50 protein-coding genes and 1 tRNA gene (1 of these 51 running past the window's edge) are annotated in these 57671 nt (G+C 46.7%); 19 read left to right on the forward strand and 32 right to left on the reverse strand.

Annotation, left to right across the window (positions count from 1 at the left end; translation table 11 throughout):
- Positions 1-39 precede the first annotated feature (39 nt).
- The 3 genes from NL644_RS20550 to NL644_RS20560 all read left to right on the forward strand — a co-directional run bounded on the left by NL644_RS20550 (position 40) and on the right by NL644_RS20560 (position 3797).
- A tRNA-Asp gene (locus tag NL644_RS20550) sits at positions 40-116 on the forward strand.
- Positions 117-1059: 943 nt separating this feature from the next.
- Entirely contained in the window at positions 1060-2631 is a 1572-nt protein-coding gene (locus tag NL644_RS20555; RefSeq protein WP_005397832.1) for an ABC-F family ATP-binding cassette domain-containing protein, read from the forward strand.
- Positions 2628-3797: an MFS transporter gene (locus NL644_RS20560; protein WP_253658741.1), complete on the forward strand. Its 1170-nt coding sequence runs from the start codon at positions 2628-2630 to the stop codon at positions 3795-3797. Before NL644_RS20555 ends, NL644_RS20560 begins: the two co-directional genes overlap by 4 nt.
- 74 nt (positions 3798-3871) lie before the next feature.
- Here the strand turns inward: NL644_RS20560 and fis are convergent, their stop codons facing one another.
- From fis to NL644_RS20605, 9 genes are all read right to left on the reverse strand, one after another.
- On the reverse strand, positions 3872-4168 hold the full coding sequence (gene fis / locus NL644_RS20565; RefSeq protein WP_000462885.1) for a DNA-binding transcriptional regulator Fis: 297 nt from the start codon (positions 4166-4168) through the stop codon (positions 3872-3874).
- A gap of 23 nt (positions 4169-4191) precedes the next feature.
- Entirely contained in the window at positions 4192-5160 is a 969-nt protein-coding gene (gene dusB / locus NL644_RS20570; RefSeq protein WP_005382505.1) for a tRNA dihydrouridine synthase DusB, read from the reverse strand.
- A 139-nt stretch (positions 5161-5299) separates the two neighbouring features.
- The gene (prmA, locus tag NL644_RS20575; RefSeq protein ID WP_012841316.1) at positions 5300-6187 is read right to left on the reverse strand and encodes a 50S ribosomal protein L11 methyltransferase; all 888 of its coding nucleotides are present in this window, start codon (positions 6185-6187) and stop codon (positions 5300-5302) included.
- 165 nt (positions 6188-6352) lie between these two features.
- Positions 6353-7696, reverse strand: coding sequence for an acetyl-CoA carboxylase biotin carboxylase subunit (gene accC / locus NL644_RS20580; RefSeq protein WP_005397839.1), 1344 nt, complete (start codon positions 7694-7696; stop codon positions 6353-6355).
- A gap of 14 nt (positions 7697-7710) precedes the next feature.
- The gene (accB, locus tag NL644_RS20585; protein WP_005397840.1) at positions 7711-8175 is read right to left on the reverse strand and encodes an acetyl-CoA carboxylase biotin carboxyl carrier protein; all 465 of its coding nucleotides are present in this window, start codon (positions 8173-8175) and stop codon (positions 7711-7713) included.
- Between the two features lie 61 nt (positions 8176-8236).
- Positions 8237-8686, reverse strand: a complete 450-nt coding sequence (gene aroQ, locus NL644_RS20590; protein ID WP_005397842.1) for a type II 3-dehydroquinate dehydratase — start codon at positions 8684-8686, stop codon at positions 8237-8239.
- A 303-nt stretch (positions 8687-8989) separates the two neighbouring features.
- The gene (gene acs / locus NL644_RS20595; protein ID WP_114324039.1) at positions 8990-10942 is read right to left on the reverse strand and encodes an acetate--CoA ligase; all 1953 of its coding nucleotides are present in this window, start codon (positions 10940-10942) and stop codon (positions 8990-8992) included.
- Positions 10943-11179: 237 nt separating this feature from the next.
- Entirely contained in the window at positions 11180-11809 is a 630-nt protein-coding gene (locus NL644_RS20600) for a 3'-5' exonuclease (protein ID WP_005382363.1), read from the reverse strand.
- 35 nt (positions 11810-11844) lie between these two features.
- Positions 11845-13671, reverse strand: a complete 1827-nt coding sequence (locus NL644_RS20605) for a DUF294 nucleotidyltransferase-like domain-containing protein (protein ID WP_065646969.1) — start codon at positions 13669-13671, stop codon at positions 11845-11847.
- A 230-nt stretch (positions 13672-13901) separates the two neighbouring features.
- Here NL644_RS20605 and NL644_RS20610 point away from each other — a divergent pair, with 230 nt between their 5' ends.
- Both NL644_RS20610 and NL644_RS20615 read left to right on the forward strand, forming a co-directional pair.
- Positions 13902-15089 (forward strand): 3-phenylpropionate MFS transporter, encoded by a 1188-nt coding sequence (locus tag NL644_RS20610; RefSeq protein WP_253658742.1) that lies wholly within the window; start codon positions 13902-13904, stop codon positions 15087-15089.
- A 135-nt stretch (positions 15090-15224) separates the two neighbouring features.
- Positions 15225-18656, forward strand: coding sequence for a PAS-domain containing protein (locus NL644_RS20615; RefSeq protein WP_253658743.1), 3432 nt, complete (start codon positions 15225-15227; stop codon positions 18654-18656).
- Positions 18657-18750: 94 nt separating this feature from the next.
- Here NL644_RS20615 and NL644_RS20620 read toward each other — a convergent pair whose 3' ends face one another.
- The 5 genes from NL644_RS20620 to NL644_RS20640 all read right to left on the reverse strand — a co-directional run bounded on the left by NL644_RS20620 (position 18751) and on the right by NL644_RS20640 (position 23475).
- On the reverse strand, positions 18751-20136 hold the full coding sequence (locus NL644_RS20620; protein ID WP_253658744.1) for a lyase family protein: 1386 nt from the start codon (positions 20134-20136) through the stop codon (positions 18751-18753).
- 17 nt (positions 20137-20153) lie between these two features.
- Positions 20154-20531, reverse strand: a complete 378-nt coding sequence (locus NL644_RS20625) for a hypothetical protein (protein ID WP_048626674.1) — start codon at positions 20529-20531, stop codon at positions 20154-20156.
- A gap of 201 nt (positions 20532-20732) precedes the next feature.
- Positions 20733-21215 (reverse strand): hypothetical protein, encoded by a 483-nt coding sequence (locus tag NL644_RS20630; RefSeq protein WP_012841321.1) that lies wholly within the window; start codon positions 21213-21215, stop codon positions 20733-20735.
- Positions 21216-21471: 256 nt separating this feature from the next.
- Positions 21472-23199 (reverse strand): sodium:solute symporter family protein, encoded by a 1728-nt coding sequence (locus NL644_RS20635; RefSeq protein ID WP_253658745.1) that lies wholly within the window; start codon positions 23197-23199, stop codon positions 21472-21474.
- A 12-nt stretch (positions 23200-23211) separates the two neighbouring features.
- On the reverse strand, positions 23212-23475 hold the full coding sequence (locus NL644_RS20640) for a DUF4212 domain-containing protein (protein ID WP_005397548.1): 264 nt from the start codon (positions 23473-23475) through the stop codon (positions 23212-23214).
- A 520-nt stretch (positions 23476-23995) separates the two neighbouring features.
- On the opposite strand from NL644_RS20640, the gene NL644_RS20645 reads away from it, so the two are divergent.
- The gene (locus tag NL644_RS20645) at positions 23996-25741 is read left to right on the forward strand and encodes a potassium/proton antiporter (protein WP_047010251.1); all 1746 of its coding nucleotides are present in this window, start codon (positions 23996-23998) and stop codon (positions 25739-25741) included.
- Between the two features lie 2 nt (positions 25742-25743).
- On the opposite strand, the gene NL644_RS20650 is transcribed toward NL644_RS20645, so the two are convergent.
- The 4 genes from NL644_RS20650 to aspA all read right to left on the reverse strand — a co-directional run bounded on the left by NL644_RS20650 (position 25744) and on the right by aspA (position 31475).
- Positions 25744-26373 (reverse strand): response regulator transcription factor, encoded by a 630-nt coding sequence (locus NL644_RS20650; RefSeq protein ID WP_005397542.1) that lies wholly within the window; start codon positions 26371-26373, stop codon positions 25744-25746.
- A gap of 194 nt (positions 26374-26567) precedes the next feature.
- Complete coding sequence (locus NL644_RS20655; RefSeq protein ID WP_253658746.1) at positions 26568-28379, reverse strand: protein-disulfide reductase DsbD; 1812 nt, start codon at positions 28377-28379, stop codon at positions 26568-26570.
- 161 nt (positions 28380-28540) lie between these two features.
- Positions 28541-29848, reverse strand: coding sequence for an anaerobic C4-dicarboxylate transporter (locus NL644_RS20660; RefSeq protein WP_065646964.1), 1308 nt, complete (start codon positions 29846-29848; stop codon positions 28541-28543).
- A gap of 175 nt (positions 29849-30023) precedes the next feature.
- Entirely contained in the window at positions 30024-31475 is a 1452-nt protein-coding gene (gene aspA / locus NL644_RS20665; RefSeq protein ID WP_005397540.1) for an aspartate ammonia-lyase, read from the reverse strand.
- Positions 31476-31905: 430 nt separating this feature from the next.
- Here aspA and NL644_RS20670 point away from each other — a divergent pair, with 430 nt between their 5' ends.
- On the forward strand, positions 31906-32424 hold the full coding sequence (locus NL644_RS20670; protein WP_109170183.1) for an FxsA family protein: 519 nt from the start codon (positions 31906-31908) through the stop codon (positions 32422-32424).
- Between the two features lie 69 nt (positions 32425-32493).
- Here the strand turns inward: NL644_RS20670 and trmL are convergent, their stop codons facing one another.
- The 4 genes from trmL to NL644_RS20690 all read right to left on the reverse strand — a co-directional run bounded on the left by trmL (position 32494) and on the right by NL644_RS20690 (position 35978).
- Positions 32494-32973 (reverse strand): tRNA (uridine(34)/cytosine(34)/5-carboxymethylaminomethyluridine(34)-2'-O)-methyltransferase TrmL, encoded by a 480-nt coding sequence (trmL, locus tag NL644_RS20675; protein WP_005382381.1) that lies wholly within the window; start codon positions 32971-32973, stop codon positions 32494-32496.
- Between the two features lie 136 nt (positions 32974-33109).
- Positions 33110-33718, reverse strand: a complete 609-nt coding sequence (locus NL644_RS20680; RefSeq protein ID WP_005397537.1) for a superoxide dismutase — start codon at positions 33716-33718, stop codon at positions 33110-33112.
- Between the two features lie 176 nt (positions 33719-33894).
- Positions 33895-35289 carry an envelope stress sensor histidine kinase CpxA gene (gene cpxA, locus NL644_RS20685; protein ID WP_253658747.1) on the reverse strand — a complete coding sequence of 465 codons (1395 nt, stop codon included), beginning with the start codon at positions 35287-35289 and terminating at the stop codon, positions 33895-33897.
- The gene (locus tag NL644_RS20690; protein WP_253658748.1) at positions 35289-35978 is read right to left on the reverse strand and encodes a response regulator; all 690 of its coding nucleotides are present in this window, start codon (positions 35976-35978) and stop codon (positions 35289-35291) included. Before NL644_RS20690 ends, cpxA begins: the two co-directional genes overlap by 1 nt.
- A gap of 190 nt (positions 35979-36168) precedes the next feature.
- Here NL644_RS20690 and NL644_RS20695 point away from each other — a divergent pair, with 190 nt between their 5' ends.
- The 3 genes from NL644_RS20695 (at position 36169) to pfkA (ending at position 38948) form a co-directional block, all read left to right on the forward strand.
- The gene (locus NL644_RS20695; RefSeq protein WP_005397532.1) at positions 36169-36681 is read left to right on the forward strand and encodes a CpxP family protein; all 513 of its coding nucleotides are present in this window, start codon (positions 36169-36171) and stop codon (positions 36679-36681) included.
- Positions 36682-36792: 111 nt separating this feature from the next.
- A complete protein-coding gene (gene fieF, locus NL644_RS20700; protein WP_005397530.1) occupies positions 36793-37701 on the forward strand; it encodes a CDF family cation-efflux transporter FieF in 909 nt (302 codons plus the stop codon).
- A 284-nt stretch (positions 37702-37985) separates the two neighbouring features.
- The gene (gene pfkA, locus NL644_RS20705; RefSeq protein ID WP_048626679.1) at positions 37986-38948 is read left to right on the forward strand and encodes a 6-phosphofructokinase; all 963 of its coding nucleotides are present in this window, start codon (positions 37986-37988) and stop codon (positions 38946-38948) included.
- Between the two features lie 94 nt (positions 38949-39042).
- Here pfkA and NL644_RS20710 read toward each other — a convergent pair whose 3' ends face one another.
- Positions 39043-40425, reverse strand: a complete 1383-nt coding sequence (locus NL644_RS20710; RefSeq protein WP_074190085.1) for an MATE family efflux transporter — start codon at positions 40423-40425, stop codon at positions 39043-39045.
- Between the two features lie 240 nt (positions 40426-40665).
- Between NL644_RS20710 and NL644_RS20715 the strand changes: the two genes are divergently transcribed.
- The 3 genes from NL644_RS20715 (at position 40666) to NL644_RS20725 (ending at position 43560) form a co-directional block, all read left to right on the forward strand.
- Complete coding sequence (locus NL644_RS20715; protein WP_005381516.1) at positions 40666-40956, forward strand: co-chaperone GroES; 291 nt, start codon at positions 40666-40668, stop codon at positions 40954-40956.
- A gap of 77 nt (positions 40957-41033) precedes the next feature.
- A complete protein-coding gene (groL, locus tag NL644_RS20720; protein ID WP_005381509.1) occupies positions 41034-42680 on the forward strand; it encodes a chaperonin GroEL in 1647 nt (548 codons plus the stop codon).
- A 316-nt stretch (positions 42681-42996) separates the two neighbouring features.
- Entirely contained in the window at positions 42997-43560 is a 564-nt protein-coding gene (locus NL644_RS20725) for a hypothetical protein (protein WP_005395435.1), read from the forward strand.
- A 100-nt stretch (positions 43561-43660) separates the two neighbouring features.
- Here the strand turns inward: NL644_RS20725 and NL644_RS20730 are convergent, their stop codons facing one another.
- Together NL644_RS20730 and epmB are read right to left on the reverse strand one after the other, a co-directional pair.
- Positions 43661-44158, reverse strand: a complete 498-nt coding sequence (locus NL644_RS20730) for an MgtC/SapB family protein (protein WP_005395427.1) — start codon at positions 44156-44158, stop codon at positions 43661-43663.
- A 95-nt stretch (positions 44159-44253) separates the two neighbouring features.
- Positions 44254-45276, reverse strand: a complete 1023-nt coding sequence (gene epmB, locus NL644_RS20735) for an EF-P beta-lysylation protein EpmB (protein ID WP_005381502.1) — start codon at positions 45274-45276, stop codon at positions 44254-44256.
- Between the two features lie 32 nt (positions 45277-45308).
- Between epmB and efp the strand changes: the two genes are divergently transcribed.
- Positions 45309-45875, forward strand: a complete 567-nt coding sequence (efp, locus tag NL644_RS20740) for an elongation factor P (protein ID WP_005395425.1) — start codon at positions 45309-45311, stop codon at positions 45873-45875.
- A 265-nt stretch (positions 45876-46140) separates the two neighbouring features.
- Positions 46141-47544 carry an SPFH domain-containing protein gene (locus NL644_RS20745; RefSeq protein ID WP_005395423.1) on the forward strand — a complete coding sequence of 468 codons (1404 nt, stop codon included), beginning with the start codon at positions 46141-46143 and terminating at the stop codon, positions 47542-47544.
- A gap of 101 nt (positions 47545-47645) precedes the next feature.
- Here NL644_RS20745 and frdD read toward each other — a convergent pair whose 3' ends face one another.
- Genes frdD through frdA form a run of 4 tightly spaced genes read right to left on the reverse strand, consistent with a single transcriptional unit; the run spans position 47646 to position 50977 of the window.
- Positions 47646-48023 (reverse strand): fumarate reductase subunit FrdD, encoded by a 378-nt coding sequence (gene frdD / locus NL644_RS20750; protein WP_005395421.1) that lies wholly within the window; start codon positions 48021-48023, stop codon positions 47646-47648.
- A 10-nt stretch (positions 48024-48033) separates the two neighbouring features.
- Positions 48034-48417: a fumarate reductase subunit FrdC gene (gene frdC, locus NL644_RS20755; protein WP_253658749.1), complete on the reverse strand. Its 384-nt coding sequence runs from the start codon at positions 48415-48417 to the stop codon at positions 48034-48036.
- Positions 48418-48419: 2 nt separating this feature from the next.
- Positions 48420-49178, reverse strand: coding sequence for a succinate dehydrogenase/fumarate reductase iron-sulfur subunit (locus tag NL644_RS20760; protein ID WP_005381489.1), 759 nt, complete (start codon positions 49176-49178; stop codon positions 48420-48422).
- Positions 49178-50977 (reverse strand): fumarate reductase (quinol) flavoprotein subunit, encoded by a 1800-nt coding sequence (gene frdA / locus NL644_RS20765; RefSeq protein ID WP_047010259.1) that lies wholly within the window; start codon positions 50975-50977, stop codon positions 49178-49180. Before frdA ends, NL644_RS20760 begins: the two co-directional genes overlap by 1 nt.
- A 435-nt stretch (positions 50978-51412) precedes the next feature.
- Here frdA and epmA point away from each other — a divergent pair, with 435 nt between their 5' ends.
- The 4 genes from epmA (at position 51413) to NL644_RS20785 (ending at position 54526) form a co-directional block, all read left to right on the forward strand.
- Complete coding sequence (gene epmA / locus NL644_RS20770) at positions 51413-52384, forward strand: elongation factor P--(R)-beta-lysine ligase (RefSeq protein WP_114324021.1); 972 nt, start codon at positions 51413-51415, stop codon at positions 52382-52384.
- Positions 52385-52393: 9 nt separating this feature from the next.
- The gene (locus NL644_RS20775; RefSeq protein WP_005395414.1) at positions 52394-52768 is read left to right on the forward strand and encodes a VanZ family protein; all 375 of its coding nucleotides are present in this window, start codon (positions 52394-52396) and stop codon (positions 52766-52768) included.
- 21 nt (positions 52769-52789) lie between these two features.
- On the forward strand, positions 52790-53425 hold the full coding sequence (locus NL644_RS20780) for a TetR/AcrR family transcriptional regulator (RefSeq protein WP_005395413.1): 636 nt from the start codon (positions 52790-52792) through the stop codon (positions 53423-53425).
- Between the two features lie 144 nt (positions 53426-53569).
- Positions 53570-54526: a DHH family phosphoesterase gene (locus NL644_RS20785; RefSeq protein WP_167426170.1), complete on the forward strand. Its 957-nt coding sequence runs from the start codon at positions 53570-53572 to the stop codon at positions 54524-54526.
- 73 nt (positions 54527-54599) lie between these two features.
- Here the strand turns inward: NL644_RS20785 and NL644_RS20790 are convergent, their stop codons facing one another.
- The 3 genes from NL644_RS20790 to gpsA form a co-directional block, all read right to left on the reverse strand.
- Entirely contained in the window at positions 54600-55745 is a 1146-nt protein-coding gene (locus NL644_RS20790) for a murein hydrolase activator EnvC (protein WP_048626686.1), read from the reverse strand.
- A 26-nt stretch (positions 55746-55771) separates the two neighbouring features.
- Positions 55772-56593 carry a serine O-acetyltransferase gene (cysE, locus tag NL644_RS20795; RefSeq protein WP_005395410.1) on the reverse strand — a complete coding sequence of 274 codons (822 nt, stop codon included), beginning with the start codon at positions 56591-56593 and terminating at the stop codon, positions 55772-55774.
- 78 nt (positions 56594-56671) lie between these two features.
- On the reverse strand, positions 56672-57671 hold the 3' portion of the coding sequence (gpsA, locus tag NL644_RS20800) for an NAD(P)H-dependent glycerol-3-phosphate dehydrogenase (RefSeq protein ID WP_006743122.1). It continues 38 nt past the right edge of the window; 1000 of the gene's 1038 nt are visible here — the last part of the coding sequence; its start codon lies beyond the right edge, outside the window — the gene reads right to left on this strand; its stop codon occupies positions 56672-56674.

The raw sequence follows: 57671 nt of genomic DNA on the forward strand, positions 1-57671 counted from the left end.
TTTGGACACTTGCTGATTACAAGCGAGTGATACCACTGCGGAGTGGTAGTTCAGTTGGTTAGAATACCGGCCTGTCACGCCGGGGGTCGCGGGTTCGAGTCCCGTCCACTCCGCCACTTATATTAAGCCCCAGTTGAAAGACTGGGGCTTTTTTTCGTTTTGGTTACCCTACTTCCCTTAACCCCATTTCCATATTGAAACCTTGCATCGAGAGGCAGGCTCTTCTCTCGCTATGCTTTCTAAGCTCTGTCATGAGTGAGGTGTTGCGCAGTTCCTGCGGTTTCTGCTGAGCCGGGTCCCAGTCTCGAGCGCTAGTTTTGAGCCCTTGTGCTTACTTACCAAAGCTTCCTTTATTATTACCTGGAAAGTTTATTCACTAGGTTATGTTATTTTCGGGGAAGATTTCTCTGCTTTAGATGTTTTGATTTAGCCACAGGCGCTCATTAAAATAAACTCAGCGCATTTAAAACTTTCCGAACATGGATTTTGTTTGCAGATCTATTTAAGCCAGTGCCTGCCTTAAAGGATATTCGCTACTTCTTCCTTCTAACCCTCTCCAACCTACAAAGCCACCACTACGTTCGTATAACGTGAGCGGTATAGCTGCTCTCATAGCTGTGCTTGCTGAGTAAGTCGTTCACCTAGCACATTGACTGAGGAAAGGTCTTCTTTCAGTGGATCTTCGTCTAAGTCACGATAGTTTTTAATAATTATCTGGTACTTTTTATTCTAAAGGTGTACGCTTCACATCGAATGTTTTTTCGACAGTAAACCATGTTATATCTCTTGTTTAAAAGCTTTGTAAGAAGGCTGAACTCCGTGCAAAAAACGCGATGAAGTGTTGCTCGGAGTCTTAAATTAATCTTCATCAGGTGTTTTATGCGTGAGCAACTTCGCTGAAGTTATACGCAGGCGTTTGTACACCTGATAAAAGAGAAGAGATGGCCGGTGATATTTCATCATCGGCCTTTTTGTATCTGTTAAGCAGCTACAAAGCATTATCCAGTATTGAAATAAGGGCCGGTATAGATCACCGGCCCTTTTTATTTGGTTAAAAACATGAGTATTTTACAAGTTAAAAATTTGTCTTATCAGATCGCTGATAAGAGTTTATATAACAACGCGACATTTCGAATTAACGAGGGAGAGAAAATAGGTATCACCGGAGCGAATGGCGTTGGAAAAAGCACCTTATTAAAACTGCTTATCGGTGAATTATCTGCAGATAAGGGCTGCATTGACTGGTTACCAAACCTTGAGGTGGGGTATTTAGAGCAACATTTTAAGATGGATAATGCGCTGACGGTTTATGAATGCTTAAAGAGTGCTTTTGAGAACTTATACGCTGCCGAGCAGAAGCTTTGGACTTTGTATCAGGCGATGACCGATTCTCACTCTACATCTCTTTTAAGCCAAGTCGCCCGACTACAGGCATATTTAGAAGATGAAGACTTCTATGCAATTGATACCAAAATTGAACAAGTTGCTGTAGGTCTTGGCATTTATCAATTTGGCTTAGATACACCGCTTGTCTCGCTAAGTGGGGGGCAAAGACACAAGGTCCTTTTAGGGAGGTTGTTACTCCGCAACCCCGATGTGTTAATTCTCGACGAGCCGACAAACTATCTTGATGCTCTGCACATTGAATGGTTGGTCACGTTTCTCAACGATTACACTGGCACTGTTTTACTGGTTTCTCATGATATTGACTTCCTTAATCAAGTAGCGACCAGTATTTGTGATATTGATTATCAAACGGTCCGAAAATACAGCGGCACTTATGTCAAAGCAATGCAGCAAAAGCATCACGACGGTGCTTTGTTAGAAAAGCAATATAAGGCTCAGCAAAATGAAATTCGAAAGTTAGAGCAATTTATTGCCAAAAATGGCGCTGGAGTTAACGCGAGTCTTGCTAAGGGACGCAAGAAAAAACTGGATAAAATCGAACGTATTCAACTGAATTGTATAGAGAAAGTTTCGATGTTTGACTTTGCTCACCAGCCTATTGGGCAACAGTATGTGATTGACGCAAAAGCGTTGATGATAGGTTATCAGCAGCCTCTGCTTCCTGCCCTTGATATCACGTTAGCGCGCGGGGAGAAGTTGGTCGTTTCTGGTTTTAACGGCGTAGGTAAGTCGACTTTAATTAAAACCCTTATGGGGGAGATCGAGCCGCTCTCTGGTGAGGTGGTATTGGCAAAAGGTGCAATGATTGGGTATTTTTCTCAAGATTTGTCTTGGCGTCACCCTCAGCACACGCCTGAGCAGGAGCTATGCTCTTGTGATCCAACGATATCAAGCAAAGAATCACGCAAGCTATTAGCTCGCTTTGGGGTCACCGGAGATAAGACGCAGCGCCACCTAGATACATTAAGTGGAGGTGAGCAAACTCGCGTGAAACTTTGTTGTTTATCAGTCCAGAAATGCAATGTTTTGCTGTTGGACGAGCCAACGACACATTTGGATAGCAGCAGTAAAAATGCGCTTAAAGAGGCTCTCCAGCGCTTTTCTGGTAGTGTGATTGTGGTATCTCATGAGAAGGCGTTTTTACAATCTTGGCCTGATAGAGTTTTAGATATTTCGTTGCTCACTTATGCTGAATCGGAAACAGAACAGGAGGTGGCGCTATGATGCAGTCCATGATCCTATTTCTTGTTGCTTTTCTTGTTGCTTTTCTTGTTGGTGCTGATGAGTTGATGCTTGGATCTATTCTTGAACCTATCGGAAATGATTTAAGTGTTCAACCGAGTCAGGTTACGTTATTTATTACGGCATATAGTTTAGCTATAGCAATTTGTGCTCCTTACCTGGGACGTTTATCAGACCGGGTTGGGCGTATTCGTATCATGTTGCCTGCTTGCTTCGTATTTGGGGTTGCGTCTATTACGACGGGCATAGTTCATGATTTTGAACTTGCGATTGCAAGTCGAGTGATCACAGGTATTGCAAGTGCAGGCATGTTGCCAATTGCATTCGCGTTGGCGGGAGACGCGAAGGGTAATAGAGCGATGCGTCAAATTGTGATGGTTCAGGCGGGATTAACGCTGGGTATGATAACCAGCCCGGCGATCGGAGCATTGTTGACCCAGCTTTTATCATGGCGTGCCGCTTTTATTATTTTGGGCGTTGCGGCTCTTCTTGTCGGTGCCATGAGCGTAGTGTTCATGAACAACAAGCATAATGAGTCCAAGAAGTCAGATACTCTACCACCTATCACAGACGTCATTCATCTTCCAGGCGCGTTGAGGGCGATTCTAGCGATGTGTTTAGGCCTAGGGGGAGGTATTGGTGTATTTAACCTGATAGGCCTTCATATTCGAGATACCAGCGAGTTGGCGCTCGGTTGGGTGGGCGCTATTTATGCTGCTCTAGGGATCGTGAGTGTGGTTGGAAATATGTGCGTGGGGAGAGCTTGCCGTTGGCTTGGTAGCTCTCGAGCCGTTATGCGAGTGGCTTTAATGGTGTGCATACCTTGCAGTGCATGGGTGTTCTCAAATGAGATGAGTACGGTGACCGCTTATCTTCCAGCTCTAGTGCTCTGGTCTCTTGCTGGAGGGGTAGGCTCTCCGGCGTTACAAGCACATATAGCAAGCTTATCTGATGAACATCGAGGTGTGCTGATGTCTTCTGGAATGAGTATGATGCACTTTGGTGTCGCGATTTGGTCTGCCTTGGCGGGTTTCGCTTATTCTGTAGGTAATGAATGGGTCGCTTTCGTGGCTTTGCTATTGTTTGGCTCAGCAGTTGTTATCTTAAAGCCAGTTGGTAATGCTGAACAAAGTGAGCGTTATTCGTAGTGTTTTAGTAGATAAAGAAAAGCCGTTACCTAAAAAGGTAACGGCTTGTTCCAAATACTTTTTGAAAGCCGGTCTTAGTTCATGCCGTATTTCTTAAGTTTTTTGCGAAGAGTACCGCGGTTGATACCCATCATAGTTGCCGCGCGAGTTTGGTTACCGCGAGTGTACTGCATGATAGTATCTAATAGTGGCTGTTCAACTTCAGCTAGAACTAATTCGTATAGTTCTGTTACTTCCTGGCCGTTTAGTTGAGCAAGGTAGTTTTTAAGAGACGCTTTAACAGAGTCACGTAAAGGCTTCTGAGTAATCTGGTCTTGTGACGTTACTGTAGTTACTGTTAATGCTTCTGAAGTCAGATTTTGTTCGAACATATTCGGTCTAGCTCTTCTCTTAATTATGATGCAACGTTATCAAAATAACCTTCTAACGCCTCAATTTGCAGCGGAGCTGCGTCGATAGCGTTGAAGGTACGGCGAAACTCACTTGCCTGTTCATGCTCTTTCAGGTACCACCCAACGTGCTTGCGCGCGATACGTGGACCTAAGAACTCCCCATAAAATTCATGCAGAGCATTCACATGACCAAGCATAATGGTTTTCACTTCCTCAGTTGGAAGCTCCTCCATTGTGGTGCCGTTTTCCAAATAGTGATGGATTTCCTGGAAAATCCAAGGACGACCCTGGGCAGGGCGTCCAATCATTAAAGCGTCCGCACCGGTGTACTCCAGTACAAATTTGGCTTTCTCCGGGCTATCGATATCACCGTTCGCGATAACCGGAATTGAAATCGCCTCTTTTACCGCTTTAATGCTGTCGTATTCGGCCTCACCTTTGTACATACATGCTTTCGTTCTGCCATGCAGAGCAAGAGCTTGTATGCCGCAGTTTTCGGCTAATTTAGCGATCTGGACACAGTTCTTGTTGTCTGTATCCCAGCCAGTTCGAGTCTTTAACGTTACAGGAACGTCCACTGCATTCACGACCGCTTTCAAAATCTCTTCGATAATGTTTGGGTATTGAAGCAGAGCAGAGCCCGCTAGCTTCTTATTCACTTTTTTTGCCGGGCAGCCCATGTTGATGTCGATGATTTGTGCACCGTTCTCAACACTGAATTGAGCTGCGTCCGCCATAAGCTGTGGATCGGAACCCGCAATCTGTACAGAGCGAATGCCCGATTCGCCCTCGTGTACCATGCGCTGTTTCGACTTTGACGTTCCCCATAGTTTTGGGTTAGCAGACATCATTTCACTGACGGCCATTCCCGCACCATAGCGAAGACACAACTCGCGAAACGGTCTATCCGTTACACCAGCCATAGGGGCTACGATTAGATTGTTCTTAAGTTGATAGTTTCCGATTTTCAAAACGTCATCACAGTTCTGTACCAGCAAGGGCGCGCATTTTACGCATTTTTTCACTGCGTGAAAAGACTAATATTTGAGCATTTACAAATTGTTTTTGTAAATTGTATGAATTTCAAACAATTAGCTCTGAAAACCTTGTCTAGCCTTGCTTACGACCAGAGATGCGACACCATTCACTTTGCTCAACAATCGGGTCAATGTGAAGCTCGTCACGGTAATAGTTCGCAACATCTTCGGCTTGAGTGTCTAATACGCCAGACATAGCGAGGTCGCCATGTGGCTTAACTAGGCCTTTAATGATTGGTGCAAGTTCACGCAATGGGCCAGCAAGAATGTTAGCAACAACCACGTCTGCAATCAGACCTTCTGGTTGGTTTTGAGGAAGGTAAACTTCTAGTTTGTCGGCAACGCCGTTACGCTCTGCGTTGTCTTTCGAAGCAAGCAGTGCTTGAGGATCAATGTCGATCCCTATCACTTTTTCAGCGCCTAGTTTGATCGCCGCGATCGCCAGAATGCCCGAGCCACAACCGAAGTCGATAACGGTCTTACCGCTAAGATCCATGCTTTCTAGCCACTCAAGACAAAGTGCTGTTGTAGGGTGAGTACCCGTACCGAATGCAAGGCCAGGATCCAACATAACATTAACAGCGTCAGGATCTGGAATGTCGCGCCAGCTTGGACAAATCCATAGGCGTTCACCAAATTTCATTGGGTGGAAGTTTTCCATCCATTCGCGTTCCCAGTCTTTATCTTCAAGCTGTTCTACTTTGTAAGCAAAATTGTCAGCCAGCATATTGCTCGCTTTAATTTGGTCGATGATGAAGTTAGTGTCTGCTTCTGCATCATACAGTGCCAGAATATCAGTATCGCCCCATAAGCGAGTTTCGCCAGGTAGAGGTTCGAATACAGGTGTATCCTGCGCGTCTAAGAATGTAACAGACAGCGCGCCAGTCTCTTCCATTAGCATATCGCCGATTTGCTCAGCGTTTTCATTGGTCGCGTTGAGTTTGATTTGAATCCAAGGCATTGGTTTTTGCTCTTAAAGTGAATGAAGTGGCGCAGAGTTTACCAGAACTCTACGATTTGTTTGAGTATATACCCAAATAAGCCTACGTATTTGTTGAATGCTTAGAGTCCATACAAAACAAAAATGCCCACGGGTGTGGGCATTTTTTAAGACGTTAGCTAAGGCTTATTGTAAGCCGAGCTTCTTCTCTAGGTAGTGGATGTTTGCACCACCATGCTGGAAGTTTTCGTCATTCATAATGGAGAATTGCAGTGGCACGTTAGTTTTGATGCCTTCGATGATCATCTCACCCAGTGCGTTTTTCATACGTGCAATCGCTACATCACGGTTCTCACCGTAAGTGATCAGTTTACCAATCATTGAATCGTAATGAGGTGGTACTGTGTAGCCAGAATAGATGTGTGATTCCCAACGCACACCCATACCGCCAGGCGCGTGGAAACGCTCGATCTTACCTGGAGATGGTAGGAAGCGTTCTGGGTCTTCTGCGTTGATACGGCACTCAATCGCATGGCCACGGATCTTAATGTCATCTTGAGTGAATGACAGAGGTTGACCCGCAGCAACGCGAAGCTGTTCTTTGATTAGGTCGATGCCGGTAACCATTTCTGTTACTGGGTGTTCTACCTGAATACGAGTGTTCATTTCGATGAAGTAGAATTCACCGTTCTCGTACAGGAATTCGAACGTACCTGCGCCGCGGTAACCAATTTCGATACATGCACGAGTACAACGTTCACCGATGTACTTACGCATCTCTTCAGTGATACCTGGTGCTGGCGCTTCTTCCACTACTTTTTGGTGACGACGTTGCATTGAACAGTCACGCTCACCAAGGTGGATTGCGCCGCCTTGACCGTCAGCGATAACTTGCACTTCAACGTGACGAGGGTTTTCTAGGAATTTCTCCATGTAAACCATATCGTTGTTGAACGCTGCTTTTGCTTCAGCACGCGTCATTGCAATCGCTTGGATTAGGTCTTTTTCTGCGCGAACGACACGCATACCACGGCCACCGCCGCCACCAGACGCTTTGATGATGACTGGATAACCGATGCGTTTAGCAAACGCCTTGTTTTTCTCTTCGTCGTTGTCCAGAGGACCGTCAGAACCAGGTACACAAGGAACACCAGCTTTCTTCATTGCGTTGATAGCCGACACTTTGTCACCCATCAGGCGGATAGTGTCTGCTTTTGGACCAACGAAGATGAAACCACTGCGCTCAACTTGCTCAGCGAAGTCTGCGTTTTCTGACAAGAAGCCGTAACCAGGGTGAATGGCAACGGCCCCTGTTACTTCTGCTGCAGAAATAATTCGTGGGATATTTAGGTAGCTGTCGATACCACGAGCAGGGCCGATACACACGGTTTCGTCTGCGAGTAGTACGTGCTTAAGATCGCGGTCAGCTGTCGAGTGAACAGCGACGGTCTTAATACCTAATTCTTTACAAGCGCGAAGAATACGAAGTGCAATTTCACCTCGGTTCGCGATGACTACTTTGTCTAGCATAAGGCAAGCCCCGCTTATTCGATTACAACAAGAGGTTGGTCGAATTCAACTGGTTGGCCGTCTTCAGCTAGGATCGCTGTAACAACGCCAGATTTGTCCGCTTCGATTTGGTTCATCATTTTCATTGCTTCAACAATACATAGCGTATCGCCAGCATTTACTTTCTGACCCACTTCTACGAATGCTTTAGAGTCTGGGCTTGGAGAACGGTAGAAAGTACCAACCATTGGAGAAAGAACTTGGTGACCTGCAGGCGTTGCAGCTGCTGGAGCTTCTGCTGCTGGCGCTTCTGCTACTGGTGCCGCTGCTGCTGGAGCAGGTGCCGCTACTGGAGCTGCTGCGTAGTGAACTGGTGCTTGAGGGGCTGCAGTGCCGTGACGACTGATGCGTACTGACTCTTCACCTTCAGAAATCTCTAGCTCAGCAATGCCAGACTCTTCAACTAACTCAATTAGCTTCTTGATTTTACGAATATCCATCTTTTCTTTCTCTTTTATCTTGTGATTAAGACAACCCTCGTGGGGTTGCAGAGTGTTAGGGTTACTTTGCCTGTAGCTTATTAATCGCGGCAGACAGAGCGAATTCATAACCTTGTGCGCCTAGACCGCAAATCACGCCTTCTGCTTTATCTGACAGATAAGAGTGATGACGAAATGGTTCACGTGCGTGCACATTTGATAAGTGCACCTCAATAAATGGGATGGCGACGCCAAGTAATGCATCTCGCAGTGCCACACTGGTATGAGTGAAAGCCGCTGGATTGATGATGATGAAGTCAATCTTGCCATAAGCAGCATGAATGGCTTCAATCAGTTCGTACTCACGATTTGATTGTAGGTGTTCCAGTTCCACCCCAGCGTTATGAGCTTGCTTCGTAAGAGCATCCACAACTTGTGCTAAGGTGCTGTGACCATAGTGTGTCGGTTCGCGCAGACCCAATAGGTTAAGATTTGGTCCGTTTAGAACAAGAATCCGTGACTTTGCAGACATTATGTTGCTATCTTCCCTTATCGTGAGTGGAACGTTTATATTCCCAAATATACGATAGTTCAGCACGATTTTTTTGTTAAAACCGAGCAAATTTTAAAAAATCGACCAAGATTATAGCTAATTCATAGCAATTAGCAGCAATTTACTGGTCTAATCTCCTAATAGCCACCTTCGTTTCTGTAACCAAGTTAACAAAAACAACATAATTGCCATGTTCTTTGTGTGGCTAATTTGTGCGCACAAGCAAAAAACCGCCATGAGTGATGGCGGTTTTTAAAGTGCTTTTAAAACAGTTGGTTGAATTTATGCCAATTCTGCTTTCTCTGCGATAAGTTTGTCTACCACGCTCGGATCGGCAAGCGTTGATGTGTCTCCGAGGTTGCTTGTATCGCCCGTTGCAATCTTACGCAGGATTCGACGCATGATCTTACCAGAGCGAGTCTTCGGTAAGGAATCCGTCCAGTGCAGTACATCTGGTGTCGCGATTGGACCAATCTCTTTACGCACCCAATCTTTAACTTCTTTGTGCAGCTCTGCTGACGGGAATTCACCATCGTTCAATGTAATGTAAGCGTAGATAGCTTGGCCCTTGATGTCATGTGGAATACCAACAATCGCCGCTTCTGCAATCTTGTGGTGCGCCACTAGCGCTGATTCAATTTCAGCGGTACCCATACGGTGACCCGACACGTTTAGTACGTCATCAACACGGCCAGTGATCCAGTAGTAGCCGTCTTCGTCACGACGCGCACCATCACTGGTGAAGTACATACCCTTAAAGGTTGAGAAGTAGGTCTGTTCAAAGCGCTCATGGTCGCCGTAAACCGTGCGCATCTGGCCTGGCCAAGAATCAAGGATAACCAAGTTACCTTCAGCAACAGTATCTTCAAGAATGTTGCCCATGTTATCGACAAGAGCAGGCTGGACGCCGAAGAATGGGCGAGTCGCAGAGCCTGGTTTTAGATCGGTTGCCCCTGGTAGTGGCGCAATCAAGATGCCGCCAGTTTCCGTTTGCCACCAAGTATCGACGATAGGTGAGTTCTCGTTACCAATCGTTTTGTAGTACCACTCCCACGCCTCTGGGTTGATTGGTTCGCCCACTGAGCCCATGATACGCAGGCTTGAACGAGATGTGCCTGCAACCGCTTCATCACCTTTTGCCATTAGCGCACGAATCGCGGTTGGGGCGGTGTATAGAATGTTGACTTGGTGTTTATCGACTACTTCGCTCATACGGCTTGTGCTTGGGTAGTTTGGTACACCTTCGAATAAGATGGTCTTCGCCCCATTTGCAAGTGGACCGTAGATTAGGTAAGTGTGACCGGTAATCCAACCCACGTCCGCGGTACACCAGAAGGTTTCGCCTGGTTGGTAATCGAACACATATTTGAAGGTCATCGCCGCGTAGACGAGGTAACCACCAGTCGTGTGTAGTACACCTTTAGGTTTGCCTGTTGAACCTGAAGTGTAAAGGATGAAGAGCGGATCTTCGGCTTCCATCTCTTCTGGTGGGCAAACGTCAGAAACGTTAGCTGTTGCTTCGTGCCACCAAACATCACGGTGTTCATGCCATTCGACATCACCACCTGTACGTTTAAGCACCAACACTTTATTGATGGTTTTTACGTCTGGGTTAGTTAGTGCTTCGTCCACGTTCTTTTTCAGTGGAACGGCACGCCCGCCGCGCACGCCTTCATCAGCGGTGATCACGACTTTCGCGTCAGAGTCGATGATACGGCCAGAGAGTGCTTCTGGTGAGAAACCGCCAAATACTACGGTGTGAACCGCACCAATACGGGTACAAGCGAGCATAGCCACTGCGGCTTCTGGCACCATTGGCATGTATAGACACACCACGTCGCCCTTGCGTACGCCTTGCTCTTTCAATGCGTTGGAGAACTTACACACTTCTTTGTGTAGTTCGTTGAAAGTGAGTGTTTTGTCGTCGGCTGGATCATCGCCTTCCCAGATGATTGCGACGTCATCCCCGTGTTCTGCGAGATGACGGTCAATACAGTTAGCCGAGACGTTCAGTGTGCCGTCTTCAAACCAACGAATGTCGACATGACCAGTATCGAAAGAGGTGCTTTTTACTTTGGTGAAAGGTTTGATCCAATCAACGATTTTGCCGTGTTCGTTCCAGAAGCCCTCTGGATCGGTTACCGACTGCTGATACATGGCTAAGTAAGTATCATTATCCGCGTGTGTATGAGTTTTAATATTTTCTTTTACCGGATAAACGTGGGCTTCGCTCATGGCTTCTCTCCTTGTGCCTTATTTCTCGGCCTTACACCAATCTAGATAAGATTCTGAATATGTTTTTGTAGGGCTGTTTTTTGGTTCTAAATAACTTGGTCGTGGTAATGACGACGTTGTGCTTATAACTGTCAGTCACTGCGCGTATTTCCACAATTAGACTTTAGGATGAGAGTGAAGGAAGCGCCGGGAAATCGCTGAAACAAAAGTATTTCTGGGAGCTAGGTCAACTGATTTTTATGTATACGGCGCGGTTAGGTTGGGCAAATCGCCTTTCGTTAAGCGAACAAAGACCAAAGCGGCAGAAATCGCATCTTGTAAAGCGTCGTGTTTATCTTGGATAGGAAGTTCGAGGTGTTTACAAATGGCATCCAGACTTAAGTCGAAATAGGCATTCGGCAAATGTCTTTCCAGCTTGTCGTGATAAATCTGACTGACCTCGATGAGCGGGTTAGGAAGTGGGAAGCCAAGTTGCCTCAGACAAGCAAGGTCTAAAATCTTTTTATCGTAACGAATGTGATAACCGACAAGTGGTCGGTTGCCGATGAAGTCGAGCAGCTCGAGCAGCGCCTCTTTTTCGCTAATCCCGTCGACTAAGTCTTGGTGGCGAATTCGATGAATTTTGACTGAGCCAGAATCGAGCGATTGCGGCGCGCGTAAGCGGACTTCAAATGGCTGGCTAGTGATGATGCGGTTGTCGATGATCTTCGTGGCCGCAATGGTCACCAACTCGGCGCGATTTGGATCAAGGCTGGTGGTTTCGCAGTCGAGAGAAACGTATTCCGTTTTATCGGGCGTGCAAAAAAGCGACTGATAAGGAGAGCCTTTCAGTTTGTAGTGCCAGTATTTGCGTTGTAACCAGTTCATTGCCTACGCCTCTGTATGATTTATGAAAATCATGGTTAATCACGAATTTGATAGTGGAAGCCTAAAAATTGCTTAAATTTTTTCACTACATGTAAGCTGTGGCGAAGTAAATCACGCTCGGTTCTATCCAGTTGTTTAATATCAATGTTATTCAATGCTTCTTGCTTTTTGAGTTGTTGATTAAGGCGAACCTTAAAGAACAATTTCAGTGCTTCGTTGAGGTTATCTGCCGTTTCAGGCTCTAAGATGCGCTTATTTCTCAGTGCTTCAATGCGCTCAAACGTGTTCTTCTCCTCAATGGCATATTCCAAAGACAAGGTGCGAATGCCGTGCACAATTGGGAAAATGCCGCCGCGTTTAATATCTAATCCGTCCTTAGCACTTTTTACGTTGCCAAACAGAGTTAGGGGCACAGAAAACTGCAAGGCAGGGCGAGTAAAATCAGACAGTATCAACATGCGATCTTTCATTGTGTCGCGAAGGTGGGTCGCGATTGGAGCCAGCAGTTCGCGATTTCCCGCAACAGCATGGGCGTCACTGAAAATGGCTAAGTCCATGATTTGTTGTGGTTCGGCTTTAGCTATCCAGCGGTCTAAGGTGTTTATCCACTCTTGCTGCGTTTTGACCCATTTCGGGTTGTTGACCATGACTTTACCCGGGCAAAGTGGATAACCGAGCTGTTGTAGAGTGTGCGTGAAGGATTGCATCACTTGTTCGCAATGAGGCCATTCCAAACCATCTTGAATAATTAGAGCATTGTCTTGGTCTGTCTTGAGAATTTGTTCTCCTCGACCTTCTGAGCCGAGTACGATTAAGCAGCAATGATCGTGCAAGGCTGGTGGAACCACTAACTCGAACGCTTTTTCGATAATTTGCTCGTTCACGGCGGAAATTAACTCCATGATAAAGCGAGTGCGGATGCCGTTTCTCAATAAGCTCTCGACCAATTGACGTTGGCGGTTTGAGGCTAATGCGAGCTCTTCCACACTGCTTGCTCTGGCAATACTGAGCGTTAACACGTGAGAGTGGGTGGAGAACGCGCTGAGAATTTGGGTCATATCCAGCATGCCGATGGCTTGGTTGCCATCACATACCATGAGACGTTTCATTCGATTTCGGGTCATGGTGATCATGGCATTGAATAAAAAATCACCATCATCAACGTGATAGACAGGAAAGGTGGCGATATCACCAACAGGGGTATTGAGTGCGCTGCCATCTAACATCACGGAGTGCAGCATGTTGGTTCGCGTCACGATGGCGTATGGATGAGCCGAGGGCCATTTTTCTAATCGCGGATCGTCATCATTGAGTTTGACAAGTGCTGCATCGATCCCATTTGCTTTTAGGGTGTGCGTCACCTCGTTAATCGGCGTATTTGGCTCAAGGATCATCGGTGGGTGATAAATGCTGCGGTCAACTTTGGTGAGGATAAACTCTGCCAAGTTTTGTTGTTGGTGAGCGGCTTCGATGAGTTCTTGTCGCTTTGATAAATTGTTATCGAAATAGGCCGCAAACTGACCATTCTCGTTGTAAAGCGCCAGAAAGACGTCTTTCGGTAGCAGATAGGAGAGCGTGTCTTCAAGTGCGATGTATTGATGACGTACGTTGTCTTCAAGTAACGAGCGCACATCAAACATATCGTCGTTGGCATAATGCGCGAACACTTCCTGCTGATCTTGGGAGCGCTCTTCTACCGCGCCTTTGATCAGAATATGCAAGTGAGGGTTCTTCTGTCCGCAAGATAAAATTACATCTCGAGCTCGATAGTAGGCAACGTCCAGAGACGAGCGCAGTCGTGTCTGTTGTGCTTCGGTTAAGCGGTCGAACGGTGGAGATTGCATGTTAAATTTGTCAGGCATGAGAACACCCAATGATGGAAGGAACACTCTCTAAGTCTGACAAATTTCCTACCGGAAGCCAGACGACTTTGGTCTAAATCACGATGATTTCGCTTTAAGATGGCCAATGTCGCAAAGTTAGTATTCCATCGAGGAAACGATAAGTTGCCTATTCTTCCCTTTTTATAATACGCATAGCGATCCATAATTCCCGGTTCGAACGTTGATGTTCCCGTTTTAGGATATTAGTAATGTTGAAACCTTCTCCGTATGGCTGGATTTCCCAGTACTTTCTCGGATTCTTCTTTGCGTATGGCGTATATCTGCCATTTTGGTCACTTTGGTTTAAGGAGCAAGGTGTCTCTTCGACCGACATCGGTTTGCTAGTTGGGTTGGGTCTTGCGACACGTTGTGTCGCCAATATCGTGATCACCCCACGAGTGCACAAAGTTGAACACCTTATGCCTGCTTTACGTTGGTTGAGTTTCGCTGCCCTCCTTTTTGTTGGATTTCACTTTTTTACAGGTGGCAGTTTTTGGTTAATGGCGTTAGCGACGGTGCTATTTAACCTCTGTTGTGGACCGATTGTTCCATTATCGGATGCGATGGCAAACTACTACGCTCGTCTGAAAATGCTCGACTACGGCCGTACGCGCTTATGGGGCTCGATCGCCTTTATCGCGGGTTCGACGGCCGTGGGTTATCTGGTGGCTGAATTTGGCTCTGATATGATCTTGTACACGGCGATGGCCGGGGTATTAGTTTCGTTGCTATTTTCAATGCGTATGACTAACCCGATGCCCGTTACGCTTGGTGGGCAAAGCGCGGAGCGTCCAAAACTGAGTGCTCTTTTGACAGACAAGCCGATACTTAAATTCTTAGTGTTGGTGTCATTAATTCAGGGCAGTCATGCGGCTTACTACGGTTTTAGCGCTATTCACTGGAAAGCCGCAGGTCATTCGGAAGATGTGATTGGCTATCTGTGGAGCTTGGGTGTTGCAGCCGAAGTGGCAGTGTTTGCGCTGAGCAAGCGTTTATTTGTCGGTTGGTCAATGCGTGCGTTATTTGTTGTTGCTGCCGTTGGTGTGATGATGCGTTGGGGTATTACGGCATCGACAACGTCGATTGTTGCTTTGGTGATTGTTCAATTGTTGCATGGCGTGACCTTCGCAACGGCACACATTGCTGCGATTCAATATATCCAAAACTCGGAAGAGAATAAGATAGTGGCACTGCAAGCATTGTATAACGCGATTCCGCTAGGCGCATTCATCGCACTGGTGACCGTGTTGAGCGGCTGGGGTTATGAGCACTGGGGACCACTTGTGTTCTGGGGCATGGCCGCGATGGGTTTATTGGCATTGTTCATCAAGCTCGAACCACAAGAGCCACATCATGTGGTCGATGTATCAGACAAGTCACTGGAAACACAGAATTAGACTTCTGTGACAAAGGTTAAAAACTAAGCTTTGTCTCCGTTGTGAAAGCAGTGTTAAATGAAACCTCTCCCTAATGGAGAGGTTTTTTTTATTCTCTTGCTTTAACACGGCAAGAAAGGCAAGAAAGGATATCGGATGCAAGGATGGCTGGTGGTTCCCGTTTCTTTGGCGTATTTGGGAGCCTTATTTATCATCGCGTGGTACGGCGACATTCAGAAAAGGTGGTTAGCACGCTGGCGGCCGTGGATTTATAGCCTTTCCATTGCGGTGTACTGTACATCGTGGACCTTCTACGGCACGGTCGGGCAGGCCAGCAGTAACCCTTGGTCTTTCTTGCCCATCTATATTGCCCCCATTTTAGTGTTTACCATCGGATGGCGCGTTTTAGCTCGGCTTATTTTGATTGCTAAACGGGAACACATCACGTCGATTGCTGATTTTATCGGAGCTCGTTACGGCAAATCTCAAGGTTTGGCCGTAGTTGTTACACTCATTGCGGTTGCGGGAATTTTGCCATACATCGCTTTGCAGTTGCGTGGTATCACCATGGGGTTAGAAATCATTGCCCCAGAACTGGCTACCGATTTTGGTTATCAAAACGATAGCGTGTCGTGGTTTGTCGTGGTCGCACTGGCAATTTTTACCATGCTATTTGGTACCCGGCACATTGATAACACGGAACACCATCGTGGGATGATGATGGCGATTGCCTTCGAATCGATTATCAAACTGTTGGCGTTTTTAGTGGTCGGTGTATTCATTGTTTGGTTGGCGATGAACACCGAGAATTTGAGCTTAGTTGATGTTGCCGCACAGACGTATCAGTCACCGAATATCCCGACGATATTGATTCATACTGTACTCACGATGCTGGCGATTGTTTGTCTTCCACGACAATTCCATACGATGGTAGTGGAAAATGAACGCGCGCAAGATTTGCATGTTGCTCGTTGGTTGTTTCCCATTTATCTGATCTTGATGGGGATTTTTGTTTTACCTATTGCGTGGGTAGGGCAAGGTTTGTTGAGTGGTGTTTCGCCTGATACTTATGTGATCAGTGTGCCGATGTCGGTAGGGGCGAGTGAAATCGCTTTGCTTGCATTTTTAGGTGGCACTTCGGCGGCCAGTGGCATGGTTATCGTGTCGACGATTGCCTTAGCGATCATGGTATCGAACGACTTGGTTATGCCACTACTATTGCGTCGCATGCGATTGACGCAGCGTAACCATCATCACTTCTCTGAATTATTACTGCGGATCCGCCGTGGTCTGATTTTAGTCCTACTAATTGGCGCTTGGGGTTTTTATCAAGCGTTAGATACCATTCACTCACTCTCAGCGATCGGCTTTCTCTCATTTGCGGCGATCACGCAATTCGCGCCTGCGCTGGTGGGCGGTATGTACTGGCGTCAAGGGAATAAGAAGGGTGTGTATGTTGGCTTGGCGGTAGGCTTTACCATTTGGCTGATTACGTTAATGAGCCAAACGGACATGCTTGCCGGGAATGCCAGTAACAACTTTTTGATTTGGTTGATCACCCCACCAGAGGTATTGGCTGGCTTTGACATTGCGATTTCAGATTGGGGGATGATCCTCAGCGTGGTCGCCAATGCAGTGTGTTTTGTCGTGGTTTCTATGACTACACGACCAAGCCTAAGTGAGCGCTTACAATCGGCATCATTCGTTGGTACGCCACTGCCTGAAAGCGAAAACATGAGCCTATACCAGAGTCGTGTTACGGTTGCGGAACTAGAAATGCTAGCGTCTAGGTTTGTTGGGCGAACGCGAGTAAAAGCGGCTTTTCAAGCGTATTGGAGCCAGCAACGAGAAGAGCTAATGCCGAATCAGCAGGCGCCATCTTCTCTGATTCGACATACCGAACGTGTATTAGCCGGGGTATTCGGTGCTTCTTCTGCTAAGTTAGTACTCACTTCTGCCCTGCAGGGAAGAAACATGCAGCTTGAAGAGGTGGCGACTATCGTCGATGAAGCCTCTGAACTGTACGATTTTAGCCGAGGCCTACTTCAAGGGGCGATTGAACATATCGGCCAAGGTATTGCGGTGGTCGATAAGCAATTACGCTTGGTGGCTTGGAACCAACGCTACTTAGAACTCTTTGAATTTCCGCCAGGCTTGATCCAAGTTGGGCGACCGATTGCGGATGTGATTCGGCACAATGCAGAGCAAGGTTTATGTGGCCCAGGCGATCCTGATGACCACGTTCGTCGCCGTGTGTATCACCTTGAGCAAGGGACTCGGCACACCTCTTCTCGGGTCCGTCCCGATGGTCGCGTGATTGAGGTGCAAGGTAACCCAATGCCAGGAGGTGGCTTTGTGATGAGCTTTACCGACATCACCGTATTCCGTGATGCAGAGCAAGCACTGAAAGACGCCAACGAGACATTGGAAGAAAGGGTACGTCTGCGGACTCGAGAATTAGAACAACTTAACAAGCAGCTGGTGGCAGCGACGCAGCGCTCGGATTTGGAATCGAAGTCCAAATCACGATTCTTGGCGGCAGTAAGCCATGACTTGATGCAGCCACTCAACGCGGCGCGCCTGTTCGCTTCTTCATTGTCGGAAGTCGCCAAAGACAGCGAAGCTAAAAAGCTGTCGGCTCACATTGAGAGTGCTTTAGAGGCGGCCGAAGACCTGATAGGAGATTTGCTGGATATTTCGCGCTTGGAGTCGGGCAAGCTGGAAGTCAATGTGCACGGTTTTGCGTTAAACGATGTGTTGTCGAATTTGAATGCGGAGTTCAGCGCATTAGCCAAGCAACAAGGTATAGCATTCACCATGATTCCATCCTCACTCATGGTGAAATCGGATCCCAAACTGCTGCGCCGTGTGGTGCAAAACTTCCTGACCAATGCCTTTCGTTATAACCCGAATGGCAAAGTGGCGCTCGGTGTTCGCCGGGTAAAAGGGCGAGTGCGTATTGATGTGTGGGACAACGGTGTAGGTATTGAAGAAGAGAAGCAGCAAGAGATCTTTGAAGAGTTTAATCGCGGAACTCAAGTTCGTTCCGACCAAGGTCTCGGGCTTGGTTTGGCGATTTCCAAGGGAATTGCTCAAGTGCTCGGGCATGAAATTTCGATGCGTTCTTGGGTTGGTAAAGGCAGTGTCTTTTCTATCACGCTTGATAAAGCCGATCATGTGCAGCCGCACCCAGTTCAAGTCACGACAAGTAACCAATCTGAACTTGGTCATCTAAGAATTCTATGTGTGGATAATGAGCCCGATATTTTAGTCGGTATGGAAAACTTACTGTCTCGATGGGGCTGCGATACGCGAGTGGCGACCGATTTGGTCGAAAGTCTACAAGCACTCGAGGATGGTTGGATTCCGGACGTGATTTTTTCCGATTACCGACTTGATGATGGTCGTACTGGCTTGGAAGTGCTACAGCAATGTCGCTTGAGACTAGGCAGCTGCTTTGAAGGTGTCATCATCAGCGCGGATCGCACCGATGATATGCTTAATGGCATCAAGGCAAATGGGTTCAGCTTTATTGCGAAGCCAGTTAAGCCGCTTAAATTGCGTTCGGTGCTCAACCGCGTCGCATAGATTTAGAGTGTTTTAGCGTTGCTATAAAAGAGACCTCCGAATGGAGGTCTCTGTGTTTGTAATCTTATTTTGGTTTGTAGGCTGAGTTTGCCGCTTATTCCGCAACACCACCTTGGGTGAGTTTTGCGGGATTAAGCAATCGTTCTAACGTGGCTCTATCTAAATCGGTTTCTTCTTCCGCGACATCAATAATCGCACGACCCTGCTTATAGGCTTTCTTCGCGATTTCTGCCGCTTTCAGGTAGCCAATGACCGGGTTGAGAGCCGTGACCAAAATTGGGTTTTTGGCAAGTGCTACATCCAAGTTATCTTGGCGAACTTCAAACGTCGCAATGGCTTTGTCAGCTAAAGCGGTTGCGCTGTTAGAGAGTAAATCGATGCTCTCCAATACGTTATGAGCAATAACTGGCAGCATGACGTTAAGCTGGAAGTTGCCCGCTTGGCCTGCGACGGTAATGGTGGTGTCATTACCAATGACTTGCGCTGATGCCATAGCTGCGGCTTCTGGGATCACAGGATTTACTTTGCCAGGCATGATGGAAGAACCCGGTTGCAAGCCTTGTAATTCAATCTCACCTAAACCAGCCAATGGGCCTGAATTCATCCAACGAAGATCGTTTGCGATCTTCATGATCGCAACTGCTGCTGTTTTGAGCTGTCCCGACAGAGCGACGATCGCATCTTGACTGCTTAAATTGAAAAAGAAGTTATCACTGGCCGTGAACTGAATACGAGTTGACTGGGTTAGGTTGCTAGCGAATAAGTCTGCAAAGCGTGGATCGGCATTGATCCCCGTGCCAACCGCTGTACCACCTTGGGCTAAGGCTTTTGCCGCAGGAAGTGCTTGTTCAATCGCTTGTTTTGCGTGCTCGATTTGGAACTGCCAACCGCCAAGTTCTTGAGCAAAGGTAATTGGCATCGCGTCCATTAAGTGGGTGCGACCGGTTTTTACAACATCTTTCAATGCTTGTTGCTTAGACTCTAGTGTTTGGATGAGGTGTGACAGGGCCGGGAAGAGCTGTGTTTCAATGGCTAATGCTGCGCTAACTTGAATGGCCGTTGGCACCACATCGTTACTGCTTTGTCCCATGTTGACGTGATCATTAGGACTGACGGTACCGCCTAGATGCTGGGAGGCCAGTGTTGCAATCACTTCATTCGCATTCATATTTGAGCTGGTGCCTGATCCGGTTTGAAATACGTCAATTGGAAATTGCTCAATATGATTGCCCTCGATAATCGCCTGAGCTGCGTCAGCAATCGCATTAGCGATATCACCTTCAAGCAGCCCCAATTGTGCGTTGGTGAGTGCCGCAGTCTGCTTGATGTGTGCCAACGCTTGGATGAAGCCAGATGGCATCTTATGTTGACTGAATGAGAAGTTATCGACGGCGCGCTGAGTTTGGGCTTGGTAGAGTGCATCTGCTGGGACTTTCACTTCGCCCATACTGTCAGTTTCTATGCGGAATTCGGTGCTCATGGTAGGGATCCTTTTGGTTAATCGAGTGAGATTTGAATCAGGCGTAATTGTTGTTGTAATGCGAGAAATTTCACGTCGCCTTGTTCAAACTGATAGTAATAGCGTTTGAGACAGAATAATGGCGTATGGATAGAATCGAGACAGACACGACGGAAGATGCAACTGCGAGTGGAGTCTTGAATTGCGTCTAGTAGATGGAAATAAACCTGACGCAAAAACAGCTCACACAACAATAGATTTTCTTCATCGGCACCGTGTTCATAGCAGGAAGACAACACCATTCCCCAATGAATATAGTCATGAATTACGTCTGGCTCAAAGCCGTGTGGTGCGGCGAGAAGGAATCTATCTTGTGCTTTAAAAAATGCGTTAAAGATGTCCCGTTTGTTGTCCATAACCACCTCTCGTTTAATGTAATGATAATTATTATCAATTAAGTGGTGGGTTGGCAACCCTTTTTAGAGTAAGAGGTTGTTGAAGAAAGACTTACGGAAACAAAAGCCGACGTAAAAGCGTCGGCAGAGAGGGAATTATTTAGTCCTGAGGTGACAATGAGGTATCGACGTTTTGGATATCGGTGTCTTTATCTGTGGCCATTACTCTGTAAATAAGGTTTCGTACTTCACAAACGCGGTTTGTGTTTCGCCGTAATAAAGTGTGCCTCCAGATTGAATGACGACTCTTAACCAACTTTCTGCGGATGCTGGTCTTGGTAAGGTAATGTACCAACTTTTTCCAGCCTGATCGGCGGGCTTCATATCAATCGGCTGAGCATTTTTCTCTTCGTCATTAACGATGGAAACTTTGACCCCTTCGAGTGGATAGGCGGCATTGAGTGACAATTCTAAGCCATTTTTCGTGAGCTGTTCTGAGCGAAACTTCACTTTAAAGTCGCCATTTTCCATGTCACACAGTCCACTGGTGTAACGACAGTTAGACTTACTCGCGAGTTTGTAAGTTTCCCCTTCTTGTGCCGCGTGGGGTTTCTCGCTGAGTGCCATATCGGTGCCGAAGTAGGCGATCAAAGAAAGAATCGGCGCAATCAGCAGTGCGAGAATAAAGTGCTTGTTTTTGAACATAAAATACTAATTCCATCAATTATCTGTTCATTTTTACTGGCTAAAATCACTAATAACTTCGTTAATGATTTTGAAGGTAGAGCAACTAGCTTGCTGCAATCTTTGCCTTGTTCTAAACGATTGTTTCTGCGTTCCCCGAACATATAACCAATGCCATTCGTGTGCTTCCTTGCTACGGCTCAGGGAATCTAATTATTAGAATAAGTTAGGTGAATAAAAAAGCCCCAAGTGGGGCTTTTGTGGCTTGCGTTATATTTTAGTGATCCACGGCATCGCCTGCACCAACAGGGACACGAACGTGTTCAACAAGATCTTTAACTTCTTGAGGTGTTTCCGCCGTAACTTTCGATACCGCGAATGCCACGATGAAGTTAAATAGTGCGCCGATAGCACCAAACGCGTTTGGCTCAATACCTAGGAACCAGTTGGTTCCCCAGCTTTCTAGATATTTCCAGTCAGCAACGAATAGGATGCCTTTGTGCTGGAATACGTAGAACAGTGTGATACTGATACCAGCAATCATACCGGCGATTGCGCCTTCTTTATTGATGCCTTTGCTGAAGATACCCATCATCAACGCAGGGAAGATGGATGACGCAGCAAGACCAAAGGCGAGCGCCACCGTACCAGCGGCAAAGCCAGGAGGATTCAATCCGAGATAGCCTGCGGCTGCGATTGCCACCGCCATCGAGATTCGGCTGGCAAGCAGCTCCTTCTTCTCGGATATGTTCGGATTTATAACCCCTTTGATTAAGTCATGGGAAATCGCCGACGAAATAGCGAGCAACAGACCCGCAGCTGTGGATAGTGCTGCAGCGAGACCACCAGCGGCTACGAGTGCAATGACCCAGTTTGGTAGCTTAGCGATTTCTGGATTTGCTAGTACCATGATGTCACGGTCAACTCGCAATTCATTGGTGTCAGGGTTTGAGGTGTACTCAATCAGGCCATCGCCATTCTTATCATCAAAGCCTAATAGACCTGTTGTTTCCCAGTTCTTGAACCAATCAGGGCGCTCATCATACGCAAGGTGCTGACCAGGCGCAGGGGTGACGGTATCCATTAGGTTTAGACGTGCCATTGCTGATACTGCTGGCGCCGTTGTGTATAGAATAGCGATGAACACAAGTGCCCAGCCTGCAGAAGTACGCGCATCACGCACCTTAGGTACTGTAAAGAAACGGATGATAACGTGTGGTAGACCTGCAGTACCGATCATCAATGACATGGTGTAAACGAACATGTTTAGTGTGCTACCGCGAACCTGTGTGGTGTACTCACTAAAGCCGAGTTCGGTCACCACTTGGTCGAGCCTATCGAGCAGATAAACATCGGTGCCTTGAATGGTACTCCCGAGGCCAATCTGAGGTAGCGGGTTACCTGTAAGTTGCAGAGAGATAAAGATTGCAGGGATAGTGTAAGCAAGAATGAGTACGCAATATTGAGCAATCTGCGTGTATGTGATGCCTTTCATGCCGCCAAGTACTGCGTACATGAATACAATACACATACCAATCAGTAGGCCTGTTGAGTAATCAACTTCTAGGAAGCGACCGAAGGCAACGCCAACGCCTTTCATCTGGCCGATAACATAAGTGACCGATGCGATGATAAGACAGATAACCGCCACGATACGTGCCGTGTTCGAGTAGAAGCGTTCACCAACAAACTCTGGCACCGTAAACTTACCAAACTTACGTAGATAAGGGGCGAGCAACAGTGCAAGCAGTACGTAACCACCCGTCCAACCCATTAGGAATACGGAGCCGCCGTAACCCATAAAGGCAATCAGACCCGCCATTGAGATGAACGATGCCGCCGACATCCAGTCAGCAGCGGTTGCCATACCGTTAGCGATTGGGTTGACCCCGCCACCTGCGACATAGAACTCTTTGGTTGACCCCGCACGCGCCCAGATCGCAATACCGATGTAGAGGACGAAGGTTGCACCAACAACCAGGTAGGTAATAGTTTTCAAATCCATCTGAGTTACTCCTTACTCATCTACGCCGAATTCACGGTCGATTTGGCGCATCTTCCATGCGTAATAGAAAATAATACCTAGGAAGGTGTAGATGGAGCCTTGCTGAGCAAACCAGAAACCAAGTTTGTATCCACCTAATTGAAATTGATTAAGTACGTCGACAAATAAAATGCCGCAGCCGAAAGACACTACGAACCAGATGACCATAAGGCCAATCATGAGCTTCACGTTTTTGTCCCAATAGGCTTTGGCTCTTTCTTCGCTTTCAAATGCCATTGCCGTCTCCTTACGATTGGTATTGTTGTTAAAAAAATGTTTCAACATGTACATTAGCAAGGTGTTGGCAAGAACTCTTTTCAACTTTAGTCGGGGTATAAAAAATAAAAAACTCCCGTGATATGGGCGCTTAGAGAATAGTTAGGGTTATTTGTTAATGTTAAAAAGCTGTTAAACTAGCCAAAGGTCTAAGGAGAAAAATGATAAAAAGCACGAATAAGAGACGTGATTAATTTTTTCTTCATTGATTTTAGCGATCCTTAACAGAAACATTCTGCGTTCTTCTTTTTATCAATCAGCGAAAAAATTGGCGTGAAAAATTCACAAGTAATTTATTTACATAAAGTTTTCGTACCAAATCACCGTTTTAGCGCACAATAAAGTAATATAACTGAGTCATTCTCGTACAACCTCGCGCTTTGGGACGGTTTAAGGAGGAGGCAGATTAAGGCATTAACTTATTAACGAAGTCGCCTTAGCTCATCACAAGCATATCGTTTTTCATTAAGGGAGGGTGAGAATGGACGCAGACACCATTAATAGTTTTTTTCTTATAGGTGCGTTGTTAATCGCACTTAGCGTTCTTTTAAGCCCAGTTTCCTCTAAGTTGGGAATCCCAATTCTTTTGGTATTTTTAGCCGTTGGAATGCTGGCGGGGGAAGACGGTTTAGGCGGTATTTTATTTGATAATTTTTCGATCGCTTACTTGGTCAGTAACCTCGCATTAGCCATCATTTTGCTCGATGGTGGTATGAGAACACGGGTTGCCAGCTTTAGGGTGGCGTTATGGCCTTCGGTGTCCTTGGCAACGTTTGGGGTTGCGATCACCACTATTTTGACCGGGCTGATGGCAACGTGGTTATTCGACTTAGACTTGCTGCAAGGTATATTAGTTGGTGCGATTGTCGGCTCCACAGATGCTGCCGCGGTTTTTTCTCTACTCAAAGGTCGTAGTCTTAACGAACGTGTTGGCTCAACGCTGGAAATTGAATCCGGCACCAATGATCCTATGGCGGTGTTTCTGACTGTTACTCTGATTGCTATTTTAGCGAACCCAGATGCAGATTTGAGTGTGGGCTTTTTGGCGCTCAGTTTTCTTAAGCAGTTTGGTATTGGCGCTTTACTCGGTTTTGCTGGTGGCTGGATTTTGTGGAAGGTCATCAATCGTAATCAACTGCCGGATGGCTTATATTCGATTTTAACCGTCAGTGGTGGCTTGCTGATTTTCGCTTTATCTAATGCATTAGGTGGCAGCGGTATTCTGTCAATTTATCTGGTTGGTTTACTGCTAGGTAATCGTCCAACACGCAGCCGCCATTCCATTCTTCATGTGCTAGATGGCATGACGTGGCTAGCTCAAATCGGTATGTTCCTCGTGCTTGGTTTATTGGTTACGCCTTCCAACTTGCTCTCTATTGCGTTGCCTGGTTTGGCGCTGGCCTTTGGGATGATTTTATTTGCCCGTCCAATCTCGGTTTGGATCGGTTTACTGCCATTCAAGAGTTTCACACCACGTGAAAAGTGGTTTGTTTCTTGGGTGGGCTTGCGCGGTGCTGTCCCAATTATTCTGGCGGTATTTCCAATGATGGCAGGATTGCCAGATGCGCAGTTGTACTTCAATTTGGCGTTTTTCGTGGTAATGGTCTCTTTGATTGTACAAGGTGGCACATTGACTAAAGCGATGTCTCTGGCGAAGGTAGAGCTACCTTCTAAACCTGAGCCAATTTCACGCACAGGTGTGGAGATTTACCCAACTAGTGAGTGGGAACTGTTTATCTATAAGCTTAAAGCGGATAAATGGTGTATTGGTGAACCATTGCGTAGTCTTTCGATGCCGGATGGAACGCGCATCGCCGCAGTATTTCGCAATAAAGCGTTATTGCATCCGTCAGGTAGTACGCGCCTCGAAGAAGACGATACCTTGTGTGTGTTGGCGCAAGAAAAGGATTTGGATGCCCTGAGCTTGCTATTTAGTGAAGCGCCTGAGAAAGCGTCATTGGCACGATTCTTTGGTGATTTCTTCCTCGATATTGAAGTTAACCTTGCCGATATTGCGATGATGTATGGCCTGAACTTGGGCGATGAATCACTCGATAAAAGCTTAAGAAACCTTGTAGAAGAACAATTGGGGAGTACACCAGTGTTAGGGGACCAATTCGAGTGGCAAGGCTTGCAATGGATCATTGCCGATGTCGTTGACCAACAAGTCACCAAAGTAGGTATCCGGTTGCCAAGCGAGCAAAGCCTGCTCGCTGACGAGGAGTGAACCTAGTCGTTCATCTCCGTTAGCATGATGACGGCTTGTGTGCGGTTTTTTACGCCGAGCTTGCGGAAAATCGCCGTCATGTGCGCTTTGATGGTGGCTTCTGAAACATTCAATTCGTAGGCGATTTGTTTGTTCAGTAAGCCATCTGACAACATCCCCAACACCTTATATTGCTGTGGCGTTAGCGCGGCAATCTTCTCCGCTAAGTCATTACATGCCGCGTTATTGGTGATCAGCCCTTCAGGAAAATACGGGTCGCCATTGAGCACTTGATTGAGCGCATTCACCAATTCGCGCATATCGCTCGATTTAGGAATAAAACCAAACGCACCATGGCTTTTCACTTGTGTCACGATCGCTGGCTCTTCACTAGCCGAGACGACGACGATTGGTAAGTCTGGGTGTTCTGCTCGCAAGTGAATCAAGCCAGACATACCATTTGCTCCTGGCATTTTGAGATCCAATAGCACCAAATCTGGCTCTTCTTCTCGCTCTAACAAAGCCAGTAGTGCGTCGAGTGAGTCCGCTTCCAGCAAATTTGCCCCACTGATTGCCATGTGGATAGATTGAAACAAGGCATTACGGAAGAGTGGGTGATCATCTGCAATGATGATGGTGTAGGTCGAATCCATGACGTTAAACACTTTTGACTATTTCGTTAAATTTATTATTGTCCAGCTTTGAGAGAGTGGACAATATTTATTCGCTAAAAGTCTGAACCAAATCGACTTTTATTAGGAAAATTGCATATAAGCGCAATTTTCTCATTCAAATCTGGGTAATAAAAAACGCCAGTGGTCATCACTGGCGTTTGAATATCTGGTGATCAGAATTGTTGGATGTGCTCTAAGAAAGGCTCGGCTTGCATAAAGCCGGTTAAACGCGCGTTTGAAATGTGTTCGCCATTCGCATCCCAGAACTCGATGGTTGGCAAGCCAAGTACGTTCATGTGTTTGAGTAACTCAATATCTTGCACTTGGTTCTTGGTTACATCAGCTTGCAAAAGAACAAAGTCTTTTAGCTTGGCTTCGACGCTTGGATCATGGAAGGTGTACTTCTCAAACTCTTTACACGCCACACACCAATCGGCGTAGAAGTCGAGCATCACAGGTTTGCCAGCTGTTTTGGCTAGCGCTAGTTGTTCTTCCAACTCTGCAACATTGGCAATGCGTGTAAAGCTTACGGAAGTTTGTTGAGCTTGCGTTGCGTTATTACCAAACCAGTAATTTAATACTGGCTGTGCTGACGCGAGCAAACCCAATACGGCCATGATGCCAACGGCGCTTTGTTTCCAGCCACCAAACTCCAAGCTGTTTTTCACATGATACAGCCAACCAAAGGCAGCGATGCCCAGTGTTGACCACAGAATTGTTGACCATATTTCTGGCATGATACGTTCCAACAAGAAGATAGGCGCAGCAAGCAGAATAAAGCCGAACAGCGTTTTCACGCGGTCCATCCAACCGCCGGCTTTTGGTAGCAACTTGTTGCCAAATACCGCTACAAGGATCAACGGAATACCCATGCCCATCGCTAGCGCGTAAAGGGCGACCCCACCAGTGAGTAAGTCGCCACTTTGTGCGACGTAAAGCAGCGCACCAGAGAGTGGGGCGGTAGTACACGGAGAACAAACCAAGCCAGATATTGCCCCCATTGCAAACACGCCTGCACTGCTACCACCTTGCTGCTTGTTACTTAAGTTATTCAGCCACGTTTGCACGCTGCTTGGTAACTGCAATGAGTACAGACCAAACATCGACATAGCTAATGCAATGAACAGTACACTCAAACCAATCAGCACATAAGGGTGTTGCATCGCCGCTTGGAACTGCATGCCCGCAGACGCCACTACAAGGCCGAGCAGCGTGTAAGTCAGCGCCATGCCTTGTACGTAAACAAATGACAAACCAAGCGCACGACGTTGGCTCAGCTTGCCACTGCCAAGCACGATGCTGGTCAAAATTGGGTACATCGGCAGCACACAAGGTGTAAATGCTAGACCCACACCAAGTGCCAAAAACAACAACGGCGTCCACCACTTGTCGGCTAGATTCGCGGCTAAGCTATCTTGCTCACTGACTGGTACTGAAGTGGTGGTTGATTTTGTTGTTGGCTGTGCTTGTTCTGTCGCTGGTGCCTTGGCAGTCGGTGCTACGGTGTCGGAATTGGATGAAGAAAACGCGCTGATTGGAATCTCACGTGTTTCTGGTGGGTAGCAGAAGCCCGCTTTCGCACAGCCTTGATATTGCACAATGACACGTGCGCCCTCTTGCCAATTACTCAGTGGGATATTGACAAATAGTGGTGTGGTATAGATATGCACATCACCAAAGAATTCATCTTTATGTGGCGTGCCGTTTTCCATTTGCAGTTCGCCCAGTGAGATGTTCTCACCAGACACAGATAAACGCTCTTGATACAGGTAATAACCATCGCGTACCTGCCAATCGAGCATCAATTTGTCGTCTTGCTGGTAGAAATTAAACGGAAATGCCTGATCGACCGGAACAAAGCTGTCGCTGCTGCTACCAAAACTGTTGTTCTGGCTATTGGTAAACTGGTCTTTGCCGAACAAGGCCAAAGACGGAGTGGAAAAGGTAATAAGCCCTAAGAGTAAAACGGAAAGTAATGCGCGCATAAAAGAGTCAATTCATCTTAGATAATTGCCGTTAGTGTAACTCAATCAGACCCGGAGGCGAGTCAATAAGTTTCATGAAAATGAAGATTTATTGAGCATAATTCAAGACGACAGGCAATAAAAAAGGGAGCCGAAGCTCCCCGAGTAAGACTCTGTTTCTACTAGATCAGTAGACCACCGAATGCGAAGCCAAGTGCTACTGCAGAAGCGATGGTTACCACACCAGGTACAAAGAATGGGTGGTTGAATACGTACTTACCGATACGAGTTGAACCCGTGTCGTCCATCTCAACCGCTGCTAGAAGCGTTGGGTAAGTTGGCAGTACGAATAGCGCACTTACTGCTGCGAAAGATGCAACTGCGGTAAGTGGTGCCACACCGATAGCAAGTGCTGCTGGCATCAGCGCAACCGTGGTTGCACCTTGCGAGTAAAGCAGCATAGACGCGAAGAATAGAACAAGCGCTAGCATCCATGGGTAGTCTGCTAGTAGTGCTCCAGCGACTTCTTTGATGCCGTCAACGTGCGCGTTAACGAACGTAGAACCTAACCATGCCACACCAAGAACACACACACACGCTGTCATACCAGAGCGGAATGTTGCTGCGGCTGGAATTTTGCCAGCGTCGATTTTACAGCTCATTACGATAGCTGCCGCGGCTGCTAGCATTACCGTCATGATAGCTTCGTTACGACCTAGAGCAGGGTTCTCGATAAGGCCAACAGAGCCAGAAATTGCTGCTGCGTAACACACTACGAATGCGATCGCGCCTAGGAAGATGAAGGTTGCTTTTTTCGCTGTTGGCAGGATTTCGCGTTTTGCTTCTGTATTTAGCTTGATTAAGCCTTTTTCTAGACGCTCTTGGTATTCAGAATCGTCTTTTAGCTCACAGCCCATGAAGTTCGCAACAAACGCACCGATCATACAAGCGATGAACGTGGTTGGGATACAGATTGCTAGTAGTGTTAGGTAGTCAACGCCAAATGGGTGCAGCATTGCCGCAAACGCGACAACAGCCGCTGAGATTGGTGATGCAGTGATCGCGATTTGCGATGCCACTACTGCGATAGACAGTGGACGAGAAGGACGCACGCCTTGGCCTTTCGCGACTTCTGCAATCACTGGCAACGTAGAGAATGCCGTGTGGCCAGTACCGGCCATCAGCGTCATTAGGTAAGTTACGATAGGCGCATAAAAGGTGATGCGCTCAGGATGCTTGCGCAAAAAGTTTTCAGCAACTTGCACCATCCAGTCTAAACCACCTGCCACTTGCATTGCTGCGATAGCCGTGATGACAGACATGATGATCAAAATTACGTCAACTGGGATGTAAGCTTGGCTTGTTGGCACACCTAAGATCAAAGACAACGCAATGACCCCAGCACCACCAGCAAAACCAATGCCGATACCGCCGATTCTAGCCCCCAAATAGATGAAGAGCAGAACCACGAAGAGTTCGACCATGACCATATTGATACCTCTTTAGTTTTTTATTGATTCTGATTTTTTGAACACTCAGGAACAGGAGTAAATGCTCAGAGAATTAGAACCCAGTGGCCTAATGGCAATAAAAGCATATAAAAAATGTGGTTAACCGTATGAGAGCCTAAAAAAGGGGCCTGAGTGGCCCCCTTCGAATTAGTTATTACTCGTAGCGTTTCGCTTTGTAAGTTGGATGCATGAAGTTTTCGACTGACAAGATTTCATCAAGCTCTTCTGCGGTTAGCAGGCCGCGCTCTAGCACAACTTCGCGAACACTCTTACCGGTTTCCGCACAAATCTTACCTACGATGTCACCTTCGTGGTGGCCGATGTATGGGTTTAGATAAGTGACGATACCGATAGAGTTGTAAACGTAGTTTTCACAAGTCTCTTTATTGACTGTGATGCCGTCGATACATTTATCACGTAGGTTCACACACGCATTGTGTAGTAGAGAGATAGACTCAAACATGCTTTGTGCAATAACTGGTTCCATTACGTTTAGCTGTAGCTGACCGCCTTCTGCTGCGAAAGAAACCGTGTTGTCGTTACCTAGAACTTTGAAGCAAACTTGGTTTACTACTTCTGGGATAACTGGGTTTACTTTTGCTGGCATGATTGAAGAACCTGCTTGCATTTCAGGTAGGTTCAATTCATTTAGACCAGCGCGTGGGCCAGAAGAAAGTAGACGAAGGTCGTTACAGATCTTCGATAGTTTCACCGCTAGACGTTTTAGTGCACTGTGCGTCATTACGTATGCGCCACAGTCAGAAGTCGCTTCGATAAGGTCTTCTGCCGCAACAACGTCAAGACCTGTTACTTCCGCTAGATGTTTTACTGCAAGCGCTTGGTAGCCAGTCGGTGTATTTAGACCTGTACCGATTGCGGTTGCGCCTAGGTTGATTTCTAGGAGTAGTTTAGAGGTGTAATCTAGAGCACGAATCTCTTCGTTTAGTGTTACTGCCCAAGCGTGGAACTCTTGACCTACAGTCATCGGTACCGCGTCTTGTAGCTGAGTACGACCCATTTTCAGTACATCTTTAAACTCAATTGCTTTAAGTTCGAATGCGCCTTTTAGGTACTCAATTGCTTCCATTAGTTTGTGTACGCTGTTGTAAACCGCGATACGGAAACCCGTTGGGTACGCACAGTTGGTTGATTGGCTCTTGTTTACGTGGTCATTTGGGTTAACAAATTCGTATTGACCTTTCTCTTTACCCATTAGCTCAAGCGCAACGTTTGCGATCACTTCGTTTGTGTTCATGTTCACGGAAGTGCCCGCACCACCTTGGAATACGTCTGATGGGAACTGATCCATGCACTTGCCAGTTTCTAGGATCAAATCACACGCTTCGATGATGTAGTTTGCAACGTCTTTTGGAATCGCACCAAGTTCTTTGTTTGCCAACGCCGCTGCTTTTTTGGTCATTACCATACCGCGTACAAATTCTGGTACGTCAGAGATGGTCATATTAGAGATGTTGAAGTTCTCGATCGCACGTAGCGTATGAATACCGTAGTACGCATCTGCAGGGACATGACGTTGACCTAATAGATCTTCTTCAATACGAGTGGCTGGGTTTGCTGTTTTTGGAGCATCAGATAGGGTAGCCATAGCAGGATCCTTAGATGATAATTCTGATAATAAAGTTATTTATTAGCCATTTCTGCAATCTAGAATCCATTCATCAGAATTTTTGGCTGGAAAATCCGTCCTGACTTATGTGGCACATGATACTGCACCTAGCGCATAAAAATAGTAACTAGATCACCTTTTTCGTTTTTCATGAGTCAATAATTTGCAAAGTATGAACGGGTTATTAATAACCCTTTATGGGTACTCGATTTTCCTCGACAAACATGGGTTTTTAGAGTTCGAAATTAGCACTTTAAAAGCACGAAAAAATCGGTATGCAATTGAATGAAACACTCCACTACTGCTTTTTCTGCGTAGGAAGAGACCAGTATGAACACGCTTTTTTACAACGATTCGTTTGAGCTTAGTCCGCTTTTACCATTACACTGAATTAAACAAAGGAGGGCGTGTGTTTCCTATCTTATTATTGGCGTTTATTTTTGTCCCGATCATTGAAATCGGCTTATTTATTCAGGTGGGCGGCTTTTTAGGTTTGTGGCCGACTATCGCATTAGTATTAATCACGGCATTTGTCGGTGCATCGTTGGTGCGCAGCCAAGGCATCCAAACTCTGATGTCTGTGCAGGGGCGTCTGGAACAAGGTGAAATTCCAGCCCAGCAAATTTTTGAAGGCGTAATGCTAGCGGTGGCTGGCGTGCTGCTGTTAACACCGGGCTTTATGACCGATGCTCTTGGTATGCTGGTGTTGCTTCCTGCGCCACGCGCCGCGATTGCCAAATACTTGATGAGTAAAATGGTGGTGAAAACCATGCATGGTGGTGGCTTCCAAGGTGGTTTCTCTAACCAAGGGCCATTTGAGCAAGACCCGTTTCGCCGTGACCCATTTAATTCCCAGTCAGAAGATGGCAATACCTTTGAAGGGGAATACGAGCGTAAAGACGATGATGATCGCAACAAGCTCAACTGATTGAGTCAGAGAGTAAAGAAAACAAAAGGGCGCACGAGCGCCCTTTTTTGTGTTTGGAATTCGTGGGGCTTACAACGCGCCTTCAAATCCCATTTGACGCCATGCTTCAAAAGCAATGATCGCAACGGCGTTCGAAAGGTTTAGGCTACGCGCATCTGGCATCATTGGAATGCGGATACGCTGCTCCATTGGCAAGCTATCGATGATTTCAGCAGGCAAGCCACGAGTTTCTGGACCAAACATCAATACGTCACCTGCTTGGTATTGTGCATCAACGTGGTGACCTGTGGTTTTGGTGGTGCAGGCAAACAATCGGTAGTTACCTTGTTTCTCTTTCTCTAAATATTCTAAGAATGCTTGATAGTTCTTATGACGCGTTACGCGAGCTAAATCATGGTAATCCAAACCAGCGCGGCGGACTTTCTTCTCTTCAAGATCGAAACCCAGAGGTTCAATTAAGTGAAGGTTTGCACCGCAGTTGGCACAAAGTCGAATGATGTTGCCGGTGTTCGGCGCGATTTCTGGTTCGTATAAAGCGATATCAAACATGGTATTGAAATAGAGTTGGTCAAATAGAGGGGCAGTATATACCCAAGTCAGCAAGATATGCGAGATTCAGCAAGATTGACCTGGGTATGAAAGCAGGCATTAGCGCGGACGCTAATACCGTAAGTATCGATGCTCTTTATAATAGAGCGTGAGCGTAATTTTCTTCAACCGCTCGCCAATTAACGACGTTCCACCATGCATCAATGTATTCTGGACGACGGTTTTGGTAGCTGATGTAATACGCGTGCTCCCACACGTCAAGAGCGAGAATTGGCTCGCCGCGTACATCCACTACGTCCATCAGAGGGTTATCTTGATTGCTGGTGGACGTAATGTGAATCTCTCCATCTTTTACGATCAGCCATGCAAAGCCAGAACCAAAGGTATTAATCGCGGCTTGGGCAAACGCTTCTTTAAATTGCGCAAAGCTACCAAATTTATCGTTAATTGCCTGAGCAAGTGCGCCTTGAGGCTCACCGCCACCGTTTGGAGACATGCAATTCCAATAAATGATGTGGTTGTAGTAGCCGCCGCCATTATTACGTACTGCAGGGCTGAGCTTAGAGATATTGTCAAAGATCTCGTCTAGCGACTGAGTTTCGAGCTCGCTCCCTTCAACGGCACTTACGAACTTATCGAAATAAGTCTTGTGATGTTTGCTGTAGTGCACTTCCATGGTTTTCGCGTCGATGTACGGCTCTAGTGAATCGTACGGGTAAGGCAGAGCGGGAAATGTATGTGACATAGTAAATCCTCCTTAATTGGAAAATTCACTTTAATGCTAACGATAATTATTATCAACTTTGATCTTTGTAAGGGTATTCGAAGGCGTTCCCACCCAATTTCTAAAGTGAAGATGAAGCCGTGAATCTCTCACTCTAGAAATAGGGTGTGGCTTACTGTTAGCTCATCGGCTTGAAGTTAACGATTGATAGGTAAGGTGATACTCATGCGCAATCCGCCTAACGGACTTCGACTGGCGACGATCGTTCCACTGTGCTGGCGGATGGCACTTTCGGTAATGGTTAGGCCGAGACCCGTGCCGCCGGAGTGGCGATCGCGGGCCGTTGAAACGCGATAAAACGGGCGAAAAATCGCGGCTAATTCTTCTTCTGGAACGCCCTCGCCATTGTCATCAACCGTGATATGCAGCGTATCCTCATCGGCCTTGATGTCGATTTGCACCTCATCTTTCCCGTAATAGATGGCGTTACGAACGATGTTTTCCACCGCACTCATCAGCAGTTTAGGATTGCCGGAGATACTTCGTTTTGGCAGTTCAGAATAGTGTAGGTGCTTACCCATTTGCTCAGCTTCAAACTGCGCATCTTTAATGATCTCTTCCCACAAACTTTCCAGTGGCTGCGTTTCGCGAGTCATATGGCTGTTCGCCTGCATGCGAGACAGTTCAAGCAATTCGCTGATCATCTGTTCCAGGCGCTGCGCTTCGGTATCGATACGAGTCAGTTCTGGGCTTTCACCCTGCTTACGCGTCGCTAATGCGCTCGCCATACGTAGGCGAGTTAAAGGTGAGCGTAACTCGTGAGAGATGTCGGATAGCAGGCGTTGCTGTCCTGAAATCATCTGATTGACCGCCTCGACCATCTGGTTGAAGCTGCTGCCAGCTTGACGAAACTCTGCCGTGCCTTTTTCTAAATTTGGGTCTGTGACAAATTCGCCTTTCGCGACACGTTGAGCGGCGGCTTCAAGACGACGCGCTGGCTGACTCAATGCCCAAGCAAGCCATAACAGCAAGGGTGTACTAACCAGCATGACCGCGAGCAACAGCTGGAATGGGTGATCAAACAGACGCAAGAGTAGTGGTGGTGGCTCATTCCACTTGAAGCCCACATACATCAAGATATCGGAGCCAGCCAAAGTAATTGGGATTGGACCTGCAATCATGTATCGACCATACAGTTTCTGCTTTGGTTGGTTGTAATCTTCGATACTGGTGACAAAGTTTTGCATGGCACGCAATTGGAAGTTACTGCGTTTTTCTGTCGTAAGAACATTACCGCTGTAGTCAGAAAAAAATACGCGCGGACGAGGGTCATGCTTACCGTGACGGTTACCCTCGATACGAAATAGTATTCGACCTAAATCAGTTTGCTGACGGTATTTTTGTTGGATTGCGTCACGCGTTTCTACCATACGTTTATAGTGCTCTTCTGGAATGTCGCGAGCTTTGCGAGGGTCCAAATGTGGCAGTGATAACACGGCTATCAACACCAATAACATAGTGAACCAAAAAATGGCAAAGATGCGTCCATACAAGCTATTGATGTTTGGCAGTTTGATGCGTGATAGGCGCATTAATCCTCCTCAAGCAGCATATAGCCACGACCACGCAGGGTTTTGATGCGCGGCTTGCCATTGCTCTGATCTGGTAATTTTTTACGTAAGTTCGAAACATGCATATCGATCGCGCGATCAAAAGCGGCGAGTCGTTTACCAAGCACATCTAAGCTCAATGTTTCTTTAGTTAGCACTTGTCCTGGGTTTTGCACAAAGTGGGTCAACAGAGCAAACTCGGTTGCTGTGAGATCGAGCAACTGTTGATCGCAGTATGCTTCTTGTTTACCTGGGTAAAGACGGAGCTCTTGATACTCAATGCAATCGCTGTTTTTGGTGTTTTTTTGTGTGCTGCTGGTACGGCGTAAGATCGCACGGATACGTGCTAACAGTTCACGGTCACTAAAAGGTTTCGGTAAATAATCATCCGCGCCTAGCTCTAAACCGATCACGCGGTCAATTTCTTCCCCTTTAGCGGTCAGCATCAAGACAGGAGTTTCCCAGTTTTCACGCAAGCGTTTAAGGGTTTCCATGCCATTTAGCTTCGGCATCATGACATCCAACAAAATCAAATCAATCTTATCATTGACCGCAGCTAAGCCTGATTCGCCATCATTTGCTTCGCTGACGTCAAATCCTTCGAAACTGAGTACCTCTTTTAATAAGCTGGTTAGCTCGATATCGTCATCAATTAAAAGAATGTTTGCCATGGGGGCACCTATAGTAAGTTACCGATAGCTTAATATTACATTGGAATGATGTGCTGCGAAGAGGGTAAAAATCACTCTTTACGATTCTTTACGCTCCCTATACGTCGCTTTACCTAGTGGGTCGTATTCTATACTCAAGCGCTGTGAGAACAGCTCAGAAGAATCACTCACCTGTGTAAGGAATCAAATTATGAAATCTGCAAAAAAACTTGTGTTAGCTGCTGTTGTTCTACCTCTCACTCTCGGCGCAGCAAGCGCATTCGCATACGGTGGTAAAAACCATCATCAAGGCCCGCGTGATGAATGTGGCATGGGAATGGACCGTGGCATTATGCGTGATTTGAATTTGACGGATGCTCAAAAAGATCAGCTTAAGTCTTTCCGTGAAGCAAACCGCGCACAGATGAAAGGCAAATATTCTGAAAATCGCGAAGCTCGTATGGCTGAGCGACAAGCACACCACGCAAAAATGCAGTCACTCTTACTAGCGGATAGTTTTGATGAAGCGCAAGCGACCGCATTAGCAAAAGAAATGGTTGAACGCCAAACTGAGCACCGTGTGCAAATGCTAGAAAGAAAGCACCAAATGCTGAGCGTATTAACGCCAGAACAAAAAGCAGAGTTTGTGAAGTTGCAAAATGAACGCATGCAAGAGTGTGGCGACAGAATGCATAAGCGCATGGAAAAATACCGCAATAATTAAGTCATGAATTGATGTTATATAAAGAGGCAGCCATTGGTTGCCTCTTTTTGATCTGGTTATTTCATGGGCATTCAATATACTCAACGTATGGTTTGAGTTAACTCTTTGATTATGAAACAGCAATATGCACGTTTAGTGACGACCGCAGCTTGGACTGCAACTATTGTGGCGACTCTTCTCTTGATTGTAAAAGTCATCACGTGGTGGGTAACCGGCTCAGTTAGCCTATTGGCATCACTGATCGACTCAATGTTGGATATCGCCGCGTCGGTGGTAAATCTCGTTGTTGTCCGTTATGCCTTACAACCAGCAGACCGCGAACATACGTTTGGGCATGGTAAAGCTGAGTCTTTAGCGGCCTTGGCTCAGGCTATGTTTATTTCGGGGTCGGCGGTATTTTTGATCCTGAACGGGATTGACCGATTTTTCCGTCCACACGCACTGCATGCGCCGGAGCTCGGTGTTTATGTATCGCTGTTTGCGATTGTGGTCACACTTGGCTTGGTGATGTTCCAAAAACATGTGGTACGCGTGACAGGGAGCCAAGCAATCGCGGCAGATTCTCTGCATTATCAGACTGATTTGTATATGAACGCTGCGATCATGGTGGCTCTGGGACTCAGCTACTTTGGCGTGACACAAGCGGATGCGGTGTTTGCGATTGGCATTGGTGTCTTCATTCTTTACAGCGCCTTCAAAATGGTCAGCGAAGCGATTCAGACGTTATTAGACCGAAAGCTGCCGGATTCCGAATTAGAGCAAATCCGCAATGAATGTTTGAATGTGAAAGGGGTTCTTGGGGTTCATCAACTGCGCACCCGTATGTCAGGACCGACACGCTTTATTCAGTTGCACTTGGAGCTAGACGATAACTTACGTTTAATCGAAGCGCACTATATTGCCGATAAAGTTGAGGAAAACCTTTTAGCTTTGTTTCCTGATGCGGATGTTTTGATCCATCAAGATCCGTTGTCTGTCGTTTTTGGGCCAGAGAAAGAGCAAAAAGCGCAAGATTGGTAGGGCTCGAAAAATCCATAAGTGCCTGACGACAAACAGGCACTTATTGACTATCTTTCCATCAATACTTATTAAGATTCGTGATCCTGATGTGAATCAACAAAGTTTCATAGAGAAACTGTAATACTCTTACATAAGTAGAAAAGTTACATAAAAAAGTGCGTTTTCATTGGTAATCCTGTAGAGGAAATGTAACATAACGCACAGTTCTGGATTATGCAGGTTGCTTGGTAACAAGGGGCCTAAAAGAAAATTAAATAATTGATTGCCAAAGATCGAGGGTGAGCATGATTAAGAAGATCGGTGTTTTAACAAGTGGCGGTGACGCACCTGGTATGAACGCGGCGATACGCGGCGTAGTACGTACAGCACTATCCGAGGGATTGGAAGTATTCGGTGTGTACGACGGCTACCTAGGCCTATACGAAGGCCGCATCGAGAAGCTAGATCGTTCTAGCGTTTCAGATGTGATCAACAAAGGTGGTACGTTCCTAGGTTCTGCACGTTTCCCTGAATTTAAAGAAGTGGAAGTGCGTGAAAAAGCGATTGAGAACCTGAAAAAACATGGTATCGATGCGCTAGTCGTGATCGGTGGTGACGGTTCGTACATGGGTGCGAAGAAACTGACTGAAATGGGTTACCCATGTATCGGTCTTCCAGGCACAATCGATAACGATATCGCTGGTACTGACTACACAGTGGGCTACCTAAGTGCACTAAACACAGTTATCGATGCAATCGACCGTCTACGTGATACTTCTTCATCTCACCAACGTATTTCAATTGTAGAAATCATGGGTCGTCACTGTGGTGACCTAACTCTGATGTCTGCAATCGCGGGTGGTTGTGAGTACATCATCACTCCAGAAACTGGCCTAGACAAAGACAAGCTGATCAGCAACATCCAAGACGGCATTGCAAAAGGTAAGAAACACGCAATCATCGCGTTGACTGAGCTAATGATGGATGCCAATGAACTGGCTCGTGACATCGAAGCGGCGACAGGTCGTGAAACTCGTGCAACAGTACTTGGTCACATCCAACGTGGTGGTCGTCCAACGGCATTTGACCGCGTTCTAGCATCTCGCATGGGTAACTACGCTGTTCACCTACTGCTTGAAGGTCATGGCGGTCGCTGTGTAGGTATCGTGAAAGAGCAACTTGTTCACCACGACATCATCGACGCGATCGAAAACATGAAGCGTCCAGTACGCAACGATCTATACAAAGTTGCTGAAGAACTGTTCTAAGCAAGTTTGAAATAGATAAAGAAAAACCGCGGCTTTCCGCGGTTTTTTTGTATTTGAGTATTAGCAAAAGGAAGCTGACGCATCGGACAAAATCTTACGAAGCGCTGCTCTGTTCAATGAGCGTCAATTTACGTTCGCGCAGTGCAAACATATAGCCAAGTAGGCCACCTAACGTATTCCCCACTGCGATACCTATAAACAAGCCTTCAATACTGTAAATTTGGCTTCCGATCCATGCTGATGGCAGGGTAAACACGAACAGACGCATAAAGCTCCATTGAAATGCTCGTAATGGTTTGTGCATCGCATTCAAACCACTGATTAACATCATCACAATGCCTTGAAAACCATAACTAAACGGCACCACAAGCAGGTAATGCCACAGCAGATTTTTTACCGCTTCTTCCTGCGAGAACAATGCCGCTAGAGGAATACTCAATGGCACCATCATCAAGAAGATAAACCCTTGGAACACCACCGCAAAACGCATGCTGATAAATAAGCCGGAAAAGGCGCGTTGAGGGTTTTTCGCCCCTAAGTTTTGTGCCATGAATGGCGTGAGTGCTGAGGTCAGAGACATCAAGACTAGGATCAAAATAGACTCAATACGCTGCGCCGCACCGTAAGCCGCAACTGCTGCCGTACCGTGGTTGGATAACAGCATCATCAGAATGGCACCGGACAATGGATTCATCGCGTTCGACAGTGCGGCAGGAGTGCCGATTTTTAAAGTTTGCTGCCAATCTTGTTTCAGCAAGGACCATTGGGGTTGAGCGAGCAACTTTTCGCGTTTAACTAGCACATAGAATGAGCCACATAGTGCACCTAACCAGCTAAAAGCACTGGCTATTGCCGCCCCTTGGATGCCAAGCTCGGGGAATGGGCCAAGTCCGAAGATCAGTAGTGGATCGAGCATGCCGTTAATCAAGCCCGCCAACATCATGATTTTGGCAGGTGTTTTTGTATCCCCAGATGCTCGTATCGCGCTATTGCCCGCCATTGGGATCACCAACAATGGAATGGTGAGATACCACACCTGCATGTACTCTTCGATGAGTGGAATTAGGTCGTCGGCTGCGCCAAGAAAGCGGAACAGTGGTGCAATAGTGGCAAAGCCAATCGAAGAGGCGATAGCCACGAGTAACACCGCTAACAACAAACCGTGAGTGGTAAACCGAGCGGCTTGTGGGGCGTGACCTTGTCCAAGTAAGCGACCAATATTGGTCGATAGACCCATCCCTATTCCCATCGTGATGCAGTTAACCGCAAAGGTTACAGGGAAGGTATAGCTGATCGCCGCTAGCGCTTGAGTACCAAGCAACGAGATAAAAAACGTGTCCACCAAGTTAAACATCAAAATCGCGATCATGCCCATGGTCATGGGGACGGTCATTTTCCGCAGCGTTTCAGGAATGGGTGCGGTCAACAAACCATGCTTATCGGTCGCTTGGGGTTCCAGCTTGTTATTTTCCTGCATGTATGACAACTATGTGGTGAGCAAACTGCAAGGATACAAGAAAGCGAGATGCTGGGCGAGTGAGCATTTCGAACGCAAACCGTTGCTTAGTTGTTCGTTATTTTAACTAAGTCACAAAAATTTTGTGCCACCCCCTTGGGATCGCTGCTTCGACCCCTTATATAGGGATCACGTGTCTGGGGCTACAGTCCCTAAGGACAATTATCAAATAAACATGGAAATTTTCAGGAGAGACGACCGATGAACATTCGTCCATTACATGACCGAGTTATCGTTGAACGTAAAGAAGTTGAATCTAAGTCTGCTGGTGGCATCGTTCTCACTGGTTCTGCTGCAGAAAAATCAACTCGCGGTGTTGTTCTAGCTGTGGGTAAAGGCCGCATCCTAGAAAACGGCACAGTACTGCCGCTGGACGTTAAAGTTGGTGATACTGTTATCTTCGCTGAAGGTTACGGTACAAAAACTGAAAAAATCGACGGTAAAGAAGTGCTTGTCATGTCTGAAAACGACATCATGGCGATCGTTGAATAATAGCAATCATTGAGTAATTTTTTGCTCAGATTCAATTACGAAATTACACACAAAGAATTTTAGAAAGGAAATCAAAGATGGCTGCTAAAGACGTTAAATTTGGTAATGACGCACGAGTTAAAATGCTAGAAGGTGTAAACGTTCTGGCTGACGCAGTAAAAGTAACACTGGGTCCAAAAGGACGTAATGTCGTTCTAGACAAATCTTTTGGTGCACCGACTATCACGAAAGATGGTGTATCAGTAGCGCGTGAAATCGAGCTGGAAGATAAATTCCAGAACATGGGCGCACAAATGGTTAAAGAAGTTGCGTCTAAAGCAAACGACGCGGCAGGTGACGGTACAACAACAGCAACAGTACTAGCACAATCTATCGTAAACGAAGGTCTAAAAGCAGTCGCAGCGGGTATGAACCCAATGGACCTTAAGCGTGGTATCGACAAAGCAGTAGCAGCAGCAGTAGAGCAACTAAAAGAGCTTTCTGTTGAATGTAACGACACGAAAGCGATCGCACAGGTTGGTACTATCTCTGCAAACTCAGACGCAAGCGTAGGTAACATCATTGCTGAAGCAATGGAGCGTGTGGGCCGTGATGGCGTTATCACTGTTGAAGAAGGTCAGGCGCTACAAGATGAGCTAGACGTAGTTGAAGGTATGCAGTTCGACCGCGGTTACCTATCTCCTTACTTCATCAACAACCAAGAGTCAGGCAGTGTTGATCTAGAAAACCCATTCATCCTGCTAGTTGATAAGAAGATCTCAAACATTCGTGAACTTCTTCCAACGCTAGAAGCTGTAGCGAAAGCGTCTCGTCCACTGCTTATCATCGCAGAAGATGTAGAAGGCGAAGCGCTAGCAACATTGGTTGTCAACAACATGCGTGGCATCGTGAAAGTTGCAGCAGTGAAAGCACCTGGCTTCGGTGACCGTCGTAAAGCAATGCTACAAGACATCGCTATCCTAACTGGCGGTACTGTGATTTCTGAAGAAATCGGTCTAGAGCTTGAAAAAGTAGCACTAGAAGATCTAGGTCAAGCGAAGCGTGTTTCTATCACGAAAGAAAACACGACTATCATCGATGGTATCGGTGAAGAAGAGATGATCTCTGGCCGCGTAGCTCAAATTCGTCAACAAATCGAAGACGCAACTTCAGACTACGACAAAGAGAAACTACAAGAGCGCGTAGCGAAACTGGCTGGCGGTGTTGCAGTAATCAAAGTTGGTGCAGCAACTGAAGTTGAAATGAAAGAGAAGAAAGACCGTGTAGAAGATGCGCTAGCCGCAACTCGTGCAGCGGTTGAAGAAGGTGTTGTTGCTGGTGGTGGTGTTGCACTTATCCGCGCGGCATCTAAGATTGCTCACCTAACGGGTGACAACGAAGAGCAAAACGTTGGTATCCGCGTTGCACTACGTGCAATGGAAGCGCCAATCCGTCAAATCACGAAGAACGCAGGTGAGGAAGACTCAGTGGTTGCGAACAATGTGAAAGCGGGTGAAGGCTCTTACGGTTACAACGCAGCAACAGGCGAATACGGCGACATGCTAGAGATGGGTATTCTAGACCCAACGAAAGTAACTCGTTCTGCGCTACAGTTCGCAGCATCGGTTGCGGGTCTGATGATAACGACTGAAGCAATGGTTACTGACCTACCGCAAAAAGACGCACCAGCGATGCCTGACATGGGTGGCATGGGTGGCATGGGCGGTATGGGCGGCATGATGTAAGCCAGCTTATCTCTTTGCTCTAAGGGAATCCTTATAGCGGAAAGATAACCGACCAAACCTTTAAAAGTCGAGGCATTTGCCTCGACTTTTTTATGCGCGTTATCCGAGAAATATAGCATTCTGATGTGGCTTCGATTGTGAGAGGCGAGTTCAAGAAATGTCAGTGGAAAAACATGAAAATAGAAGCGATAAAATTTTTTCTTTTGAGTCAGATGGTTAAATCTGACCTACCGCTAACACTTTTTGAACGTGGATAGCGCAAAATCTGAACATTACACTATGTTGTAAATTGTTGCTTCCCATCATGGAGATGAAAATGAAAAAGCTTATGACGTCATTGGCGGTTGCAGCCGCTATCGCATCACCAGTTGCTCTTGCTGACAGTACACCTGTGATGTTCTCTACTATCGACAACACAAACGCACCTTCTAACTCGTCGGTTGGTGGTGTTCGTTTAGCCGTGTTGCATGGACAGGTGAATGAGGTTAAAGGTGTCGACTTTTCGCTGCTTGGTATGTCAGAAACGGATCGTACGACAGGTGTGAACTTCGGTCTGTTTTTTGGTGCAGCAAAGGTAAACCAAGAAATGAAAGGTGCGTCTTTAGGCTTAGTTAACTGGAACCAAGGGCAGACGACGGGTGTTAACTTGGGTGCTGTCAACATTACGAACAATGTAAAAGGCTTGAACTGGAGCGCGGTGAACTATTCTGAAGGCTACACCATGGCGGATGTGGGCTTAGCGAGTATCTCTAAAAAGTCTAACTTCCAGTTTGGTTTCTTCAACATGACCGATCAAATTGATGGCGTACAAATTGGTCTTTTGAACTGTGCGGATAACGGTTTCTTCAAGTGTTTCCCACTCATCAACTTCGCTAAATAATCCCTGAGCAAGTCAGAATCTTTAGATACCGAAAGCCCTCGATATTCGTCGAGGGCTTTTTAATTACTGATGGGGTGAAGCGAGTTTACCGGCGCGTTAACTATTTAATTAAGCGGGATGAGGTTTTGCGTTGTTGAATTCTTTGGTGAACCCCTCGGCGCAATGCTTTGATGTGGTTTTCTGCTTTATCCACGCCCAGTAACACCGTTAAAGCCAGTAGGGTAATGACCACCGACTGCGTTAAATAACCCAAACCGATCATCAACCCTAATCCTGCCAGTACCCAAATAACCGCTGCGGATGTTACGCCGTGGATTTTTCCATCGAGTGTCATCATCACGCCTGCGCCCAAGAAGCCGACGCCAGTAATAATCTGACCAAGCACGCGTGCTTGATCGAGCGTATTTGGCGATAACGATACTGCCATCGACATAAACAGGTAAGTGCCTGAAATAATAAGAATTGCCGTGCGAATGCCAACAGGTTTACCACGAGTTTGGCGTTCGATACCGATCATTAGCCCATTAATGGCACAGCATAGTAGGGCAGGCCAGCTGAATGGGCCAAGATCGAAAATTTGTTCGAGTGCTGTATGCATCTTGACCTCCAAAAGAGCGGAGTATGCATAGACTTACCGTGCAAAGCGAACAAAAAGGAACGGTCGTGACGACAAATTTAATTGAGCGTCAGGACCTATTCTAAATGCAAATCCAACGGCGTTTTACTTGGCCTGCCACCAATTTCTCGTGTGAGTTTTGGTACCAGATAACCCGATACACGTGTGATGAGTCCGCGCATAATGGCTTTTGCTTCTTCGTCCGAAATAAAGTAGTGCGCCGCGCCTTGCACCTTATCAAGAACGTGGAGGTAATAAGGCAAGATACCCGCGTCAAATAAGGCTTCACTTAACGCCACTTGAGCTTCTACCGAATCATTCACGCCTTTCAGCAGAACGCCTTGGTTTAGAAGCGTAACGCCTGCTCTTTTGAGCTTGAACATCTGTTCAGCAAATTCGTCATTGATTTCGTTGGCATGGTTGATGTGAGTCACGAGGATGATTTGCAACCTTGATGCTTGCAGCAGTTGGCATAGTTCATCAGTGACTCGAGCGGGAATCACCACAGGTAAACGGCTATGAATACGCAGACGTTTGATGTGAGGTATGTGAGCAATGTGCTCTAAAAGCCAATGAATTTCATCGTCTTTTGCCATTAATGGATCACCACCTGAGAAGATGACTTCGTTCAACTCTGGTTGCTGCGCCATGTACTCTAAGCACTTTGTCCATGCCTGCTTGCCGCTTTTATTTTCTTGATATGGGAAGTGACGACGAAAACAGTAACGGCAATTTACCGCGCAGCCACCTTTGACGATCATTAAGGCGCGGTTGCGATACTTGTGTAGCAGACCAGGGACTTCATTATCCTGCTCTTCTAACGGATCGTTGGAATAGCCCGGATGTACTTCAAATTCATCACTTAATGGTAAAACCTGACGTAAAAGAGGGTCTTTAGGGTTGCCTTTCTCCATCCTATCGACAAAACTTTGCGGTACACGCTGTGCAAACAGCTTGCGCGCGGCAAACCCGTCTTGCCACGGTGAAGGATCTATTTCCAGTATTTCGAGCAATTTTGCAGGATCAGAGATCCCATTCGCCAACTGTTTGAGCCAGTTTTGCTCAACAGATTCGACTTTTCGGGTTATTATGTGCGGCATTGAATTTAGCTCTAAGAATGTAAGAGGAAAAAATGGCTACAGTTAGCACCAATGAATTTAAAGGCGGTCTTAAGTTAATGCTTGATAACGAGCCTTGTGTAATTCTGGAAAACGAATACGTTAAACCAGGTAAAGGCCAAGCGTTCAACCGCGTTAAAATTCGTAAACTTCTTTCTGGTAAAGTGCTAGAGAAAACATTCAAGTCTGGTGACACTTGTGAAGTGGCAGACGTAATGGATATCGACCTAGATTATCTATATTCAGACGGCGAATTCTACCACTTTATGAACAGTGAAACGTTTGAACAGATCGCAGCAGACGCAAAAGCGGTAGGTGACAACGCTAAGTGGTTGGTAGAAAACAACACTTGTATGATCACTCTTTGGAACGGTAACCCAATTACTGTTACTCCACCAAACTTCGTTGAGCTAGAAGTGGTAGACACAGATCCAGGCCTGAAAGGTGATACTCAAGGTACTGGTGGTAAACCAGCTACGCTATCAACTGGCGCTGTTGTTCGTGTTCCTCTGTTCATCTCAATTGGTGAAGTGATTCGCGTTGATACTCGTACGGCTGAATACGTAGGCCGTGTCAAGTAAGCACTTTAGATTGATTGTTAGAAAGGTCGCTTTGGCGGCCTTTTTTATTGCCTGTAATTCTCTCTTGAATGTTCCTGCATAGAAAATCGATATCCTCCGCAAATTTTCGATGATTTTGTATTATTCGTAAAAATCTTATTTATTTCATGAATCTGTCGATTATTCCTTAATGTAACATTTTGATACATTGGTTCTTGTTGTTGAGTTGCATAGCAATCTGATTTTTATCGATTTAACTCAGTAACAATCCAAAAAGGAGAACAAAATGGAAAGCAGAGGTTTAGGAAGGGGTTTAAAGGTGGAAGAAAGACGTCAGTTACTACACAAAGGATTGAAAGCTGCGGTGTTTGGCGTACCGCTGTTGGCAATAGGCTTAACGATTAATAGCTCTGTGCTGATGACCGATGCAGGTTACAGCTACGTGCATCAGAACAATATCACTGGTGAGTTGGATGTATTTACTGAACCTGGCATTCATTTTCGTATGCCATTTCTGTCCAAAATCACCAAGTATGACCAAGTGATCACTGTGTCATTCGGTAACAGCAAGGGCGAAGATTTTTATCAACGTCTTGATGCGATTCAGGTTCGATTTGCCGACACCTACATTGGTCAGATCCCCGTAACATTCCGCTTTAAGCTCAGTAATGACCCTGAAGCGGTGAAGAAGATGCACAAAGAGTTCCGTAACAACAGTAACTTGATTGATGCGCTGCTTGTAAAGAACGCACGTAACGTGACGGTGATTACTGCTACCCAATACACGGGTGAAGAGTTTTTCCAAGGTGGTTTGAACCAGTTCAAATCGAAACTTGGCGATCAGTTGCGAGAGGGGATTTATCTAACAGAGCGACGTCAGGTTGAAGTGGAAGAGTTGGATCTTGCGCCTGTTGGGGCGAATCAGGCCAATGCGAACCAACTACAGCGCACCAATCAACTGGTTTGGAAAACGGTGCCAGTTGTAGATAAAACCGGGCAACCAATTCGTCAAGACAACCCGTTACAACAATACGGCATTCAAGTGACGCAGGTGACCATTGGTGACCCACAGCCAGAAAAGCAATTGGATCAGCTATTGGCGGATAAAAAGCGTTTAGTGGCGGATCGTATTCGCGCGATTCAGGAACAAGAAACGTCGAAAGCACAGGCTGAGACCGAGCAGTTACGTAAAGAGATTCAACGAACACGTGAAGTGCAAGACGCTCAGCGTGGTAAAGAACTCGCTATTATTGCTCAGCAAAAAGAAGTGGAAGTTGCACGTCAGATTGCAGAGCGTGAAATCGTTGAAGTGGAAAAAACCAAACGACTTGCTGAAGTCGAGAAGGAGAAAGAGCTAGCTATCGCAGAGGCTAACTTAGCCATTCAAAAGGCGAACGCACTTTCTGCTGAGTTTGAAGCGAAAGCGATATTAGCGAAAGGTCGTGCAGAATCTGAGGTCCTAAAAGCGAAGTACTCGGCGTTAGGGGCAAACCGTGAAGTTTATTTGGCAGAGTTGAATCGAGACGTAGCGAACTCGTTGTACAACAACTTGCAAAACTTCCAAGTTCAGATGCCACAAAACTACATTGGTGGTAGCGAAGAAACGGGCTTGAAAACAAACCTAGATGTGATTACTGGCTTTGGCGCCCTGGGTCTTATGGACCAAACGAAGAAGGTCATACAGCAATAAGATCATGGGTGGTCAAAAACTTAAAAAGCAAAAAGATCATGGGTAACCCAAAGCAATAAAAAAGCTGGCATAGAGCCAGCTTTTTCTTTTTAGTCAGTATCTTAAATCATGAAGATAAAGATAACGGCTAGTGCAGTAATGAGGCCTGCAAATGCATAGCATGCAATTTTACCTATCACACCAGTGTGGAATTTAAGGTCGTGCATGCCGTGGTGTACACGGTGCATCGCATGCCACATTGGTAGAGCTAGGGTGCCAATGATGAATAGCGCACCGATGATACTGGTTGCGAATTCGGAGACACGCTCGTAGCTCATCGCTTCTGCATCAATCACGCCTAGTGGGACCAAGATACCTAGCACCAATACCGTGATTGGCGTGATCATCGCGAACCAAGTACCGCCAGCACCAAATAGACCCCACCAGATTGGCTCATCAGAACGTTTTGGTGATGTGTTTACACTATAATTCGGTTTCATGCTCAGCTCCTTACACCACGATGAGAACGAACAGTGAGATGAACGCAACCGCGGCCCACTGAGTCAATACGATGATTTTCTTGTCCACCAGTTTGCCTTTCAAACGAATTGGCATTACTTGCGGCATCATGCTGAAGAAAGTTTGAGCGTGGAATAGGCTACCTAGTAGTGCAACGATGTTGATTGCGACTACGATTGGGTTTGCCATAAAATCCAACCAACCTTGCCATGCTTCAGGGCCTTTCACCAAGCAACCTAAACCGAAAGTTAGGAACAGAGTGAATAGGACCAAAGGCAGCACAGTCGCTTCACGTAGCATGTAGAAGCGGTAGAAAGGATGGTTCTTCCACCAAGTGCGTTTTACTTCACGAACGTAAGGTTTACGATTGCTCATCCTTATGCCTCCACTTTCTTTGGTGAACCATCAGGTTTCAACATAGCAATCACGAAGTCCATAGAAGACTCCACTTTGCCTTGGTTTACTGCCGCTGCTGGGTCAACGTTCTTCGGACAAACTTCAGAACAGTAACCAACAAACGTACAACCCCAAGCACCGTTTTCACCGTTGATAAGCTTCATGCGCTCATCTTTACCGTTGTCACGGCTGTCTAGGTTGTAGCGGTGCGCTAGCGTTAGTGCCGCAGGACCGATGAACTCAGGGTTCAGACCAAACTGAGGACACGCCGCGTAGCACAGACCGCAGTTGATACAACCAGCGAACTGCTTGTATTTCGCCATTTGCTCTGGCGTTTGCAAGTTCGTACCGTCTTCTGGTTTACGGTCGTTACCAATGATGTATGGTTTGATCGCTTCAAGACGTTCGATGAACGGTGTCATATCAACAATCAAGTCTTTCTCGATTGGGAAGTTCGCTAGAGGCTCGATAGTCACACCGTCTGGGTAATCACGTAGGAAGCTCTTACAAGCAAGCTTCGGTACGTTGTTCACCATGATGCCGCAAGAACCACAGATCGCCATACGGCAAGACCAACGGTAAGACAGATCTTTGTCTAGGTGATCTTTAATGTAGCCCAGTGCGTCAAGCACAGACATGGTTTCATCGAATGGCACTTCGAATGTTTGCTTGTATGGTTCTGCATCTTTTTCTGGGTCATAACGCAGAATGTCTACTTTTTGAATGCGATTTGCTGACATTATGCTTGCTCCTCTGCGTTCTTCTCTTCAGCTGCGGCTTTTTCTGCTGCTTCACCGTATAGACGAGCTTTTGGTTGTGACTTAGTGATAGTCACATTGCTGTAATCGATACTTGGCGCTGAATCTGGTTTGTAGAAAGCAAGCGAGTGTTTTAGGAAGTTCACGTCATCACGTTCTGTACAACCGTCGTCCAGACGTTGGTGCGCACCGCGAGATTCTTTACGTAGAATCGCAGAGTGAACCATCGCTTCTGCGACTTCTAGGCCGTAACCCACTTCAATTGCGTACAGAAGATCAGTGTTAAACACTTTGCCTTTGTCTTTAATGCTGATGCGTTTGTAGCGTTCTTTTAGTTCGGTGATCTTGTTAATGGTTTCTTGCATCAAATCTTCTTGACGGTAGATACCACAACCCGCTTCCATGGTATGACCCATTTCAGTACGGATGTTTGCCCAGTTCTCATCACCTTCTTGGTTCATCAGTTTGGCGATGCGCTCTTCAACTGCTTTCACTTGAGCATCGATTGCAGACTCGTTCCAACCTTTGAATTCTTCAGCGCGTTTCACTGCGTTTTCACCCGCTACGCGACCAAATACCACGAACTCAGCCAATGAGTTAGAACCTAGACGGTTTGCACCGTGAAGACCAACAGACGCACATTCACCAACCGCGAATAGACCTTTAATGCGAGTTTCACAGCCGCCGTTTGTCTCGATACCACCCATGGTGTAGTGAACCGTTGGACGAATTGGAATTGGCTCTTTTGCAGGGTCTACGTTTACGTAAGCTTTTGCTAGCTCACAGATGAACGGTAGACGCTCTTGTAGGTACTCTTCACCTAGGTGGCGAAGATCAAGGTGTACCACATCACCAAGAGGGTGCTTGATGGTGTTGCCTTTCTGTTGTTCGTGCCAGAAAGCTTGAGAAACTTTGTCACGAGGACCCAGTTCCATGTATTTGTTCTTCGGTTGGCCAACTGGAGTTTCAGGGCCCATGCCGTAATCTTGTAGGTAACGGTAGCCGTTCTTGTTAACGATGATACCGCCTTCACCACGACAACCTTCCGTCATCAGGATACCTGTGCCTGGAAGACCGGTTGGGTGGTATTGAACGAATTCCATATCACGTAGAGGAACGCCGTGACGGTAAGCCATTGCCATACCATCGCCCGTTACGATACCGCCATTGGTGTTACAGTGGTAAACACGACCCGCGCCACCTGTTGCTAGAACAACAGATTTTGCTTTGATAGTGACAAGCTCGCCTTCAGACATGTGAATAGCAATCAGACCTTGAACTTCGCCTTCATCAACAAGCAGATCCACCACAAAGTACTCATCAAAACGTTTGATGTTGCTGTACTTCATTGATGTCTGGAATAGCGTATGAAGCATGTGGAAGCCAGTTTTGTCTGCAGCGAACCAAGTACGTTCAACCTTCATACCACCAAAGCGGCGTACGTTGACTTCACCGTTCTCTTTACGACTCCATGGGCAACCCCATTGCTCCATTTGGATCATTTCGCGAGTCGCGTTCTCTACAAAGTATTCAACAACGTCCTGTTCACATAGCCAGTCACCACCGCCAACAGTGTCGTTGAAGTGGTTGTCTAAGCTATCTTCATCCTTGATAACTGCTGCTGAGCCACCCTCTGCAGCGACCGTGTGGGAGCGCATTGGATAAACTTTAGAAATCAGAGCGACTTCTAAGTCTGGGTTTGCTTCAGCCGCTGCAATAGCAGTACGAAGACCAGCGCCGCCTGCGCCGATGACTGCGATATCTGTGGTGATAATTTGCACAGTTATCCTCCAGTGTGTGATTGCGGAAATCCGCTTGTTATTGTCATTACGAGGCGCTCTTTAAAAAGAACTCCCCAAAAGTAGTAGGGTTAGTGTAGATGAGCCACATGGCAGAAAAATTGATGTAATTGGGTTTTTGCTTCGGTAATGCACTTAAGGGCATAGAATTTATAGGTTATGTGACTGCTATCACGGCATCGAGGTTTTGGCCCTCAAGCATTAACATTAGGGATGTTAAACCTGTGTTGCGTGACATTAACCGCATGGATAATAGGATTTTAACTGAGTGTTTTTTGTGCTGCGGCACGAGTAATACTTGCCTCAAATAGGCGAGCACGTTAGTAAAAAGAAGAAGGGATATTCCTCTCTTCTTGAAGAGTAAAAAGCATGTAGAATGAGACTTTCCTCGCTGAATTAAAGTTTGAGAGACTTGTTATGCAAACCAACTGGCAACCTACTGCTTCCATTGACCAACTTCGTCAACGTGCGACGTTAATCGCGTCGATTCGCCAATTCTTCGCTGATCGACAGGTGATGGAAGTCGACACGCCAGCCATGAGTCACGCAACCGTGACTGACATTCATTTGCATACTTTCCAAACCGAGTTTGTTGGCCCGGGTTATGCCGATGGTAGCAAGCTGTTCTTTATGACCAGCCCTGAATTCCACATGAAGCGCCTGCTGGCGGCTGGCAGCGGTTGTATTTATCAAATCAACAAAGCATTTCGTAACGAAGAAAATGGTCGTTACCACAATCCAGAATTCACGATGTTGGAGTGGTATCGCGTTGGCTTTGACCATCACAAGCTGATGGATGAAATGGATGACCTATTGCAGTTGGTATTGAAGTGTGGCGCAGCGCAGCGCATGACGTATCAACAAGCCTTCATTGATGTGTTGGGTGTGTGTCCACTAGAAGGCTCGATGACGGAGCTGAAAACGGCGGCAAGCAAGCTGGGTTTGAGTGACATTGCAGAGCCTGAAGAAGATCGCGATACGTTACTGCAATTGCTATTTAGCGTGGGAGTCGAACACAAAATTGGTCAGGATGTGCCGGCTTTTGTGTACGACTTCCCGGCATCACAGGCGGCGCTTGCGAAAATCAATCCTCAAGACCATCGTGTTGCGGATCGCTTTGAGGTGTATTTTAAGGGAATTGAGCTGGCAAATGGGTTCCATGAACTCGATAACCCGAAAGAGCAACTGGCGCGTTTTGAACAAGATAACGCGAAGCGTCTCGAAATGGGTTTAAAACCGCAGCCAATCGACTATCATTTGATATCCGCATTGGAGGCAGGGTTGCCAGATTGTGCGGGTGTTGCGTTAGGCATCGATCGTTTGATCATGCTAGCGCTCGGCTGTGACCACATTGATCAAGTGACGGCTTTTCCATTCCCAATCGCATAAGGATATTCAATGAACTTGGCTGCTGCACGTTTGGTCATTCTCAGCTACGCAATACTGATTGCTTACTTATCGTTGAGCTCGGGCGAGTTGCAAGACTGGGGCAACATTGCGTATCTTGATAAAATGCAGCACGCCATGGCGTACAGCGGATTTGCGTTTTTAGGTTGCTTTTGCGTGTGGCGTTGGCGTCAACGTTGGGCGGTGGCGATTGGTATCTTATTATTTAGTGCTGCCATCGAATGGCTACAAGGGTATGTCGGAAGACAAACCTCTTGGTTAGACCTTGTCGCCAACTCAACGGGTATTCTAACTGGTCTGTTATGTTACCGTATTTGGAGCCTCTATCGACCTAGGTTGGTGAAGTCGCTATACTCGATTCGTTAATGAAGAGGGAACACGATAACAATGAAAACGCGCGACAAAATCGTCTACGCGGCACTGGAGTTGTTCAACCAACATGGTGAACGCAACATCACCACCAATCACATTGCCGATCACATCGAAATTAGCCCAGGTAATCTGTATTACCACTTCCGTAATAAGCAAGAAATCGTTCGTGAGATCTTTGCGCTTTATTCAGCAGAACTTTTAGAAAGATTTACCCCTATTCAAGGCTCACAAGAAAGCCTGACTATGCTGAAGAGCTACCTAGATTCCATCTTTACGCTAATGTGGAAATACCGCTTTTTCTACGCGAATCTACCTGAGATCTTGTCACGAGATGAGCAGTTACATGAGCAGTACATCGATGTGCAAGAAAAGCTGCAAGCGAACCTCATTGCGATCATGCAAGAGTTTGTATCGCTGAAGCTGCTTAATGTTGATCAACAGCAGTTGAAGTCACTGGTGTGTACGTTGCATTTGATTGCGTGTAGCTGGTTGGCGTATCAATCTGCAATGGCTTCGAAAACCAGCATCACTGAGCAAATGGTGAAGCAAGGGATGTTGCAGATGCTTAATGTCGTTAAGCCATTAGCAACTGAGCAGGGGTTAGAGCAGCTACTGTTACTGGAAGATGCAGTCAGCAATCTACACAGTTAAACGTCAAACTGCTTAATATTTCGAGAGTCACTCTCATTTTCGAGTCGTGGCTCGAGTTGACTTGTCAAATATGCCACGCACAATAGTCCTCATACCGTTCAGCCCTCTCTGGGATATGACTCTCGATAAAGGAACTATCGCTCCATGAATTACGACATTTTTAATGGCGATGCTGATGGCATCATTGCGCTTCTACAATTACGCTTGGCTGATCCTATCGAGGCTCAGTTAATTACTGGTGTAAAGCGCGACATCAAGCTGGTGGAAAAAGTAGACGTGCAAGCGGGTGATGAGCTAACGGTGTTAGACATTTCGATGGAAAAGAACATGGTAGGCCTAGAGCAAGCATTGGCTCAAGGCGCGCACGTGTTTTACGCCGATCACCATAAGGCGGGTGATATTCCTCAGCATGGCAACTTGGATGCGCACATCGATCTCGATGCCAACATGTGTACGGCGTTGATTGTCGATCAATTGCTAAATGGACGTTTTCACACATGGGCGATTACGGCGGCTTATGGCGATAACATGATCGCGAAAGCAGATGAATTGGCTGGCAAGGTCGGATTGTCACACGATCAGAAAGCGCAGCTTAAAGAGCTTGGCACTTTGATTAATTACAACGGTTACGGTTCGAAAGTGGATGACTTACATTTCCATCCTGCGGATTTGTACCAAGCCTTGCTGAAGTACACGTCGCCATTTGATGTAATTGAAGATAAAACTTCGCCTTACTACCAACTGCAGTCTGCTTACCAACAAGATATGGATGCCGCTCTGGCAGTGCCTGCCACGCATGAGAGCGGTAAGCTAAAGCTGTTCGAGCTACCAAACACGGCCGCATCACGTCGAATCAGCGGTGTGTATGGCAACTGGCTGGCAAATCAAAACCCAGATTCTGCTCATGCAGTACTCACCGAAAATGCAGATGGCACTTACACGGTCTCTCTACGTGCCCCGTTGAACAACAAACAAGGCGCCGTTGCCGTGTGTGGACAGTTTCCAACTGGTGGCGGCCGAGAAGCGGCGGCAGGCATCAACACATTAAGCAAAGATGATGTAAGTGCTTTTATTGATGCGGTAGAAACGTACTACGCATAGCATTTGCCAAAATATGAATATAAAAAAGGAGCCGAGTGGCTCCTTTTTTATTATAAGTCGATGAGTAAGATAATCAGCGCTTCAACCAAGATTTCGGGTTTTGCGCTTCACTGTTGCGGCGAATTTCGAAGTAGAGTGATGCGCGATCTTGCCCGCCAGTATCACCCGCAAGAGCGATCACTTCGCCAGCGGTCACGCGATCGCCTTCTTTTTTCGTCAACGCTTGGTTGTAGCCGTAGAGCGTCATGTCGCCTTTGCCGTGGTCAAGCAATACCACTAAGCCATACCCGCGTAAATACTCCGCAAATACGACAGTGCCCGGGTAAACGGCTTTCACTTGTTGACCATAATTGGCCGCAAGCACCATTCCCTTCCAGTTTACTTGCCCGGTTTGGCGAGTACCGAAGTTGTGTAATACACGACCTTTGAGTGGCCATGGCAGTTTACCACGCTGTTTGCCCAGTCCGTCCATTGGCACGGCATTACGCTTAGCCGCTTTGGCGATCTCGGCTTTTAGGCGTGTTTCGTTGCGCTGCAGTTCAGCAAGGTAGCGTTTATCGTTCTTGATACTGCTCTGAATTTTATTCAGGGTTTGCTTACGTTTGGATTGTGTACTTGCCAGCGCCGTACGTTTCTCAGATTGCTGTTTGAGTAACGTCTCGATTTGCTCTTTTTCTAGCTCAAGCTGGTTTTTGTTGTGTGCCAATTCTTGAGTGGTTTTGGTGATTGCATCAATCACTTCCGCACGCGCTTTGGCTAAGTGCTGGAAGTATTGACTCATGCGGTCTTCTTCCACACCTTGATTCAACAAGTGACCATTGGCTTTCGCTCGTTCGGTCACGTAATACGTTTGCAGCAACTGTTTGAGCTCTTCCTCTTGCTCTTGGCGCTGCGCTTCTTGCAAGGCAATTTTCTCTTCTAGCTTGTCTATGTTTTTGTCTGCTTGTGCCAGCTCAGATTTGGTTTGTCTTATTTCGCGCTCAAGTTTAGAAATGCCAAGTTCTTGCTCTTTGAGCGATTTTTGTAGCTCATTGAGTTGCTTTTCTTGGGAAGAGAGAGATTTGCGTTGACGGCTTATCTCACTTGATACGCCTTTGAGCTCTTGTTGACTAGCGGCAGAAGAGGCGAGGGGGTATGTGGCAGATAAAGCACAAGTTAATAAAATAGCCGAGCGTAGAACAGGGTGATTTTGTTTTCGCACTTGAGATTTACCTACCACGTTGTTGTCAAAAGGTTTGTTGACGATTAAATACCATCTCCATGGATAAAGCTTTGTGATTTACCATTAAAGCCTTGATCCATATCGAGAGAAGGTTTGTCCGTTTTTGGACGACCGACGATTTTCGCAGGAACCCCCGCCACAGTTGTGTGTGGTGGTACTGCTTGCAATACCACAGAGCAAGAACCGATTTTCGCGCCTTCGCCCACTTCGATATTGCCAAGAATTTTTGCACCTGCACCAATCATCACACCTTCACGGATTTTCGGGTGACGATCGCCGCACTCTTTACCCGTACCGCCTAAGGTAACGTCTTGTAGAATTGAGACGTCATTATCGATAACTGCAGTTTCACCGATGACGATTCCCGTTGCGTGGTCGAGCATGATGCCGCTACCAATGCGTGCTGCCGGGTGAATGTCTACCTGACACGCAACCGAAATTTGGTTTTGCAGGTAGGTGGCCAGTGCATGGCGCCCTTGCTTCCATAGCCAGTTTGCCACGCGGTAGCCTTGCAGAGCGTGGTAGCCCTTTAAGTACAGCAGCGGCATAGAGTACATCGAAACTGCAGGGTCGCGATTAACCGTGGCACAAATGTCACAAGCGGCACAATCGGTAATGGTTGGGTCGGCAGAGAACGCTTCTTCTACCACTTCACGTACTGCCATTGCTGGCATCGATGCCGTGTTTAACTTGTTTGCCAAAATGTAGCTGAGCGCGGCACAGAAACTTTCATGCTTGATGATGGTGGCATGGTAAAAGCTGGCCAGCATTGGCTCTTGCTCTGACATTTCGCGGGCTTCTGAGACAATTCTGTTCCAGACTTTTTGTTTTTCGCAGTGTTTCATTCTCAATATCCTGAGTGGTTCTTCCGTGACCCGACAACTTCTATTCTTCTCAGATGAGGTGCGAAGGGGCGTAGAGTGCTACTTTCCTTCGGCTTTTTTGTCACGAGCAAGTAAATCTTGCGCTGCCAGGCGTGCATCCTTCCCTTGATACAATACTTGATAAATTTGATCAACAATTGGCATCTCAACACCCATGCGTTGAGAGAGCATCCATACTTCTTTCGTGTTGCGGTAGCCTTCTACGACTTGGCCAATTTCTTCTTGTGCCGTGTCGACGTCTTTACCTTGACCTAGCGCTAAACCAAAGCGGCGGTTACGTGATTGGTTGTCGGTACACGTTAGGACAAGGTCGCCCAAACCAGCCATACCCATGAAGGTTTCTGGTTTTGCACCAAGCGCAGCACCAAGACGGCTCATTTCGGCCAAACCACGAGTAATCAATGCAGTACGCGCGTTGGCTCCAAAACCGATGCCGTCAGACATACCCGCACCAATTGCGATAACGTTTTTCACCGCGCCGCCCAATTGCATGCCGATAAAGTCACTATTGGCGTACACGCGGAAGGTTTTGCTGCAGTGGATTTTTTCTTGTAGGTCAGCGACAAATTCAGCATCTGGAGAAGCAACTGAAATTGCAGTAGGCATGCCCATCGCAAGTTCTTTGGCGAACGTTGGGCCAGACAATACAGCCAGTGAGTAGTTTTCACCGATAATGTCATAAGCGACGTCTTTCAGCAGACGACCCGTTTCTGGCTCAAGACCTTTGGTTGCCCAGCAGATACGAGAGTCTTCACGTAAGAAAGGCTTACAGCTGTTCAGTACGATGCCAAAAACATGGCTTGGAACCACAACCAATAAATCTCGGCTTGCTTGTACGGCTTTTTCTAAATCCGATTCAATGATCAAGCTTTCAGGGAAATCAACACCAGGTAAGAAAGCGTGGTTCGCGCGATCCGCTTCTAAACGTGCCATGTGCTCAGGCTCGTGTCCCCAAAGGACTACGTTCGCGCCGTTACGAGCGAGTGAGATCGCCAGAGAGGTACCGTATGAACCTGCGCCAATCACCGTCATTGCGATG

The organism is Vibrio sp. Y10_XG_PY6, from assembly GCF_024181795.1.
In the GTDB taxonomy this organism is placed as follows: domain Bacteria; phylum Pseudomonadota; class Gammaproteobacteria; order Enterobacterales; family Vibrionaceae; genus Vibrio; species Vibrio diabolicus.

What these genes read in the sequence shown, in the direction of transcription:
- NL644_RS20555 (WP_005397832.1), top strand. Translation starts at nt 1,060, where the DNA reads ATGAGTATTTTACAAGTTAAAAATTTGTCTTATCAGATCGCTGATAAG.
- NL644_RS20560 (WP_253658741.1), top strand. Translation starts at nt 2,628, where the DNA reads ATGATGCAGTCCATGATCCTATTTCTTGTTGCTTTTCTTGTTGCTTTT.
- fis (WP_000462885.1), bottom strand. Translation starts at nt 4,168, where the DNA reads ATGTTCGAACAAAATCTGACTTCAGAAGCATTAACAGTAACTACAGTA.
- prmA (WP_012841316.1), bottom strand. Translation starts at nt 6,187, where the DNA reads ATGCCTTGGATTCAAATCAAACTCAACGCGACCAATGAAAACGCTGAG.
- accC (WP_005397839.1), bottom strand. Translation starts at nt 7,696, where the DNA reads ATGCTAGACAAAGTAGTCATCGCGAACCGAGGTGAAATTGCACTTCGT.
- accB (WP_005397840.1), bottom strand. Translation starts at nt 8,175, where the DNA reads ATGGATATTCGTAAAATCAAGAAGCTAATTGAGTTAGTTGAAGAGTCT.
- aroQ (WP_005397842.1), bottom strand. Translation starts at nt 8,686, where the DNA reads ATGTCTGCAAAGTCACGGATTCTTGTTCTAAACGGACCAAATCTTAAC.
- acs (WP_114324039.1), bottom strand. Translation starts at nt 10,942, where the DNA reads ATGAGCGAAGCCCACGTTTATCCGGTAAAAGAAAATATTAAAACTCAT.
- NL644_RS20600 (WP_005382363.1), bottom strand. Translation starts at nt 11,809, where the DNA reads ATGAACTGGTTACAACGCAAATACTGGCACTACAAACTGAAAGGCTCT.
- NL644_RS20605 (WP_065646969.1), bottom strand. Translation starts at nt 13,671, where the DNA reads ATGCCTGACAAATTTAACATGCAATCTCCACCGTTCGACCGCTTAACC.
- NL644_RS20610 (WP_253658742.1), top strand. Translation starts at nt 13,902, where the DNA reads ATGTTGAAACCTTCTCCGTATGGCTGGATTTCCCAGTACTTTCTCGGA.
- NL644_RS20615 (WP_253658743.1), top strand. Translation starts at nt 15,225, where the DNA reads ATGCAAGGATGGCTGGTGGTTCCCGTTTCTTTGGCGTATTTGGGAGCC.
- NL644_RS20620 (WP_253658744.1), bottom strand. Translation starts at nt 20,136, where the DNA reads ATGAGCACCGAATTCCGCATAGAAACTGACAGTATGGGCGAAGTGAAA.
- NL644_RS20625 (WP_048626674.1), bottom strand. Translation starts at nt 20,531, where the DNA reads ATGGACAACAAACGGGACATCTTTAACGCATTTTTTAAAGCACAAGAT.
- NL644_RS20630 (WP_012841321.1), bottom strand. Translation starts at nt 21,215, where the DNA reads ATGTTCAAAAACAAGCACTTTATTCTCGCACTGCTGATTGCGCCGATT.
- NL644_RS20635 (WP_253658745.1), bottom strand. Translation starts at nt 23,199, where the DNA reads ATGGATTTGAAAACTATTACCTACCTGGTTGTTGGTGCAACCTTCGTC.
- NL644_RS20640 (WP_005397548.1), bottom strand. Translation starts at nt 23,475, where the DNA reads ATGGCATTTGAAAGCGAAGAAAGAGCCAAAGCCTATTGGGACAAAAAC.
- NL644_RS20645 (WP_047010251.1), top strand. Translation starts at nt 23,996, where the DNA reads ATGGACGCAGACACCATTAATAGTTTTTTTCTTATAGGTGCGTTGTTA.
- NL644_RS20650 (WP_005397542.1), bottom strand. Translation starts at nt 26,373, where the DNA reads ATGGATTCGACCTACACCATCATCATTGCAGATGATCACCCACTCTTC.
- NL644_RS20655 (WP_253658746.1), bottom strand. Translation starts at nt 28,379, where the DNA reads ATGCGCGCATTACTTTCCGTTTTACTCTTAGGGCTTATTACCTTTTCC.
- NL644_RS20660 (WP_065646964.1), bottom strand. Translation starts at nt 29,848, where the DNA reads ATGGTCATGGTCGAACTCTTCGTGGTTCTGCTCTTCATCTATTTGGGG.
- aspA (WP_005397540.1), bottom strand. Translation starts at nt 31,475, where the DNA reads ATGGCTACCCTATCTGATGCTCCAAAAACAGCAAACCCAGCCACTCGT.
- trmL (WP_005382381.1), bottom strand. Translation starts at nt 32,973, where the DNA reads ATGTTTGATATCGCTTTATACGAACCAGAAATCGCGCCGAACACCGGC.
- NL644_RS20680 (WP_005397537.1), bottom strand. Translation starts at nt 33,718, where the DNA reads ATGTCACATACATTTCCCGCTCTGCCTTACCCGTACGATTCACTAGAG.
- cpxA (WP_253658747.1), bottom strand. Translation starts at nt 35,289, where the DNA reads ATGCGCCTATCACGCATCAAACTGCCAAACATCAATAGCTTGTATGGA.
- NL644_RS20690 (WP_253658748.1), bottom strand. Translation starts at nt 35,978, where the DNA reads ATGGCAAACATTCTTTTAATTGATGACGATATCGAGCTAACCAGCTTA.
- NL644_RS20695 (WP_005397532.1), top strand. Translation starts at nt 36,169, where the DNA reads ATGAAATCTGCAAAAAAACTTGTGTTAGCTGCTGTTGTTCTACCTCTC.
- fieF (WP_005397530.1), top strand. Translation starts at nt 36,793, where the DNA reads ATGAAACAGCAATATGCACGTTTAGTGACGACCGCAGCTTGGACTGCA.
- pfkA (WP_048626679.1), top strand. Translation starts at nt 37,986, where the DNA reads ATGATTAAGAAGATCGGTGTTTTAACAAGTGGCGGTGACGCACCTGGT.
- NL644_RS20710 (WP_074190085.1), bottom strand. Translation starts at nt 40,425, where the DNA reads ATGCAGGAAAATAACAAGCTGGAACCCCAAGCGACCGATAAGCATGGT.
- NL644_RS20715 (WP_005381516.1), top strand. Translation starts at nt 40,666, where the DNA reads ATGAACATTCGTCCATTACATGACCGAGTTATCGTTGAACGTAAAGAA.
- groL (WP_005381509.1), top strand. Translation starts at nt 41,034, where the DNA reads ATGGCTGCTAAAGACGTTAAATTTGGTAATGACGCACGAGTTAAAATG.
- NL644_RS20725 (WP_005395435.1), top strand. Translation starts at nt 42,997, where the DNA reads ATGAAAAAGCTTATGACGTCATTGGCGGTTGCAGCCGCTATCGCATCA.
- NL644_RS20730 (WP_005395427.1), bottom strand. Translation starts at nt 44,158, where the DNA reads ATGCATACAGCACTCGAACAAATTTTCGATCTTGGCCCATTCAGCTGG.
- epmB (WP_005381502.1), bottom strand. Translation starts at nt 45,276, where the DNA reads ATGCCGCACATAATAACCCGAAAAGTCGAATCTGTTGAGCAAAACTGG.
- efp (WP_005395425.1), top strand. Translation starts at nt 45,309, where the DNA reads ATGGCTACAGTTAGCACCAATGAATTTAAAGGCGGTCTTAAGTTAATG.
- NL644_RS20745 (WP_005395423.1), top strand. Translation starts at nt 46,141, where the DNA reads ATGGAAAGCAGAGGTTTAGGAAGGGGTTTAAAGGTGGAAGAAAGACGT.
- frdD (WP_005395421.1), bottom strand. Translation starts at nt 48,023, where the DNA reads ATGAAACCGAATTATAGTGTAAACACATCACCAAAACGTTCTGATGAG.
- frdC (WP_253658749.1), bottom strand. Translation starts at nt 48,417, where the DNA reads ATGAGCAATCGTAAACCTTACGTTCGTGAAGTAAAACGCACTTGGTGG.
- NL644_RS20760 (WP_005381489.1), bottom strand. Translation starts at nt 49,178, where the DNA reads ATGTCAGCAAATCGCATTCAAAAAGTAGACATTCTGCGTTATGACCCA.
- epmA (WP_114324021.1), top strand. Translation starts at nt 51,413, where the DNA reads ATGCAAACCAACTGGCAACCTACTGCTTCCATTGACCAACTTCGTCAA.
- NL644_RS20775 (WP_005395414.1), top strand. Translation starts at nt 52,394, where the DNA reads ATGAACTTGGCTGCTGCACGTTTGGTCATTCTCAGCTACGCAATACTG.
- NL644_RS20780 (WP_005395413.1), top strand. Translation starts at nt 52,790, where the DNA reads ATGAAAACGCGCGACAAAATCGTCTACGCGGCACTGGAGTTGTTCAAC.
- NL644_RS20785 (WP_167426170.1), top strand. Translation starts at nt 53,570, where the DNA reads ATGAATTACGACATTTTTAATGGCGATGCTGATGGCATCATTGCGCTT.
- cysE (WP_005395410.1), bottom strand. Translation starts at nt 56,593, where the DNA reads ATGAAACACTGCGAAAAACAAAAAGTCTGGAACAGAATTGTCTCAGAA.